Origin of the sequence: Luteimonas yanweni (genome assembly GCF_039548475.1) — a bacterium.
In the GTDB taxonomy this organism is placed as follows: Bacteria; Pseudomonadota; Gammaproteobacteria; order Xanthomonadales; family Xanthomonadaceae; genus Luteimonas.
This window is the reverse complement of record NZ_JBCLVC010000017.1, coordinates 56,766-104,938: the sequence shown is the minus strand read 5'-3', so window position 1 is coordinate 104,938 and position 48,173 is coordinate 56,766. Positions and strand designations below refer to the sequence as shown.

Sequence of the window (48,173 nt, the reverse complement as noted above, 5' to 3'; positions counted from 1 at the left end):
TCGACCCCTCCACGGCTAATGGCTAGTGTGGCCTAACATTGCGTTCAAGCCGAAATTGCATCGCTACGCCAGCCACATGGCAGAAAGAGCTTGCCATGTGTCCGGCTTCGCGCTGCAATTCGGCTTAACTTAGGTGTTAGGCCGCAATGCCACTATTCACTTACATCGTCACGTACAAAGGTGCCACCCATGTGGCACAGGGCAGCCATAGCAACTTCACTGGCTTCGTTTCCACGTGGGCATCGAATATTCCGCAAGGCGCTCTTCCTGGCCTCACCCCACCTCTCTACAAGCAACTGGCGGCAAGAGCATACGAAGGTACGTTTGTTCCTGTTTCAAGCGCCAAGCATGTCTGGCGTAAGTCCATTGACCTCGGAGGGGCTGCACTAACCGTTGTCGCCGTACAAACTCAGCAATAGCTACTCTTGGCAGGGGCGTGCAGTGGCCTGTTGCGCCCTAACAATTCATTCAAGCCGACGCCGCTTCGCGGCGCGGCTTAATTCAGGCGTTAGGCCGCAAAGGACAGGTCACCCACACATGAAGATTGGAATACAGACTTGGGGCAGCCATGGCGACATCCGTCCATTCGTAGCCCTCGCCGACGGTCTACAGGCCGCAGGTCACGACGTAACGCTGGTTATAACCTGCGTAGATAGCGAAAGCTATAACGCGCTTAGCACCAGAACGGGCTTCAAGCTTCAGGCGGTTGCAACGCCCGTGATATCGGACAAGCTGTTGCTTGAGAAGATTGGAGGTACGCTCATTCATGAGCGCAACGCAATCAAGCAAACGCAGATAGCTATTGAGCAGTTGCTGTTGCCAGCAGAGACCGAAATATTCCAAGCGTCAGATCGGCTCTGTGCTGACAACGAATTAGTGATCGGGCACTACTTTCTTTACACGCTGGGCGCTGCAGCTGAGCGACACGGCCGTCCCTACGTGAGTGTTGCACTTGCTCACGGGGCAGTGCCGTCTTCCTTTAAGTCGCCTTCGGGCGTTCCTAACTTTGGCGCGCTCAGCAATCGCCTAGCTTGGCGCGTCGCAAGATTCGTCTTGAACAAGAGCCTCAAGAAGTATCCCGATAAATTGCGAGTAAAAAATGGAATCAAGCCCGCACGCGACCTGATCGACAACGTTTGGGCATCAGAGTATCTAACATTGCTCGCCATTAGCCCGACCATATGCGATGAAAAATCGGACTGGCCAAGCCACTACCAAGTTTGCGGAGCCCTAGACACACAAGAATCGGTGGCGGAAGGCGGCATCCCGGAGCAGCTCCAGTCGTTCCTAGCTAGTGGCTCCCAGCCCGTATATATGACCTTCGGGAGCATGATCTCAAGCAGTGACGAGAGGCAGACAATCGAGCTGTTGACTAGTACGGCAAGGGCAGCATCGGTGCGTGCGATCATACAGGCCCCGCACTGGAGCGAGCTCGGATTCGAGTCAAGCAGCCAGATCCATTATGTAAGCTCTGCCCCACACTCGGCAGTTTTTCCTGGGTGCAAGTTAGTCGTCCATCACGGCGGAGCAGGAACATCGCAAGCTGCGCTACGCGCAGGGATACCTTCAGTCGTCGTCGCTTATACGGCAGAGCAGGAGCTCTGGGGAAAGGAGCTTGAGAGAATAGGCGTCGCATGGAAGCCGATCCTTCGCAGGAAATCGACACCTGACCGAATCGCGGCGGCTATTAATCTTGCGGAGCAGTCTGAATATATAGTTGGGAGCGCAAAGAAGCTGGGGGCTTGCGTCTCGAAAGAGGATGGCGTTGCAACCGCTGTAAGATTGATTGGTGATAGGTTTGCGGCCTAATAATTCATTCAAGCCGACGCCGCTTCGCGGCTCGGCTTAATTCTGGTGTTAGGCAGCATCCACCGTTGGCAAGGGACTGACAGGTTTTCCATGAGACGTTTCTTAAGATACCTGCTTGGGATGGTCGCGGGTCTAGTAGCGATTTTTGCTCTGGGCGTTCTTTGGCCATCGGCAACGGCCCCACTGCCCGACGCCGCCGATAGCCGGTTGATCCGCAATGCCCGCATCATCGATGTGGAGCGGGCCATCGCCGGCGAGCCGACCGACGTTTTGATCGAAGGCGGCACCATCAGTCGCATCGGCTACGGCTTGCGCGCAGCACCGGACTTGCCGGTGCTAGAGGCAGACGGCCGCTACCTGCTTCCTGGTTTCTGGGACATGCATACGCATGCGTTCAAGTTATCACCGCAATTGCACCTGCCCCTGGCCGTCGCGAACGGCATCACCGGCACCCGCGACCTGATGGATTGCCCCGGCAGCGACGACACCTTGATTGCCTGCGTTGCCGACAAGCGCCACTGGACCCGCGCCGCTATCGAGGGCCGTATGGTCAGTCCGCGCTTTGTCGAGGTGGCCAGCTTCTACTTCGAACGGGCCGACATGACGCCCGATCAGGCCGCCAGGCTCGCCGCGGACTATCGCGCGCGCGGGCTGGATGCGCTGAAAGTGTACAACCGCCTGTCGCCGGCCACCTACAAGCGCCTGACCGACGAAGCGCGGCTGTGGGGTATGCCCGTGGTCGGCCACCTGCCCAAGGCTGTGAGCCTGGACAACGCCGTCGCAGCTGGGCAGCGTAGTTTTGAGCATGGCCATGTCTTCGCGCGCCATTGCTTCCGTGATGCAGCAGCATGGCGCAGTGGTGCTTTGGACGCGGAAGTGCCCACCGCACTGGTCGAACGTATGGTCACCCATTACGACGCAGCAGCCTGTGCGCGTGCATTCGCGCAGATGCGTGAGGCGGGTACATCGTTCGTGCCCACACACGTGACACGCGAGGAGGATGCGCGCGCGCGCGATCCCGCCTTCACCGGAGATCCGCGCCTGGCATTCCTAGACCCTCTTTCGCGTTGGGCGTACCGCGACGATCTGAAGTCCACCGTGGTGCGCTATCCCGCCGCGCGCGGCGAGGCCGCCCTGCGGGGCTACTTCGAGCACGGCCTAGCGTTGACGCACGCGGCGTACCGGGCAGGCGTGCCGGTGCTGGTGGGCACGGACACCGCGATCGGCGGTTTTCGCTACCACGACGAAATGGCCCTTCTGGTACGCGCCGGCCTGTCGCCGGCCGAGGTGCTGCGTGCGGCCACACTGGACGCTGCGCGCTATGCCGGGCAGACGCACCGGCACGGCCGCGTGGCCGTCGGCAATGCTGCGGATCTGGTGCTGCTGGAGGCGAATCCGCTGGACGACATCGCCCACACACGTGGCCTCTATGCCGTGCTGCTGGCCGGGCGGCTGTACGATCGCCCGCGCCTCGACGCGCTGCTTGATTTCACCCGTGCCCAGGCTCGCTCACCGGTCAACGCAACCAAGCTGGTTTGGGGGTTCTCGGCCAGTTCTGTCAACGGCGAGCTTTGACTCGGGGCAAAAGATTGGGCAGGTTCGTGAACCCGCGACCGACATGACGTTTCGGGCTCACGACACCGTGGCTCTGGCTCTTTCTCGCCGTGGCGGCAACAGTGGCTGGCGGCAGAACTCCTAGTCACTGCTGCCCAACAGTTCATTCAAAGCCGACACCGCTTCGCGGCGCGGCTTAATTCAGGCGTTAGGCCGCTGGGGAGCTACATGGCCAGTTCAAGCAACAAGCTTCTGGCAGTGGGCGCCGCCCTTAGCGGACTCGCCGCGCTGATGCATCTGGCGTGTCTGGTAGTAGGCGCACCGCTCTTTCGGCTCTTGGGCGCCGGAGAGCAGATGGCGCAGCTGCATTTGGCCGGCCACTGGTATCCCACCGTCGTTACCCTGGTCATTGCCGGCGTTCTTGCTGTGTGGAGTGCTTACGCCCTGTCCGGAGCCGGCGTGATTCGCAAGCTACCGTTGCGCCGTACCGCCCTCTGCGCAATCACCGCCATCTACATTGGCCGGGGCGTCGCGTTCGCGCCGGTCATGGCGTACTTCCCGGGAAACAGCATGACGTTCTGGGTCGTAAGCTCTTCAATCTGCCTGCTGATCGGCATCGTCCACCTTGTGGGCCTTCGGCAGTCTTGGGGCAGGCTGTCGGGCGGCGCGGCCTAACAATGCGTTCAAGCCGAAGCCGCTTCGTTCCGCAAAGCACATGGCAGGTACAGCTTGCCATGTGCTTTGCTCCACTACGCGTCTCGGCTTAACTTAGGCGTTAGGCGGCATGACGGACTTACTACGAGTTGATGACTTCAGATGCCACGACCAGCATTTGGTTCATGTGCTGCCGGGGCGTGAGCGCGAAGCCACCTGCTTTGCACGCCAACTCCTAAATCAAGGGGTGCCTGCGGGGCTCTTCATTCGAGGAGAGGATGTTACGGACTGGGGGTTTCTTGAAGATGCGACCGGAGTTGAGCATTTCGAGTTCGTAGACTTCTCGAAAACTCTCTCTTGCACAAAGCTATTGCCAATCAGCCACGCTAAGTATCTCCGCATAGTCGGCCGGAAGCTCTCTATAGATTTCACGATCTTCACATCGTTACAGACGATTTGCTATCAATGGCACCCCGAATCTTCAGGACTCGAGTCCTTGGATGCGCTGAAAAGTGCGTACCTTTATGAAATTGGCAGCGCCAAGAACGCTAGCCCATTCCCATTGCCGCCAAGCGTTGAGACGCTGCAGTTAGTGAGGTATTTCGCCGAGTCTATTGACTTTATTCACGATATGAATCACTTGGTTGACCTGGAAATAATATACGCGCGAAACCTGCGGGCGTTACCCCCACTGCGGTCCCTTAAACAGTTAGAGCTCAAGAACGTCGGTAGGGACAAGTTCGCATACGACTCAATTCCGGAAAGCGTGGAAGCAATTATCATTGAGGCGTGCGCCCCAGTTCATGACTGGGATTTTGTTCGGAAAATTAGCGGTCTAAAGCGATTGGTCGTTTTCAAGACAAAGTGTGCTGCACCATCTTCCGCTGCCAAGAGTGCATTGAGCCTTGTGCCCGTCCGCGACTTGCCACGTGGAGTAACCTGATGCCGGTGCCGCCTAACAATGCGTTCAAGCCGAAGCCGCTTCGTTCCGCAAAGCACATGGCAGGTAAAGCTTGCCATGTGCTTCGCTCCACTGCGCGTCTCGGCTTAACTTAGGTGTTAGGCAACAGGGGAGAGATCTATGAGACTTGCAGCAGCGATTCTGGCATCGGCCCTCCTTCTGGTCGGATGCAACAATGGTGCCCCGTCATTTGTTCCTGCGCCGGCGCCGGAGTTTGATCTCCGAGATTTCGTGGTCGCCGAAGAACGCACTGATGCCACTGAGTATTCGAAAGCATGGAACACCTTCAAGGGCACCGGCACGCTTGTAGCCCGCAATGTTGCTCCGGAGCGCGACCTCTTCGTTCTGCTCGAGGCGAGAGACCAAACGGCTGGCGCTGACGCAGAGCCCGCACTTGTCCCCGTTATGTTCCGTGGCGGCGTTGGGAAGGTTGAGGTATCAAAGAGCAAGTACGGGGGAGATGAGTGCACGCCCGAGCTACGACTGGCGTATTCGTGGCTGGGTAGAGCTCAATAAGGCAAAGATCAGCGTCGCGGGCGGGCCAGCAAAGTGACACAGGGCCTGTTGCCTAACAATTCATTCAAGCCGACGCCGCTTCGCGGCGCGGCTTAATTCCGGTGTTAGGCCGCTAATGAAAGTTCTCGTCTTCGGCAACTCAGGTTCTGGCAAGAGCACCTTGGCCAAGCGGCTTGCCGAGGAGCATGGGCTCGCGCACCTCGATCTGGACTTGATCGTCTGGGAGCCTGGCAAGGTTGCTGTCCAGCGCACAGATGACGCGGTCGCTGCATCCCTGGCCGCGTTCTTGGCTGCGCACAGTCGCTGGGTCATTGAGGGCTGCTATGGCGAGCTCGTACAAGCTGCGTCTCGCCATTGCAGCGAGCTGGTGTTCCTGAACCCCGGGCTCGAGACGTGCCTGGCGCACAACCTCAGCCGTCCTTGGGAGCCTCACAAGTACGTCTCGAAAGCAGCCCAAGACGAGATGCTGGATAACCTGCAATCTTGGGTGGCTGGCTACTATGATCGCCAAGATCAATGGTCGTACCATGCCCACCGTCAGATTTTTGATTCTTTCGGGGGGCGCAAAAGCGAGCGCCTGAGTGCGAGCGCGGCCTAACAATGCGTTCAAGCCGACACCGCTTCGTTACGCCAACCCATAAAACCCATAAGTAGAACTTTCTGGCATGTTCCCCCAGCCAGGAGGCTCCATGAAGAAGTCCCGTTTCACCGGGACCCGGATCGTCTCGATGATCAAGCAGGCGTACGCCGGCGTGCCCGTCAAGGACATCTGCCGACAGGCGGGCACTGCGCGCCGCGCTTCCTGGCCGGCAGCCGGTTGCAATCGCTTGTCAGGTTTCCCCCGGTCCACTCGTCTGTAGTCAGTAACTTGGGCTGGGACGGGAATGGGGATGCAAATGGATCTGGGAATGACAGGCAGGCAAGGTGAGATGTCCGGTTCCGGACAGGAGGGGTTGCGGTGGACGCGGGTTGGCGCATGGTGTGCGCAGGCCTGGCGGATCTATCGTGTGGCGCCGTTGCGGATTCTGCTGCTGGCGCTGGCGCCGGTGGTGTTTGAAGGGCTTGTCCAGTTGACGCCATCGGCGGGCATTGTGCTGTCGAAGCTGTTGACGCCGGCCGTGTCGGCATGGGTGTTGGTCATGCTTGACTGCAAGCTGCGCCGCCACGGGTTCTCGCCCGGGGCGAGCGGCTGGCAGACCGCATCGCGCTGGCGCCAGGTTGCGGGCTTGACCCTGGTGGGCCTGCTGGTGTTCTCCGTCCAGATGGCGATGGCGGCACTCATCGGGAGCCCGGCACAGGCGATGGCCCTGGCTGTGGGAGACATCGCCGGCATCGGGTTCTCGCGGATGGAAATGGCCGGCGTGCTGGCGTCGGGGGCGGCTCCCATGCTGCTCCTGTTCTTTGTCGGGCCCCGGATGATGCTCGACGGCTTGCGGCTCTGGCCTGCCGTGCTGGAGAACGCCCGGCTGCTGCAGCGGTGTTGGCAGCCGATGGTGTTCTACTCGCTGGTGATGGCGCTGATGCTTGCCGGGCTGACCTGGATGCCCTTGCTGCTGCTGGTTTTCCTGCCTGCGGGCCTGTGCATCGGGTATGCAGCGTACCGGGACGTTTTCGACCCCCTGCCGGAAGCCTGAGCGTTGAAGTCACTGCCTGATATCGATGCCGCCCTGCGCGACCACGGAGCGATGCTGTTCCGCATCGCGTCCGGATACACGCGCACGGGCGCCGCGCGCGACGACCTGGTGCAGGACATGTCGGTTGCGCTGTGGAAGGCGCTGCCGGCATACCGCGGCGATGGGCCTTTGAAGGCCTTTGTCGCCCGCATCGCGCAGTTCACGGCGCTCGATCACGTGAAGCGCCGGGTCAATCGCGTGGATACCGCCAGCCTGGACGAGCATCTGGAATCGAACGCCATGCGCCCCGACCAGTACGCGCGCGGCGTGCAGGATCGCAACCGCCTGCTGGATGCGGTGCGCGGCTTGCCGGGCGGTCAGCGGGAGTGCGTGCTGCTTGTGCTGGAGGGATTCGGCAACCGCGAGATCGCCGGGATCCTGGGCGTGACCGACAACACCGTGGACCAGCGGCTGAGCCGCGCGCGGCAGCAATTGCGACGCATCCTTGGAGCCGACAATGAACAATGACGACTGGGTTGATCTTGCCGCTGAGTGGAATGCGGCTGACGCACCCGATCCCGCCGTGTTGCAGTCGCGCATGCGGCGGTACCGGTGGCGCAATCGGCTTGGCCTGGTCGGCGAGTTCCTGGGTGCGCTGGTGGCGCTGGTGCTGTCGGCATGGGCGTGGACACGCGAGCCCGACTTGCGGCCCTGGCTGCTCGTTGCCGGCACGGTAGTCGTGGCGTGGCAGGTGGGTTACCTGCTGATCCGCCAGCGCTATCGCCTGTTCGGGCTCCCCGCTGGCGGGCTGGTGGGAATGATCGACGCGGAGGTCCGCCGTGCGAAGTTCGTGATCGCCACGCTCTGGCTCGGTCTTGCTGGCGGTCTGCTGTTGATCCCGCTGGCGCTTCTGACGCTGCCCGCCATCCACCATCCTCGCCTGCTCACCGGGCTCCTGATTGCGGCCGCGGCCTACGTTCCCTACGTGGTGTTGCGGACCTTTCAGCTGGCCCGCAGGGTGGAAAGCCTGCGGGTGGAGCGCCACCGGCTTGAAGGATGAAGTGCAGCAGCGGTAGCGCCGTGGCCTGACTCGAATGCCAGGCCAATGAACCGGGGTGTGGCAGGGGACTTGAGGGCGGCGGCGCCGAAGCGCCGGCCGAAGAAGTCGCCCTCGTTCCACGACGGTCGTGAGTCGTCGCTGGCCACCAGCCACGCGAGGCGCGCGGACAGGCGGGCGAGGCGCGCGGCGTCGTCGTAATGGATCGGCAGGTCGGCCTGGTCGCAGGGGCGGTGGTAGCAGTTGCGCATGAACCAGGTGGCGGAGACCTTGGGGTTGCGCTCGGGGTCCGCGGCTTCGATGCCGCCGTCGAGGTAGACGGCGGGAATGCCTTCGCGGACGAAGGAGAACTGGTCGCTGCGCACGAACACGGCTTCTTCGGGAAAGGGGTCGGGCGAGACCTTGACGCCGATTTCGCGGGCGGCGGCCTCGACGCTGGCCTTGAGCGAGGAGTGTTCGACGCCGATCGGCACCACGTCGCGGCTGGGCGCAGTGAGCACGGGCATGTCGATGTTGATGTTGGCGACCAGGCTGCCGCGGGGGATGCTCGGGTGGCGGGCGAACCACTGCGAGCCGAGCAGGCCCTGTTCTTCCGCGGTGACGGCGACGAACAGCTGCGGGCGGCGCGGCGGGGCATCGCCACCCGCGAGTTCGCGCGCGGCCTCGGTCATGATCGCGACGCCCAGGGCGTTGTCGATGGCGCCGTTGTGGATGGCGTCGCCCTCGACTTCGGCGCCGATGCCGACGTGGTCGAGGTGGGCGGTGTGCACGATGTATTCGTCGCCGAGCGCGGGGTCGCTGCCGGGGAGCAGGCCCACCACGTTGCGCGAGTCCAGCAGTTCGACCCGGGTCTGCACGGCCAGGGAGAGGCGCACGGGCAGGTCGAAGCCGCCCGGCGTGCCGGTGCGAGCCGCGTTGGCGAGCTGGGCTGCGCTGCGCTCGCCGCCGGCGAACAGGGCGTCGGCGGCGGCAGCGCTGACGCGCGCGACCACCTGGAGGCCGGGCCAGGTGTCGATGGCGTGGCCGTCGGCGTCACGCAGGCGCATTGAAGGACGCTCCCAGCCGGCGGCGCCGCGCGACCAGGGTGCGCGCACTTCATCGCCGGCGGTGCCGGCCAGGACCACGCCCACGGCGCCGCGTTCGGCCACGCTGCGCAGCTTTTCGTGCAGGGAACCGTGGAAGGCGCGGCGGGTGTTGTCGAAGCCGTCGGGTGCGCCGCCGAACACCACCGCCACCTTGCCGCGCAGGTCGAGTCCGGCGAAGTCGTCGTGGCCCAGGCCGGGTGCGTGGATCGCCTGGCCGACGAACACCGCCGGGGCCTCGACCGCGGCCTCGGGCAGGTTGAAGTTCGCCATCGGCAGGAACTCGTCCTGGAAGGCCAGTGAGCGCGACCGGCCATCAAGCTGGATCTCCAGCCGTGCGCCCTGGGGGGCGATGGTGGCGCGCAGCAGCGGCACGCGCTGGAACCAGCCGCCGTCCTCGCCGCCGGGGACAAGGCCCGCGTCGGCGAAGCGGCCGGCCACGTAATCGGCGGCAAGATCATGGCCGGGAGTGCCGGTCTCGCGCCCTTGCATGCGGTCGTCGGCCAGGGCGCGGACGTCGGCCTCGATGCGGTTGGCGGCGGGATCCTGCGAGCGCTGGGCGGATGCGGCGGGCGGCGCGGCCGCTTCAGGGCCCGGTTCGCGGTTGCAGGCCGGGAGCGCCAGCAGCAGGGTGAGCGCGAGGGCGGCCGGCGTCATGCGGCGGGCGTCGAAGGGCATGGCGTGGCCTGTGGTTGGCGGGGGCGCAAGCCTAGCGCGTGGCGGCGGACTCGCGCAGCCAGGCATCGCCGATCGCGCGGGCGGCGGCGTAGGGTTCGGGGCCGTTGCGGTTGGTCAGCATGAGCACGGTCAGGCGCTGGGCCGGCCAGCGCAGGATGACGTTGCGGAAGCCCATGGTCTCGCCGGAATGCCACATCAGGTCGCCGTCGAGGCGCCAGCCGTAGCCGTAGGCGGCGACGTCGTCTTCGCCGGTGGACGTGCGGGTCTGCGCCGAGAACGCCAGCGCGCGCGAGGCGTCGGACAGCAGGCGGTCGTCGTAGAGGGCGGCGTCCCATTTGGCCAGGTCGTCAATGGAGGAGTAGATGCCGCCGTCGCCGAGCACGGCGCTGGTGGTGGACTGGTCGCTGCGCTGCCAGCCGTCGCCGCCTTCGCTGTGCCCGAAGGCGCGGGTGTCGACGCGGTTGGCGCCATCGACGAAGGCCACGGTGTGGTTCATGTCCAGCGGCTGGAAGATGCGCGTGCGCAGGAATTCGGGGTAGCGCATGCCCGAGGCCCGTTCGACGACGAGCGAGAGCAGGGCGTAGGCGGAGTTGCTGTAGCGGTAGGCGCTGCCGGGAGCGAAGTAAGGCTCCCCCGCAGCGGTGGCCGAAGCGGATGCGGAGACACCGGAGACCTGTGGCTTGGCCGCGGCATCGGCGACATGGCTGGCCGCTTCGCCGGTCGCGTCGCCCGGAGTCGCACCCGCACCCGGTGCGTGACAGGCCGAACCCGTCGCCAGCAGGCACAGCACGTCCGCATCACGCACTTGGCCGCTGAAGTCGGCCGGCATCAAATCCTCGTAGTCGTACAGGCCCGAGGTGTGGCTGAGCAGGTGGTGCAGGGTCACGCCGTCGGCGCTGGCGGGAAGCTCCGGCAGCCAGCGGCGCACGGGGTCGTCCAGGCGCAGGCGGCCGTCTTCGGCCAGCAGCAGCACTGCGGCGGCGGTGAACTGCTTGCTCACCGAGGCCAGGCGGAAGTTCGTTGCCGGTGTGACCGGCGTGCCGGTGGCGACATCGGCCAGGCCGACGCCGCGGCGCACCACCGGCTTGCCATCGCGCAGCACCAGCAGGGCGGCGCCGGGGACATCGCCGGTGTAGGGCAGCAGCCGGGCGTCGACTTCGGCCATGGCCGTGTTCTCCGTGGCTTCGTTCGCGGCGGTGGTGGCGGCAGTGGAGGCGAAGGGCAGGATCGCCAGCAGGAAAAGGGTCGCGGGGCGGATGTCCATGCCCCGAGTCTATCGCCGATCGCGCGGCGGGAACTGCAGGATGGTGCCCTGCTCTTCCTCCGACGGATCGGGACGATTCCACAGGACGGGCACGTCTTCGGGGGCGGCGGGTTCGAACTGTCCGCGCTCGGCGGCGACGCGTGCGGCATCGGCGGCGGCCTGTTCTTCCTCGAGCTCCCAGCTGTAGCGTTTTCGCGGCGCCGCGGGATCGAGGCGACGAAACAGCCAGGCCGCGACGATGCCGCCGATGGCGCCGCCCAGGTGCGACTGCCAGGACACGCCGGGTTCGCGTGGAAGCACGGTCAGCAACATGCCGCCGTAGAACATGAAGCCGATCATGGTGGCGGCGATGGCGGCCCGGTCGCGCCGCAGCACGGCCAGCGTCATCACCAGGAACATCAGGCCGTGGGTCACGCCGCTGGCGCCCAGGTGGTACGAGCCCGGTGCGCCCAGCAGCCACGCGCCCAGGCCGGAGCCCAGCCACATCAGCGGCAGGCCGCGCAGGGAGGCGCGCGGGTAGACCCAGCCGGCCAGCGTGCCGAGGAACAGCACCGCGACGCCGTTGGCGACCAGGTGTTCCAGCGAGCCGTGAAGCAGCGGGGCGGTCAGCAGCCCGAACAGCCCGGCCGCGCTGCCGGGCGCGACGGCGAACGCGCGCGCGCTGAAACCGGCCTGGGCGGCGTAGACGATGGCCAGCACGGCCACGAAGAATGCCGATGCACCGGCGGCGCGACGGAAGCGGCGCCAGTCGGCGGCGCGCTGGGCGGCGGAGTCCGGTGGGTGGTCGTGGTGGGGCAGGTGCATGAACCGAAGCATGGCGGCGGATGGCGGCAACGCAAGGCCCGTGGGCCGGACGCGCGGCCGGCGATGGGGGCGACCCGGTAGAATCGCGGCATGAACGAAGCCCTTCCCGTCGTCCGCCTGCGCAACGCCTGGCGCTCCAGCCATCCGTGGATTTTCCAGAAACTGGTGGAGAAGCCGACCCCGCGGCCCAAGCCCGGGACCATCGTCGACGTGGTCGGCATCGACGGCGAGTGGATCGGCCGCGGCTTCTACAACGGCCATTCGCGGATCGCGGTGCGGATCCTGGAGACGAATCCGGACGTGCCGGTTGATGCCGGCTGGTTCTCGCGCAGGATCGCCGATGCGGTGGCGTTGCGCCGCGAAGTGCTGCGCCTGGACGAGGCAAGCGACGCCTGGCGCGTGGTGCACAGCGAGGGCGACGGGCTCAGCGGGCTGGTGGTCGATCGCTATGCGGACCTGCTGGTGCTGGAGTACTTCAGCGCCGGCATGTTCCGCCACCGCGAGTGGATCATGGAGGCGCTGCGCGAGCAGTTCCCCGGTTGCCGCTTCCATGCATTCGCCGACGAGCACGTGCAAAAGCAGGAGAGCTTCGACTTCCACGGCACGCCAGGCACCGAGCCGGCGGTCATCACCGAGCACGGTATCCGCTTCCGCGCCGATCCCGCAGGCGCGCACAAGACCGGTTTCTTCGCCGACCAGCGCGACAACCGCGAGTGGCTGAGCCGCCAGGTCGCGGGCAAGCGCGTGCTGGACCTGTGCTGCAACACCGGTGGGTTTGCGGTGTATTCGGCGGTGCGTGGGGCGAGTGAGGTGACCGGCGTGGACATCGACGCCGACGTGATCGAGCTGGCCAAGGCCAACGCGAAGTTGAACGGCGTGCGGCCGCGCTTCGTGCAGGCCGACATCTTCCCCTGGCTGCGCGACGCGTCCAACGCGGGCGAGCAATACGACGTGGTGATCCTGGACCCGGCCAAGATGACCCGCGACCGCGAGCAGGTGATCCCGGCGCTGAAGAAGTACCTGGACATGAACAAGCTGGCGCTGTCGGTGGTGAAACCGGGCGGCCTGTTGGCGACGTTCTCGTGCACGGGCCTGGTGGCCGAGGACCAGTTCCTGGACATGCTGCGGCGGGCGGCGTTCTTCTCCAATCGCACGGTACAGGTGCTGAAGGTGGCGGGTGCCGGGCCGGACCATCCGTTCATGGCGAACGCGCAGGAGTCGCGGTACCTGAAGGCGGTGTTCTGCCGGGTGCTGGGCTGACGGCGGTTGTTCCCCGATAGCCGCTCCCACAAAAGCCGGCTCCCGCTCTAGCGGTGCTTCCGGAGGTATTCGGCGAGGGCGACGGCGTTGTTGTGGTCTTTGTCGTGGGCGGCATACAACAGGGTGGCGCGGGCGCCGCGGCCCAGGGCCTTGCGCAGCTCGGCCAGGCCGTCGGGGTTGGCGTCGAGTTCGGCGAAGTAGCGGTGCTTGAACCCGGGCCATTTCGCGGCCTCGTGGTCGAACCAGTGGCGGAGTTCGTCGCTGGGAGCCACCGACTTCACCCAGGGCACGCCTTCCAGGTCGGCCTTTGACTTGCCGCGTGGCCACAGGCGATCGACGAGGACGCGGTGGCCTTCGCCGGGGGATGGATCGTCGTAGATGCGGCGGACGTGGAGTTCCATGGCGGGGCTGTTGGTGGGGCAGATGGCCTTGGGGGCAGTCGCCGCTGTAGCTGCTCCCACAATGGACTCGCGGGGGTCGAAGCCTTGTTGAGAAGGGGCAGGCTGGCTGTGGCCGGCGCACAACGCACTCTGCACAGGTTTTGTACAAGCCCAAAGTTGATCGGTGGCTAACCGCGGCGTGCCTAACGTTGCCGGGCCGCCTGGTGCATGGCTGTCCCGCACCGGCGCGGACCCGACTCCCAGTCACCGCCCCCCGGAGAAACCCTCATGCGACCCTGGCTGATCCTTCCCTTCACCGCACTGATCGCAACTTCCGCGCACGCTGCGGGCCCTCAAGCCGGCCGCTGGTCGATGTCGCTGATCGGCGGCGTGGACGTGCCCGTCAACGGCGATGTCCACGATGGCGCCACCGCGATCGTGCCCGATCTCGGCCCGCTCAATCCCGCCCTCGCCGGCGTCGATGCCGAGCTGCGCATCGGCGCGCGCAGCCACGACCGCATCTATGACCAGGCCGGCACCGTCGGTCTCGAGTTCGCTTACGCTCCCAGCGATCGCACCGAGTTCTTCGGACAGGTTCGGCGTACCGAGGCCGACGACGGCATGGTGCAGGTGGGCGGCGCCTACGTGCCTGCCCTCGACACCGAGCTGCCGGTCTACGGCACGTTCGAGGACTATTCCGCGCTGTCGGCGGAGATCGGCTACCGCATGTACTTCGGCACCGTCGGCACCGCGCGTCCTTTCGTCGGCGCGCGCGTCGGCGCGACCCGCGTCGACGAGATCCGGGCCACCTTCGAGATCCCCGACGCCGGCATCACCATCGCCGATGCGCCGTTCTACGACTCGGGCTGGCTGGCCAGCGGCGGCCTGGACGTGGGCGTGATCGTCCCCTTTGGCGAGACCTTCAGCATGACCCTGGCCAGCGGCGTTCGTTACACCGCTGACCTGAAGGACGATGACAGCGCGATCGGTGGCCTGGGCCTGGCCACGATCAACGACACCGGCAGCCGCTTCTCGGTGCCGGTGACGCTTTCGGCACGCTGGGACTTCTGAGCGTGCCGGCGTGCCCGCCGGCCGGGTGACTGTCGGCGGGTACGCACTCTCAACGCGGCAGATGTTGCGAATGCAGCAGTGCGATCGCGCCGATGAGGTCGCAGGGCATGCGACCGCGTTGGCTACACTGGGCGGATGGAAATCCAGACCTTGTTGATCCTCGTGCTGGCGGCGGTGGCGCTGGCCATCGTGTTGCTTGTGGTCCTGCTGCTGCGGCGGCCGGAGGCGGGGCTGGTGGCGCTGCGCCAGGAGCTGGAAGAAGCGCTGCGCTCGGAGCAGCGTGACGGCCGTGGGGAACTGAGGCTGCAGCTCGACAGCCTGGGCATGGCGCAGGGCCAGCGCATCGATGGCTTCGGCGCGAGATTGACCGAATTCAGCGCGCGCACCGACCAGCGCCTTGACGTGCTGCGCGAGGCGCTGGGCGAGGACGCGCGCAAGGCGCGCAGCGAGGGCGCGGAGGCGCAGCAGCGCTTCGCCGACCAGCTGGGCCAGCGCCTGGGCGAGCTCACCCAGCGCAACGAGCAGCGCATCGGCGAGATGCGTGCGACCCTGGAGTCGCAGCTGAAGTCGCTGCAGGCCGACAACGCGCAGAAGCTGGAGCAGATGCGCGAGACCGTGGACGAAAAGCTGCAGACCACGCTGGAGGCGCGCCTGGGCGCGTCGTTCAAGCTGGTGTCCGAGCGCCTGGAGCAGGTGCAGCGCGGCCTGGGCGAGATGCAGGAGCTGGCCACCGGCGTCGGCGACCTCAAGCGCGTGCTGGGCAACGTCAAGACGCGCGGCATCTTTGGCGAGGTGCAGCTGGCCGGCCTGCTGGAGCAGGTGCTGACCATCGGCCAGTACGAGACCAACTGTGCCACCGTGCCCGGAAGCGGCGACCGGGTGGAGTTCGCGATCCGCCTGCCCGGCACGCAGCCGGGGCAGCCGATCCTGCTGCCGATCGACGCCAAGTTCCCGCGCGAGGACTACGAGCGCCTGCTCGATGCCCAGGACCGCGCCGATCCCGAGGCCGCAGTGCAGGCGGCGACCGCGCTTGAACGCCAGGTACGGACGGAAGCCAAGCGCATCCGCGACAAGTACCTGGCGCCGCCGCACACCACCGACTTCGCCCTGCTGTTCCTGCCCACCGAAGGCCTGTACGCCGAAGTGCTGCGCCGGCCGGGGCTGTTCGAGGCGCTGCAGCGCGATTTCCGCGTGACCCTCGTCGGGCCGACCACGCTGCTGGCCCTGCTCAACAGCCTGCAGATGGGCTTCCGCACGCTGGCGATCGAGCAGCGCTCAAGCGAGGTCTGGCAGCTGCTGGGCGCGGTGAAAAGCGAGTTCGGCAAGTTCGCCACGGTGCTGGAGCGGGCGCACGGCCAGCTGGACACGGTGCAGAACAGCATCAAGCAGGCGGGCGTGCGCACGCGGGCGATCGAGCGACAGCTGAAGGGCGTGGAGTCGCTGCCGGGGGAAGAGGCGCGGGAGTTGTTGGGGGATGCGGGTAGCGCTGGAGACGACGCGGCGGTGTGAATCGCCGCTATAGCGGCTCCCACAGGGGCGAATCGCCGCTGTAGAGATTCCCACAGGGGCGAATCGCCGCTGTAGGGATTCCCACCGTGCTGGAATCGCCGCTGTAGCGGCTCCCCCAGGTGCGGGTCAGTTGGGGGAGGAGCCGGGGATGATCGGCATCACGTCCACGGGCACGGTGGGGTTGGCTTCGTCGTCGAGCAGATAGTCGGGAAGGCCGTCCTGGTCCTGGCGGATGCGGTCGCCGTGGATCTGGTAGTTGCGGCGCTGCATCCAGGCGTCGCGCACCAGGGCGTACTCGTCTTCCGCGCCCTCGCGCAGGCGGTCGACGGCGAACAGCTGGGTGCGCAGGTCGACCAGCTGAAGGCCCTGCAGGCCGATGCGCACGGTGTCGTCGTCGACCTGGCGCAGCGGCGAGACCTGGCCGTCGCCAACCAGGCCGAACACGTCGCGCACGGTGCGCGGGCCGAACAGCGGCAGCTCGACGAAGCGCGACTTTTCCCAGCCCCAGACGCCCAGGGTCTGGCCGAAATCCTCGCTGCGGTTGGGGATGTTCATGCGCGAGGCCGGGTCGAACAGGCCGGCGACGCCCAGGGTGGCATTGACCAGAAAGCGGCCCAGCGACTGCCCGGCCTGCTTCGGCTTGCCCTGCAGCAGGGCGTTGAGGGCGCTGACCGGCTGGCCGAGGTTGTTGAAGAAGTTGCCTACGCCCAGCCGCACCGGGCGCGGCGCCACCTTCATGTAGGCGCGCGCCAGCGGCTCGGCGACGGTCCGGTCGATGGCCATGTTGAAAGCGTGCACGCGGCGGTTCCAGCCTTCCCACGGGTCGGCGCTCGCGCCTGGAAGCTGTGCGGGCGCGGGGAGGGTCGGGTCGGCGATCGGATCGTAGACCCGGGTGCCGTACAGGGCGGCGTAGTCGAGCTCGGCCTGGGTGGGTGCGTCAGCAGTGGGGCCGTCGGTTTCGAAGCCGTCACGGGATGCGTTGGGCGCGCCGGAATCGACATCGGAACTCGTATCGGAACTGGCATGCGGCGATGTGGTGGCGTCGATGCTCGCGGCACCGTGGACGGACGGCAGCCTGTTGCCCGAGGCCGGATCGGGCGCGGTTGCGTACTCCAGGGGCGCAGCCGATTCGACACCCGTTGCCGGGGAATCAACGGTTCCGGCAGACCCGATGGGCGCGTCGGCGCGCGACGCCGTACCGGCACACGCCGTCAGCAAAGAGAACGCGAGTGCCAGCGCGATGGCGCGCAGTCGGTTGTTGGATCGGCTGTCCGTGCGCATGGGTGCTTGTCCCTTGTTCAGGAGGCGAAGCCGAGCGACGCGTCCAGCCGATAAGCTGCGCGCAGGTCGGCCAGGCCGGGTGGCGTGCCGGTCACGTCGATGGCGCCGCCGTGCCCGCTGGCCCGGGCCAGTGCGGACAACAGGGCCAGGCCGGCGCTGTCGAGCCGGGTCACCGCGCTGATGTCCAGGCGGCGCGCGCCCGCCGCCTGTGCGGCCGCGGCGCGCCACAGCGCGGGCACGGCTTCGCGCACGACGGCGCCGCTGACGCGCAGGCCGTCACCATCGCGCCGCACGCAGGACTCAGTTGGTGCCGGCATCGGCCTGCACCCGGCCGGCGCTCAGGTCGGCCGCGACCGCGCGGATCGACTTGCGCGACAGCGGCGTGTCGAACTGCTGGCGGAAGGTCTGCACGAAGGACACGCCCTCGACCATGACGTCGAACACGCGCCAGCCGTTGGCGGTCCGCCGCATCAGGTAGTCGACCGGAATCGGCTCGCCGCCCTGGCGCAGCATCTCGCTCGACACCTTCACGCCCAGGCCCCGCGGCAACGGGGTTTCCGACTTCACGCGTACGCGCAGCTGGGTGTTGAAATCGAGCAGCGAGCTGCCGTAGCGGCGCATCAGGCTTTCGGCCAGCGCATCGGCGAACACCTTCACGTCGGCATCGGCGGCGCCGCGGCCGTGGCGGCCCAGCACCTGGCGCGCGGAGTAGTCGCGATCGAACATCTGGTCGAATTCGCTGGTGATGAAGGCCTGCAGCTTGCCGCGGTCGGCGGTGAATTCGGCGCGGCGCGACTCCAGCGTGGAGAGCACGCGCTGGCTGTTCTCGAGCACCAGCTTGCTGGGCGATTCGCCCTGGGTGGTGGCGGCTGCGGGCTTCGCGGCCGGCGCCTGGGCCACGGCGGAAAACGGCGCCGCGGCAAGGATGGCCGAGGCCAGCACAAGGGGAAGCAGGGGACGGACGGTCATGGGGTGGTCTCCGTGGGGGACGGGGTGTCGTCGGCGGCAGGCGCCGCGCCGGTGTCGCCACCGGCAGCGCCATCATTGCCACCGCCGCTGAACATGTACTTGCCGACCATCTGCATCAGGTCGACGGCGGGCTGGGTGTACACAAGTTCCTCGCCGGGCGCGAATACTTCCATGTCGCCGCCGGGCTGCAGGCCAACGTAGCTTTCGCCAAGCAGGCCGCCCGTGAGGATCTGCGCCGAGGTGTCGATCGGGATCTCGTTGAAGCGGTTGTCGATCGCCAGGGTCACGATGGTGTCGAACTTCACCGGATCAAGGTCGATCGCTGAAACGCTGCCGATCGTCACCCCGCCGACCTTGACCGGCGCGTTGGGGCGCAGCTGGCCGAGGTTGGTGAAGCGCGCGGTCAGCTCGTAGCTGTCGCGCGCGAAGCCGAACTTGCCGTTGGTCGATGCGACTGCCAGCACCAGCACGGAAGCCAGCGCCAGCAGCAGGAAGGCGCCGACGGCGAATTCGAGTCTTGGGCCACGGGATGTATTCATTGGATACCTCGGAAAACAGCTTTGCCACGGATTTACGCGGATGAATTCGGATTTACACGGATCAAGCTTTTCAATGGATATGCGCTTTTGCTCTATCCGCGTAAATCCGTGCGGATCCGCGCAAATCCGTGGCAAAAAAGCTCTTCAAGCTCTTCACTGGAACAGCAACGCGGACAGGACGAAGTTGAACATCAGGACCAGCAATGAGGCGTTGACGACAGCGCGGGTGGTGGCGACCGAGGTGCCTTCGATGGTCGGTTCGGCGTGGAAGCCGACGTAGGCCGCGACCAGGGCCGCGGTGCCGCCGAAGACGGCCGATTTGATGAACGCGACCAGGAAATCGTCGCGGAAATCGACCACGTCGCGCATGGTCTGCCAGAAGGTGCCGTTGTCGACGCCGAGGATCTGCACGGCCTCGAACCAGCTCGCGGTCAGGGCCAGGCTGACGAAGAACGCGGTGAGCAGCGGCACGCACAGCACCGCTGCCCAGAAGCGCGGGGCCACGGCCTTGGCGATGGGGTCGATGGCCATCAGGCCCAGGGCCTGGATCTGGTCGGTGGCGCGCATCAGGGCGAGTTCGGCGGCGATCGACGAGCCCGCGCGGCCGATGAACAGCAGCGCGGTCAGCACCGGTGCGAGTTCGCGGTAAAGGCCCAGGCCGATCAGCACGCTGACCTGGTTGGAGGCGCCGTAGGTTTCCAGCGCGCGGTAGCCGAGCAGGGTGAGCGACAGGCCGACGAAGGCGCCGCCCACGGCGATGATCGGCAGCGAGCGCGCGCCGATCTTGTAGATCTCGCGCACGAGCTCGGTGAAGAAGTCGCGCGTGGGCTTCGAAGCGGCGAAGACCGACAGCGAGAACAGGCCGGCGCGGCCGAGCGAGCGGATGCTGGAGGTGAAGGGCATCAACGGGCCTCCGTATCGGGGCGTGGCGCGACGGACGCCGCCGATGCCGGATCGAACGCGATCGGGCCGTCGGGCTCGCCGCGCAGGAACTGGCGCAGCAGCGGATCCTCGCTGGCCTCGAGCTCGGCCGGCGTGCCGGCGAAGACGATGCCGCGGTTGGCGGTCACCAGCACCTGGTCGGCGATCGGCAGCGTCTCGCGCACGTGGTGGCTGACGATGATGCTGGTCAGGCCCAGGGTGGCGTTGAGGCGCGCGATCAAGGACATGATCACGCCCGAGGCGATCGGGTCGAGGCCGGTGAGCGGCTCGTCATAGAGCATCAGCGGCGGGTCGAGCGCGATGGCGCGCGCCAGCGCGACGCGGCGCGCCATGCCGCCGGAGAGCTCGCGCGGATAGAGGTCGGCGGCGGTGCGCAAGCCGACGGCGTGCAGCTTCATCAGCACCAGCTGTTCGATCACGGGCGGCGGCAGCTTCGTGTGCGCGCGCAGCGGCAGCGCGACGTTTTCGCCGGCGGTGAGGTCGGTCAGCAGGCCGTTGCCCTGGAGCAGCACGCCGATGCCCTTGCGCAGTTCGAGCAGCTCGCGGTGGCGGCGCGGGACGGGCTGGCCGAAGACTTCCACCGTGCCCGCGGCGGGCGGAAGTTCGCCGGTCAGCGCTGCGAGCAGGGTCGACTTGCCGCTGCCCGAGGGGCCGAGGATCGCGGTGATGCTGCCGCGCGGAACCACCAGGTCGATGCCCGACAAAATCGTGCGCGCACTGCGATCCAGGCGCACGCCGGAAAGGCGGACGGCGGGGGCGGTCGTGTCGGGCGCTGCGTGGGGCATCGGGGGCTGCCGGAGTTGCGGGCGGGCAAACGCGAGAGCTTGGCCGGAAGCGGCTGAATGGCGGCGAAGCGGTGCGGGTCGGGGATTATCGCCGATCGGGATCAGCGATGCCGGGACTGCTGCTCTTGTGGGAGCGGCTACAGCCGCGATGGCGCGCGATCGCGGCTGTAGCCGCTCCCACAGGGGTCCTTTCGCTCGGTATCACTGCCTGCGACCGGCCTGCGGCATCATGGCCGCTGGTACAGGGGGGCAGGAATGGGCGGGCTGGGACTGGTGGCGCATCTGCGGAAGGAGTTCCGCCTCGACTGGCATGGCATCCACGGTGCGGCGCACTGGGCGCGCGTGCGCTTCCATGGTGTCTCGCTGGCCCGCGGACTCGGCCTGGACGAGCGCGTGCCGGCGCTGTTCGGCCTGGTGCACGACTCGCAGAGACGCAATGACGATCACGACCCCGAACATGGACCACGCGCGGCGGAGTACGCCGACTGGCTGTGGCGCAAGGGCGTGATCGACCTGGAGGCCGACGCACTGCAACTGCTCAAGCAGGCCTGCCGAGGCCACAGCGATGGCCACGTCGATGCGCATCCCGTGGTGCAGGCGTGCTGGGACGCCGACCGGCTCGATCTCGGGCGCGTGGGCATCCGTCCGGATCCGCGCCGCCTGTGCACGCCGCTGGCCAGGGATGCGGAGCGGATCGAGCGCGCGTGGCGGTGGTCGCTGCGATGAGTGGACGGTCCGATTTCCGCCTGTACCACTCGAACGCGCTGGATGTGCTGGCGGGACTGCTGTCGGCCGAGCTGCGCGTGCCGGCGCCGGGACAGGGCCTGCTCGAACCCGACGTCGTCCTGATTCCCCAGCCCGCCATGCGCCGCTGGCTGCAGGCCACGCTGGCCGAAGCGCACGGCGTAGCCGCCAACCTCGAGTTCCTGACCCCGGGTGAATTCGTGCAGCGCGCGCTGGATGCCAACGTGCCGGCGCGCGGCGAAGACCTGGACGCGGCCGAGCTGCGCTGGCGCATCCACGCGGCGCTGTCGGACCCGGCGGTGCTGCGCGATCGCGCGCTGCAGCCCATGCGTGCCTACCTGGAATCGGCGCCGGACCCGCTGAAGGCCTGGTCGCTGGCCGGCGAGCTGGCGCAGGCCTTCGAGAAGTACAAGGCCTGGCGCCGCGAGTGGCTGCTGGCCTGGGAGGCCGGCGAGGCGCCAGGCGATCCGCAGGCGGCGCTGTGGCGGCGCGTGGCCGGCGGCACGGACCACCGCGCGCGGCGCATCGATGCGTATCTGCGCGGCTTCGCGGCACCCGGCGCGCCGCTGCCCGCCGGCCTGCCGAAGCGGCTGTTCGCCTTCGCCATCCTCAACGTGTCGCCGGACGTGCTGCGCGTGATCGCGACCGTCGCGCGCGTCGGCACGCTGCATCTCTACGTGCCCTCGCCCAGCCGCGACTACTGGGGCGACCTGCAGCGCGTGCGCGGCGGTGATCCCGACGCGGCCGCCGGCGAGAACCCGCTGCTGCGCGCCTGGGGAGCGGCCGGGCGCGACTTCATGGCGGTGCTGGGCACTTACGAAGTGGTGCACCCGGACGTCGAGTTCCGCGGCGATGCCGATCCGGGCGAGGGCGGCGGCGCGCTGAAGGGCAGTCTGCTGCGGCGGCTGCAGTCGGACCTGTTCCATCGCCGGCCGTCGCCACCGCTGGCGCCAACCGCCGAGGACGCCCGTGTCCGGCTGTCGGCGCTGCGCCGCGACGACCCCAGCCTGCAGGTGCACGCCTGCCACACCCGCCTGCGCGAGCTGCAGGTGCTGCACGACCAGCTGCGCGCGCTGTTCGAAGACCCGCGCTTCGATCCGCCGCTGCAGCCGCGCGACGTGGCGGTGCTGGCGCCGGACATCGATCCCTACCTGCCCTACCTTGACGCCGTCTTCGGCGGCCGCGGCCGCGGCCGCAACGAGGCCGGCTTCAACCAGGCGATTCCCTATGCCGTCGCCGACGCCAGCCCGCTGGCCGGCGAGCCTCTGGCCGACGTGTTCCTGCGCCTGCTGGCCTTGCCCGTGGCGCGCTTCGGCCTGGTGGAAACGCTGGACCTGCTGGCCAGCCCGCCGCTGGCCGAGGCCGCGCAGCTCGACGCCGCCGCCTTCGACCGCCTGCACGCCTGGCTGCACGCCGCCGGCGCGCGCTGGGGCCTGGACGCCGCGCACCGCGCGCGCCTGGATGCACCCGCCGACGACGCCTACACCTGGGCCTTCGCGCTCGACCGCCTGCTGCTCGGCCATGCCACCGGCAGCGATGCGCCCATCACCACCGCCAGCGGCCAGGTCGTCGCACCGATGCCGGAGCTGGAAGGCAGCGCGCTCGACGCCCTCGACACCCTGGTGCGGCTGCTGCGCGTGCTCGCGCGCCACGCCCGCGTGCTCGATGAAGCGCTGACGCCCGACGGCTGGCGCGAGCGCCTGCTCGGCCTGCTCGATGCGCTGCTGCCGCAGCCGCCGTCGTCACCGGCTACGCGCCGCGCGCTCGACCGATTGCGCACGCTGATCGACGATTTCGCCGCCGATGCGCGCCGCGCCGGCGTGGAGCTGCCGGTGCCGGCCGGAATCGTGCGCGCGCACTTCACCGCCGCGCTGTCGGAGGCCGACACCCGCGCGCCGCTGCTCACCGGCGGCGTCAGCATCGCGCGCATGGTGCCGATGCGCCTGCTGCCGTTCCGCGCGATCTGCCTCTTGGGCATGGACGACGGCGAGTTCCCGCGCCGCGATCCCGCCGGTGGCCTGGACCGCCTCACCGCGGATCTCGCCGGCGGCCGACGCCTGCCCGGCGACCGCTCCACGCGCGACGACGACCGCTTCCTGTTCCTGCAGCTGTTCGCCGCCGCCCAGGACGTGTTCTACGTCAGCTACCAGGGCGCCGACCCGCGCGACGGCAGCGTGCGCGAGCCGTCGGTGCTGGTGGCGGACCTGCTGGCGGCGGTTGATGCGCAGCACGTGCCGGAGGCGAAGGCCGGGGACGCGTTGGTGGTGAGGCATCCGCTGCAGCCGTTCGCACCAGCGGCGTTTGGTGGCGAGGGCGAGCCGCGGCGGTTCTCGTACAGCGCGCAGTGGTGGCCGGCGGCGGCGCAGCCGTTCGCGCGGCGGCAGGCGCTGCCGGCGTGGTTCGTTGGCGAGGCGTTGCCGCTGCTGGAGGAGGGCGACGGTGGTGGCGCACATCAAGAACCCGCCACGCTGTCCCTCGACGCCTTGCGCCGCTTCCTGCAGGCACCGGCCGATGTCTTCCTGCGTGAGCGGCTCGGGCTGCGCCTGGCCGAGGTCGAGGAGATCGACGAAGACGTGGAGCCGCTGCTCGCGCCCAGCCGCGGCCTGGAGCGCGTGGCGCTGCAGAAGGCGGTGTTCGAAGCCGTGCTGCGCGGTGGCGAGGATGCGGCCACGCACGCGCTGCTGCGCGCCCGCGGCCTGCTGCCGTCGGGCCCGCTGGGGCGCCGCGCGCTGGAGCAGGTGCGCGCCCAGCTCGACCCCTACGCGCAGGCCTTCGCTGCCTGGCGCGGCGATGCCGAGGCCGAAGCGCCGCGCCTCGAAGTGTCGCTGAGCGACGTCACGCTGCAGGGTCGGTTGGCCGATGCCTATGCGCACGGCTTGGCGCGCGTGCGCTTCGATCCGCCCACCGGCCAGTCGGCGATCCGCAACGGCCTGGACTGGCTGCTGGCGAGCGCTGCCGGCCTCGACACGCCGCTGGTCGAATTCCATGACGACAAGGATCGCGGCGTCGGCCCGCACCTGCGCGAGGCGCTCGATCCCGCGCAGGCGCGCAAGCTGCTGCGCATGCTCATCGCCCTGCGCGATACCGGCCTGCGCCAGCCGCTGCCGTTCGCGCCCTACAGCGGCTGGGAGCTGTTCAAGGCCGGCGACATGCGCAAGGGCCTCGAGGCTGCGGCCAAGAAATGGCACGGCAGTGATTTCAGCTGGGCGGAAAGCAGTGGTGAAGCGCTGCGGCTCGCCTTGCGCGGGCGCGACCCCTTCAGCGACGACGCGACCCAGGTGGCCTTTATCGATCTGGCGATGGGCATCTATCTCGCGGTGGTGCGCGGTGAGCTGTACGCGGGCACCGACCCGGCGGCGCTGCGTGCGATCGCGGATGCGCTGGACCTGGAGGAGGCGGAATGAGCGCGGAAACCGACCCCTACCTCGACCTCGCGCTCGACGGCGTCCATGCCATCGAAGCCTCGGCGGGTACCGGCAAGACTTTCACCCTCGCCACGCTCGTGGTGCGCTTGGTGGTCGAAGGCGGCCTGCGCGTGGGCCAGGTGCTGGCCGTGACCTTCACCGAAGCCGCCACCCAGGAGCTGCGCAGCCGCATCCGTGCGCGCTTGCTGCTGGCGGGCGAGCTGGTCGGCACGCCGCCCGCGACTGACGCCGCGCCCGAAGCCGCGCTCACCCGCGCCGTGCTCGATGCGCATCTCGCCCGCGGCACCGAAACGGCCGACGCCCTGCGTCGCCGCCTGCTCGCCGCGGCCAACGACATCGACCTCGCCGCGATCTTCACCATCCACGGCTTCTGCGCCCGCGTGCTGCGCGAGCACGCGCTGGAGGCCGGGCAGGCCTTCGATGCGCCCGAGCTGCTGACCAGCGACGCGCCGCTGTACGAGGCCATCGCCGCCGACCTGTGGCGCACGCATGGCAGCGACGGCGAGGCGGCCGATGACCTGCTGGCACTGTGGCCGCAGGGTCCGGCGGCGCTGGCCGGCGACCTGCCCGACCTGGTGCGCGAGCGCACGCTGCGCCCGATGCTGTCCGAACTCCCGGCCGATCCCGCGCCGCGCCTGCACGCCACCGGCGAGGCGCTGGCCGAGGCCTTCCGCGCGCATGGCGATGACTTCCGCGCATCGCTGGTGTCCGCGGTGGAAAAGAAGATCCTCAACGGCAACAGCTACAAACCCGCCTGGATCGCCGAACTCTTCGATGCCCTGCACCAGTGGTGCCATGCCGGTGCGCGCGGCGCGCCGTTCCAGCACGCCAAGCTGCCGCAGCTCACGCGCGAGACCCTTCAGCTGCGCACGGGCGTGAAGCACACCGGCAAGACGCCGGATTCGCCGCTCTGCGACACCGTTCCCCCCTATCTCGACGCCCTCGCCGCCATGGCCGAGTGGCAGGACGCCCGCCGCGTCGAGCTGCTGCACCGCCTGCGCGATGACGCCCGCCAGCGCGTGGCCCGCGCCAAGCGCCAGCAGCGCGTGCAGACCTACGACGACCTGATCGACCGCGTCGCCGATGCCATCGATGGCCCGCAGGCCGCGGACCTGGTCGAGCGTCTGCGCGCCCAGTACGCCGTCGCCCTGGTCGACGAGTTCCAGGACACCGATGCCCGCCAGTGGCGAATTTTTGACCATGTATTCGGCGCCGCCAGTGCCACGCTGCACGGCCAGCCGCCGGCGCTGTTCGTGATCGGCGATCCCAAGCAGGCGATCTACGGCTTCCGCGGCGGCGACGTCGAGACCTACCTCGCCGCGCGCGACACCGCCGACGAGGCGCCGCCGCTGTCGAGCAACTTCCGCTCGCGGCCCTCCGTGCTGCGCGCGGTGTCGGCGCTGTATGCGCAGGCGCAGGCGGCGGCGGACGAGGATGCCGCGGCGGATCCCGCGAAGAAGATCCCGCCCCCCTTCATCGACCCGCGCATCGGCTTTCGCGAGGTGCTGCCCGGCGGCGTGCGCCGCGACGACGATTTCCTGCGTCACGGCGCGCCCGCACCGGCACTCACCGTCTGGCGCGCACCACTGCCGGACGAGGTCGACAGCAAGGGCAAGCTGAAGCCGTACAAGGCCGGCCGCTCGCGCGAACTCGCCACCGCCGCCTGCGTCGCCGCGATCCATCGCGTGCTCTGCGATGTGCGCGCGGGCCAGGCCAGCATCGAAGGCCGCCCCGTGCAGCCCGGCGACATCGCCGTGCTGGTGCGCAGCCACAACGAGGCCACGCGCATCCGCCACGCCCTGGCGATGGCCGGCATCCCCGCGGTGGCCGCCGGCAAGCAGAGCCTGTTCGCCACGCACGAGGCGCGCGACCTGCACGCGCTGCTGCTCGCCCTGCTGCATGGCGCCGACGACGGCCGCCTGCGCATGGCGCTGTCGACCGTGCTGGTGGGCCTGGACGCCGCCGCGATTGCCACGATGGACGACGACGGCGAAGCCCTGCGCCACTGGCAGTTCGAAGCCCTGGCCTGGCGCGAGCGCCTGCAGCGCGGCGGCCCGCTGGCCCTGGTCAACGCCCTGTGTGCCGAACACGCCGGCCGCCTGCTCGGCCTGCTCGACGGCGAGCGCCGCCTGACCAACTACCTGCAGCTGGCCGAACTGCTGCAGGACGCGCAGTCGCGCGCGCTGGGCCTGCATGGCCTGGTCGACTGGCTGGCCAATGCCATCGCCGATGCCAATGCCAACGACGAGAGCCAGCTGCTGCGCCTGGAGTCCGACGCCCGCCGCGTGCAGGTGGTGACCCTGCACAAGAGCAAGGGCCTGGAATACCCGCTGGTGTTCCTGCCCTTCGCCGCGATCGGCGCGCATGCGCGCAATCCCGGCCAGCGTGCCGTGGTCAACACCGACGAGGGCCGCGTGCTGCACTGGAAGCTGCTGGCCTCGCTGTCCGGCTGGGAGGCGGCCAAGGAGGCCTGGTGCCTGGCGCAGCGCGCCGAGGATGCGCGCCTGCTCTACGTCGGCCTGACCCGCGCGCGCCATGCGCTGTGGCTGGCGAGCGGGATGCTCTGCAATTACGACAAGTCGCCGCTGCGGCACATGGTGGCGAAGCCGGAGGCGCTGGTGGCTGCGTTGGGTGCGGAGGTCGTTGCGGTCGATAGCGACGAGCCGCCGGCTTCGCTGCCGTGGTTGCCGCCGGCCTCGACGGAAGCCGTGCCGCCGGCGCGCATCGCCGCGCGTTCGCTGGCCAGCGACTGGTGGGTCTACAGCTTCACCCAGCTCGCGAATGCCGAAGGGCAGGAGGACACCGCGGCCAGCGCGACGCAGCCGGCTGCCGGTGGGCAGGACGAGCCTGCGGGCGAGGTCGATGCCGGCATGGATGTGGCCATGTCGGCGGGCGCGAGCGTTGACGCGGGTGAGGGCAGGCGCGACGTCGCCGCCGCGGGCGAGGGCGCGCATGACGACGTCGCCGTCGCGGGCGAAGGCGCGGATGACCACGTCGCCGAGGGCGCTGGCATCAGCCCGCCCGACGCGCTGCATCCGGCGAGTGCCGGCGCAGCAGCCGATGGCTTCGACCCGCGCTTCGCCGGCACCCGCTTCGGCGTGGTGCTGCACGACGTGCTTGAGAACACCGACTTCGCGCGCTGGGCCGCTTGGACGCCCGGCGCGCCGGCACCCGATGCCGACGCGGTCGACCTGATTGCCAAGCGGCTGCGCGCCGGCGGCTATCCGGCCGAAGACATCGACGATGGCATCCGCGTGCTCACCCCGCTCATCGGCCACACGCTGACCGTGGCCCTGCCCGAAAGCGTGCGCCTGGCCGACGTGCCCGCGGACGCCCGCCGCCCGGAGATCGAATTCCAGTTCGCGCTCGCGCCCACCCGCGTCGACGCGCTGCTCGCGCTGCTGCACCGCCACGGCCTGCTCACCGCGCGCCAGGGCTTCGGCGCGCGACGCCGGCTGGAAGGCCTGATGACCGGCCTGATCGACCTCACCTATGTGCACGACGGCCGCTGGTACGTGCTCGACTACAAGTCCAACCGCCTGCCCGGTTACGGCCCCGCGCAGCTGGAGGCCGCGATGGCGCACAGCGAGTACGACCTGCAGGCGTTGATCTACACGCTGGCGCTGCATCGCTGGCTGCGTTTCCGCCTGGGCGATGCCGCTACCGGCGGCGCTTACGACTACGACCGCGACTTCGGCGGCGTGCGCTACGCGTTTTGCCGCGGGCTGGATGCCGCACGCACCGACGCGCAGGGTTTGCAGGCGTGGCGCTTCGATCCGGAACTGGTCGATGAACTCGACACGCTGTTTGCTGGCAAGGACGTGGAGGTGGAGGCATGACCACGTTGCCGCAGGAGCAAGGCGCACGCCGCATCGGCCTGCTGCAGGACCTCGTCAGGGCCGGCGCGCTGCGCACGCTCGACTACGCATTGGCGCAGAGCCTGCGCCGGCTGGATCCCGACACGCCGGACAGCGTGTTGGCCGCGGCTACGCTGGCCTCGCTCGCGGTTGCATCCGGCCACGCGGGCTTCGATCCCGCCGAGCCACGGCGCCTGGTGGATGCCGCGATCGACTGGCCCACGCCTGATGTTTGGCGCGAAGCGCTCGAAGCCTCGCGCTGGGTCGCCCGCCCGGACAGCGGCGATGCCGAATCCGCCGCCGACGCCCCGCTCGTGTACGAACACGGCCTCCTCTACCTGCGCCGCTACCGCGAATACGAGCGCCGCCTGGCCGACGGCCTGCGCCGCATCGGCCGCGCCGTGCCGCACACAGGGGCGGCCGCAAGCGATGGCGACGACGCGCACGTCCCCGCACACATCGCGCCCCTCTTCGCCCAGCTGTTCCCCGAAGCCGCCACCACCGACGACCCCCAGTCCCGCGCCGCGGCCGCCGCGCTCCATCACCGCCTGCTGCTGGTCACCGGCGGCCCCGGCACCGGCAAGACCACCACCATCACCCGCATGCTGGTGCTGCTGGCCGCGCAGGCGCTCGAAGCCGGCGCGGCGCCCCCGCGCATCGCCCTGGCCGCGCCCACCGGCCGCGCCGCCGAACGGATGGCCGAGAGCGTGCGCAACGCCGTGCAGGCGCTGCCCGCGCTGGGCGTCGACGCGGCGCTGTGCGCGCAGCTGCCCACCACCGGCACCACCCTGCACCGCCTGCTCGGCACCATCCCGGACTCGCCGCGTTTCCGGCACCACGCCGACAACCCGCTGCCCTTCGACGTGGTGGTGGTGGACGAAGCCTCGATGATCGACCTGCCGCTGATGGCCAAGCTGGTCGAAGCCGTGCCCGACGGCGCGCGCCTGGTCCTGCTCGGCGATCCTGACCAGTTGCCCTCGGTGGAAGCGGGCGACGTGCTGGCCGGGATCCTGCGCGCCGCGGAAACCAGGGCCACCGGCACGAGCTTCCCGGCCCGCCACGTCCACCTCACCCTCGGCTACCGCCAGAGCGCCGCGCTCGACCTCGCGCCGCTGGCCGCCGCCGTGCGCGAAGGCGACAGCGAAACCGCGCTGTCCCTGCTGCGCGGCGGCCGGCTTTCCGGCGTGCATTTCCACGAAGGCGACGCCGACCCGCTGCAGTCCCACCGCGACCAGCTGCTTGCCCACTGGACCGCGCTCGCCGACACCCGCGATCCCGCCGAGGCCCTCGCCAGCGCCGCCCGCCTGCGCATCCTCACCGCCGTGCGCGAAGGTCCACAGGGCGCGCGCGGCCTCAACGCCCGCATCGAGGACCTGCTGGCCGGCACCCGCCGCGGCGCCGGCCCCGCGACCACTGCCAACCGCTACTTCCACGGCCGCCTGCTGCTGGTCACCGAGAACAGCTACCGCCACCGCCTGTTCAACGGCGACATCGGCATCTGCCTGCGCGACGACGGCGGCACGCTGATGGCGTGGTTCCCCGGCGACGACGCGCGCACGCCGCGGCCGTTTCATCCCGCCTCGTTGCCCGCGCACGACAGCGCGTTCGCGATGACGGTGCACAAGGCGCAGGGCAGCGAGTTCGACGAGGTGTGGTTGGTCCTGCCGCAGCGCGACAATCGTGTGCTGTCGCGGGAGCTGGTGTACACGGGGATGACGCGGGCGCGGCGCGTGTTGCATGTGGCCGGGAGTGCGGGCGTCATCGCGGAGGCGCTGGCGCGGCATGCGGGGCGGTGGTCGGGGTTGGGGTTGCGGCTGAACGAGCCGCACGGAATCTCGGGATAGTTCAGATCGATACCGCAATTTAGACATATACGTCAAAGAACTGGACGTCGGCGAACATTTTGATCCATACATCAAATGCAGACAGTCCTCGAACTCGGTGAGGCCGAAGCAGCACGGCGACGCGCCCTCGGTCTGAAGCAGGGCGATGTCGCGGCTCGCGCCGGTATTTCCCAGGAATCCCTATCCCGCTTCGAACGCGGGAGGCTGGCCGAGTTCGGTTCGCGCAAGCTCCTTGCCGTGCTCGCCGCGCAGCGCATGGAACTGGAGTTCGCTGAAGTGGGTGCGTCCGGGTCGCTGGACGAGCTTCGCCGGGAGCGCGGGGCCTCGCATGAGCATGTCCGTCTATGTGATCGGCCGCGAAGTCGCCACCCTGGAAGCGCAAGGCGACTTGAAGAGTTTAATGACGTATCAGGAAGGCGTGGCCGGGGGTCGATTTCGCCTCCCTGCCATGCATGTGCGGAGGCAGCCATACATCTGGGATGACGTCCTGCATCCGTCTTCAAGATGAGCCTGCCCGAGGGCTACATGCTGCAGGTGCTGCAGGAATAGTTCGGCCCCCGTCGTTGGCGCCAGTCCGATGGGGCTCCTGTCGGTCACTGGTCGCAACATGATCGGCCGCGTCCAGGTGGCTCCGCCGGGGGCGAACCTGGAGGAGCCGGCCCAGCCCGTGGATGTCGCTGGCCTGTTGCAGGGCAACAAACTCCGAAGAAGCCTTCGCCGAACCGACGTCCCCCCGGTTTTGAATAGCGCCGCGACTTGGAGTCAAATTCACCAAAGCGACGAGATTGGACAAGAAGAAGCGCTTTTCCGAAGAGCAGATCATTGGCTTCCTGCCGGGTTGCCGGTCAAGGAGGTGTGCCGCCGGCACGGCTTCTGCGAGACGTCGTACTAACTGTGGCGGAGCAAATTCAGCGGAATGAGCGCTAGACGCCAAGCGCCCAGCAGGAGCTCGAGACCTAGGCGCCGGCTGAGGAAGCTGCTGGCAGAATCGATGATCGAGAACGAGGTGACCCGCGAGGTGCTGCGAAGAAAGTGCTCCTTGCTTCTTCCATAGCGAGTCCGGAAATAGCCGGGAGGTCCATGCGCGACCTGCGATCCGTGTGGTGTAGGACTCCAATGTTGGGCGTTGGGAACTGAGCCTTTTCGTCGCGCGGCCCTTTGCCACTGGACGTTGCATTACCATCGGGGCTGACAAGTGGAGTATGCCGTGGCCGACCCTATTCAACGTCTCCAGGACGCGCAGCGCCAGTTCGCCGCCGACCGCGATTGGGAGCAGTTCCACTCGCCGAAGAACCTCGCGGCTGCCCTTTCGGTAGAGGCCGCGGAACTGCTGGAAATCTTCCAATGGCTTTCCGAGGCTCAGAGCGCGGCGCTCACGCCGAAGCAGCTGGGTTCGGTTCGCGAGGAAATAGCGGACGTTTTCCTGTACCTGCTCCGCATCAGCGACAGGCTAGACATCGATCTTGTCGCCGCTGCCGACCAGAAGCTGGCACTCAATGCCGAGAAGTACCCGGTGGACCGCGCGCGCGGCAGCATCGCCAAGTACACCGAGCTGTAGGCGGAGCGCGCACGTGATCGTGTATCAGGCAAGCAAGAGCGAATTCGTCCAGGACACGGATGATCTCGGCATCGAGTACCGCATCGCCCAAGCCTACCTGCAACGCAGCGGGCGGTACGCGCCCGATGCGGAGATGCGCGCGTGGCGCCATTCGCTGCGCCATATGGCCGACGTGCTCCGCGACGAAGGGATCCCGGTGGACGCCGGAGTGGCGGTCGAGTTCGGCATTCCCCAGACCTCCAAGCGGATCGATTTCCTCTTGTCCGGGCGTGACGCCGACGACAGTCCCCGGGTGGTGATCATCGAACTGAAACAATGGTCAAAATCCAGGCTCAGTGACAAGGACGGGATCGTCGTCGCAAACCGCGGGGGCGGCTCAGAGCGCGAAGGTACGCACCCCAGTTATCAGGCCTGGTCCTACGCAGCACTGCTGGAGGGCTTCAACGAAGCGGTTTACCAGGACGATGTCCAGCTCAGCCCATGTGCCTACCTGCATAACCATGGGCCCGGCGGTGCCGTCGACGATGAGCGATACGCGCCCTATACGCTCAAGGCGCCACTGTTCCTGAAGGGCCGCTCTGAGCTGGAGCGGCTTCAGGCCTTCATTCGGCAGCACATCTTCAAGGGCGACATCGACCTGCTGTACCGCATCGAGAACGGACGCATCCGGCCCTCCAAGATGCTGGCCGACAGCCTCTCGAGCATGCTCAAGGGCAACCGGGAGTTTGTGCTGATCGATGACCAGAAGCTTGTGTACGAGACCGCGTTGGTGAAGGCGCGGAAGGCATCGCCCGAGGCCAAGCAAGTTGTCATCGTGGAAGGCGGCCCAGGTACCGGCAAGTCGGTCGTCGCCATCAACCTGCTTGTGGCGCTCACGGGCGACGGCCTGCTTGGCAAGTACGTGTCGAAGAACGCCGCGCCACGCACCGTCTACCAGCAGCGCCTGAAGGGGGGATTCCGCCGGTCCGTGATCGACAACCTGTTCGCGGGTTCAGGCGGCTTCATCGACACGCCCCCCGATACCTACGACGTGCTGATCGTGGACGAAGCGCATCGCCTCAACGAGAAATCGGGCCTGTATGGAAATCTGGGCGAGAACCAGGTCAAGGAGCTGATCAATGCGGCGAAGTGCGCGGTGCTGTTCGTGGACGACGATCAGACCGTGACGTTGAGCGACATCGGGGAGACCGCCGAGCTGGAAAGGTGGGCAACCACGATGGGCGCTGAAGTCACCCGCATGCAGCTCGCCTCGCAGTTCCGTTGCAATGGCTCCGATGGATATCTGACGTGGCTCGACGACGTTCTCGGCATACGCTCGACGGCCGCGATGCCTCCTCGCCAGGAAGACTTCGACTTCCGTGTCTTCGATTCCCCCACGGCGATGCACGCAGCTGTTGAGGAGCTCAACAGGAAGAACAACAAGTCGCGCGTCGTTGCCGGCTATTGCTGGGACTGGGTCAGCAAGCGCAACCCGGACGCCTACGACATCGTCATCCCTGAGTACGGCTATGCCAAGCAATGGAACCTTGGCAGCGATGGAAGTCTGTGGATCGTCGCGCCTGACTCCATCGAACAGGTCGGCTGCATCCATACCTGCCAAGGCCTGGAGCTGGAGTACGTCGGGGTGATCATTGGCGCCGACCTCGTCGCGGGCGAGGGCGGCCCTGTGCCTGATGCCACTCAGCGTTCCAAGATGGATCGCTCGATCCGGGGATGGAAGAAGCTGATGAAACAGGACCCGGTGGTCACTGGGGAACGTGTGAATCGCGTCATTCGCAACACCTACAGGACTTTGATGAGCCGCGGGATGAAGGGTTGCTTCGTCTACTGCGTCGATTCGGCGATGGCGGATTACCTGCGTAGGCGGCTGGTGCAGCCTGGCGAGCAATCGGGATCCGCACCTACGGCTGGGGATCCCTAAGCCGCGTGACAAGCGATGTCAGCAAGACCCGCCCCATGAGTCAGCATGGCGATCCACCCGAGACGCGAGCCTCCCCCAATGACCTGATCGGCGTGCTCAGCGGCGTCGACACCCGGCTGCCGCTCGGGCTTACGCTGGGCCGCCAGCTGCGGCTCCAGGCCTGGTCGTCGGCAGCCGCCGCCAGCAGCAGGACATGATCCCGGCGCTGGAGGCCAGCGAGCTGCGTCCGGTGATCGATCGGCACTACCCGCTCGAGGAACTGGTGGCGGCGTTCCAGCACCAGGCGAGCGGTCGGCACTTCGGCAAGATCGCGCTGGATCTCTGAGTTCCGGGAGCGAAGCCCGCGGTGGTGAACCTTCGTCGTCTGCACGTCCGGCGCCAGGCGCGCGCGTCGCGTATGTCAGTGAAGACGTCGCATCGCCGCCCGCCGCCTACGCTCGGCCACCCCGACCCAGAACACGTACCCATGCATCGAAGCAGCGCTCAACGCCAGCAGCGTGAACGCGAGATCCAGCGTGACGTAGACATTCGTGGCCCGGTCCAGCGGCACCCAGCCGGAACGCTGGAACCAGAGCGACCCGGTGCCGAAAAGCCGATTCATCGCCTGGTCCATCGACAGCGCCTGCCAGTCGCCAATCCGGAGCACGCCCACGAACCCCCAGGCCACGCAGGCCGCGACGCCCACCGCCAGTGCGCCGCCCAACCACAGCGGCAGCTCTCGGACCCGGCGCATCGGCGGCCACAGCTGCAGGGCGCCCAGGCTCCAGGTGAGTGCGACCACGAGCAGGATGAAGAGCAGGGCCATGTGTCGTCCCGTCGGTAGGCAGGCCGACATGGTGGCGCACGTGGACACATCCCTGCAGCAGCGCGTTGATCCGGTCGTCCTGGGTGGACACCGCCACCGGCTGTCCGCGCTGGGCCGGGCCTGCTTCATGGTGCGGGCGACCACCGCCCAATGGCGAATGGCGCGCCAGGTCCCGGCTCTTATGATGGTCCACTTCCCCACCATGGATTACGGCCTCGATGGCCTTCGACGCCTTCGCCCTGATGCTCGCCATGCTGGCGCTGGGCATGCTGTTCGCGCGCCTGCGGGTGTTTCCCGAGGGCGCCGCCGACACACTCAACCTGGTGGTGCTGTACGTCTGCCTGCCGGCGGCGATCCTGGTGTACGTGCCGCGGCTGCGCTTCGAGCCGGACCTGCTCGGCCTGGTGGCGGTGCCTTGGCTGCTTGCGGCGGCCAGCTGGGCGTTGCTGCGCCTGCTGGCACCGCGCCTGCGGCTGCGCCGCGACGAACTCGGGGTGCTGCTGCTGTGCACGATGCTGGGCAACACCAGCTACATCGGCTATCCGATGGTCGAGGCGCTGCTCGGCGCGCAGGCGCTGCCCTATGCGGTGGTCTACGACCAGTTCGGCACCTTCGTGATGCTGTCCACGCTCGGGCTGGTGGTGCTGGCGCGCTACGGCGGTGACGATCCGCCCACGGCGCGCATGATCGCGCTGCGCATCGTGCGCTTTCCGCCGGCCTGGGCGCTGGTGTTCGGCCTGACCCTGATGCCGGAACACCCGCCGGCGTGGATCGCGGCCGCGCTCGGCCAGCTGGCCGGGGTGATGCTGATGCTGGTGATGCTGGCGGTGGGCCTGACGGTGCAGCTGCGGCTGCCGCGCGACGAAGTGCGGCCGCTGGCGCTTGGGCTGGTGCTGAAGCTGGCGGTGCTGCCGGCGCTGGCATTGGTGCTCGCGCTGGGGTTCGGCCTGGAGGGCGAGATGCGCCAGGTGGCGGTGCTGGAATCGGCGATGCCGACCATGGTCACCGCCGCGGCGCTGGCGATCTCGCACCGCATGGCGCCGCGGCTGGCGGCCGCGCTGGTCGGATACGGCATCGTGCTGTCGCTGGCGACGCTGCCGGCGTGGCACTTCGTGCTGCAGCGGCTGCAGGGCTGAACGCCACGGGCCTCGCGCGAGAGCCGCATGTCGCACAATGCACGCCCCCCTCGCACCTGTCAGGACCTGCCATGGACGCTGAAGACCTCCTCCGCGCCGCCCTCCGCGAAGCTGGCTACGGCCCCGATGCCATCGGTTCGGCCATGCCGCAGATCATCCGCATCCTGCAGGCGGAAGACGTGCGCGTCGAAGCCGGCCGCACGCTCTCGCGCAAGGAGCGCGAGTACGTGCGCGTGCAGCTGGAGCTGGGCCTCGACGTGTCGGAGATCGTGGCCGGCCTCAAGCGCTGACGTCGCCGAGCACGGCAACCAGCAACAGCACGTATGCAGCCACCGCGGCGACCGCATGGCCGATCACCAGGCTGGCGGGCAGCAGCCGCTGCTTCCACTTGTAGGCCAGGCTCAGCACCGCGCCGCCGGCGGCCGCCAGCAGGAACAGCAGCAGTGCCAGCAGGGCCAGTGCCGGGATGTCGCCCGCATACCAGGCATAGGCCAGCAGGGTCACGCCGGCGCCCGCCAGCAGTCCGTGCAGCATGGCCAGCCAGGCGGGGGGATTGCGGCGGCCGCTGAAACGGATGCCTGCCATCACCAGGCCACCGAGGGCGGCGAGGGTGAACAGCACGGCGGCGGCTTGCAGCAGGCGCATGATCTCGTCCGGATTCATTGCTGGCTCCTTTCGTGGTGGCGGATGCGGGTTTCGCGGCAGTCTTGTGCCGGGCGCCATTCGGCCTTGTGAAAGTCCGGTCGCAGGCGCATCTGGTGCGAAGGCTCCCACTACGGACCAACGCGCGATCCCGTCGTAACCTGCCCACACCATGTCCAGACCTTGCCCCTGCAATCCCTCGGCGACCTACGCGAACTGCTGCCAGGCGTTGCACGAGGGCACGCCCGCGGCCACCGCCGAGGAACTCATGCGCTCCCGCTACAGCGCGTATGTGCTCGGCCTGCGCGATTACCTCGCGGCCACCTGGCATCCATCCACGCGCCCGGATCCGTTCGAGCTGGACGACACGCCGGGCCTGCGCTGGCTTGGGCTCGAGATCAGGCGCCATGCCGGGATCGGCGACGACACCGCGGTGGTCGAGTTCGTCGCCCGCTACAAGCCCGGTGGCGCGCCCGCGGTGCGGCTGCACGAGATCAGCCGGTTCGAGCGCGTGGACGGGCGCTGGCTGTACGTTGACGGGGAGTTTCCGCGGTAGGAGCTGCGTGCCGGCATACGGCCACGCACGATTCATCGCCAATCGGAAACCATACGCAGCATGGACAACTCGAACTACGAATGGCTTCACGGCCACGGCGAGAAGCCCATCAAGGGCTGGGTCCGCGGCGTGCCGCTGGAAGACCAGGCGCGCGCGCAGCTGCGCAATATCGCGAGCCTGCCCTTCGTCGGGCCCTGGGTGGCGGTGATGCCGGACGTGCACCTGGGCATCGGCGCCACGGTGGGCTCGGTGGTGCCGACGCAGGGCGCGATCATCCCGGCCGCGGTGGGCGTGGACATCGGCTGCGGCATGGCGGCGGTGCGCACCACGCTCAACGCGCGCGACCTGCCCGATTCGCTGGGCCCGCTGCGCTCGGCGATCGAGCGTGCGATCCCGGTCGGCAACGGTCCGCATGGCGAGCACCGCAAGACGCCCGACAGCGTCGAGACCGCGCTTGCCGGCTCGGGCCTGTGGCAGCGCCTGCAGCGCATCAAGGCCAAACACCCCAAGATCCGCCTCGACAAGGTCGAGAAGCAACTCGGCACGCTCGGCGGCGGCAACCATTTCATCGAGGTCTGCCTGGACGAGGGCGAGGCGGTGTGGGTGATGTTGCACTCGGGCTCGCGCGGCACCGGCAACCTGATCGGCAGCTACTTCATCCAGCGCGCGCGCGAGGAACTGGGCAAGCGCGTGCTCGGCTACCACGTGCCCGACAAGGACCTCGCCTTCTTCATGGAGGGCGAGCCACTGTTCGACGATTACGTTGAGGCCGTGGGCTGGGCGCAGGACTACGCGCGCGTCAACCGCGAGGCGATGATGCAGCGCGTGCTGCACGCGATGCGCGCGGAGTTGCCCAAGTTCAAGCTGCAGGCGATGGCGGTCAACTGCCACCACAACTACGTGCAGAAGGAAACGCACGGCGGGCAGGAGATGTTCGTAACCCGCAAGGGCGCGGTGCGCGCCGGCAAGGACGAGCTCGGCATCATCCCCGGCAGCATGGGCGCGAAGAGTTTCATCGTGCGCGGGCTGGGCAATGGCGACAGCTTCGAGAGCTGCAGCCACGGCGCCGGGCGGGTGATGAGCCGCACCGCGGCGCGCAACAGCATCACGCTCAAGCAGCACCGCGAGGCCACGGCGCACGTGGAGTGCCGCAAGGACCAGGCGGTGATCGACGAGTCGCCGGCCGCCTACAAGGACATCGACGCGGTGATGGCGGCGCAGGCGGACCTGGTGGAGGTGGTGCACACGCTGCGGCAGGTGGTGTGCGTCAAGGGCTGAGTGCGTGCGTGGGGCCTCAGGCCTTGGCAATGGTGTGCGACGTGACTCCGGCCGCCGCAAACGTGCGCGCATACCGCGCCACGAGTTCCTGGTTGCGACGTGCCACCTGCCGCAGCTCAGCGGAGCGGATCCGCTCCGACCCGGCCACCTGGTCCCAGAAACGGATCGCCGCTTCCGCCGCGCGGGCGATGTGGGCGGTGTGTCCGGTCCGTTCCGGAGGCGCGAGGGCCAGCGGCACGGCGGGACGCGCGGCGCCCGTGCGTGATGGCGCCAGGTACATCGGCAGCATGTCGTAAGCGGGTGCGAGTGTCAGCGGGCCTGCGTCAGCGAGATGGAAGCCGAGGTTGCCGGCGTGCATGTCGCTATTGCCGATGAAGCGGCCGAACCAGTGCAGCACGGCCATCTGGCCGGCCGTTTGCCCGTCGATCAGGCCTTCTGCGGCGAGCTGCTCGCCTGCCCGCGACCAGTCGTGACCTCCGGCGCCGACGAAGGCGGCATCCAGGGCCAGCAACGAGACGAAACCCTGCCTGCCGATGCGGTCCTGGCTGCGGTCGAACCGGCGCACTTCCAGGCACAGGTGCCGGTCGGCATCGACCAGTTCCGCCTCGGCGGCGGGGAGACCGGCATCGCGCAGGCAGGCAAGTGCAATCTGTTCGCAGGCCAACAGCTCGGCCCAGCGGGCCGCCGCCTGCCCGGTGTCGTGGACGGCGAACTTCACCAGGGCGGCGTAGCGGCCATCCGGCGTGAGCACGGTGCTGGTGAATTTGGGCTGCTCGCCGCCGGGTGATGAGCCGATCTCTTCGCCTGCAAGGGCGGCTTCGGCCCAGTCGGAGTACCGCGTGCGCCGCCCCGCCGCTGCCACGGCGTCGGGCGGCGCGTCGAGTTCGGCCAATGCCAGCTCGACGGCGTGGCTGCCCAGCAGCAGGTCACCGATCGCGGTGCCGCCGGTGCGGGTGATGGCGAGCAGGCTGTCACGCAGCTGCCAGCGCTTGAGGTCCGTGGGAACGCCGAGCCCGGCGCCGCGGCGATGGGCAAGGCTGCGGCCAAGGAAGCCCTGCGGGCGCAGGTCATCCAGGAACCACGGCAAACCGGGAAAGTGGCCGGGCACGTCATCCACCGGCCGGTTGAGGTTGGGTCGCTCGCCCGCCGGTTCGAACTGGAACCGTTCTCCCCTCAGCAGATACAGCATGCCCAGCTCCTCCAGCGTGGCATCGGGCCGCATCCGCCACAGCGGCCAGGCACTGCCGGCGTCGCTGCTGGCGCGGGCCACATAGGCCGTGGCCCGCGCCCGGCCCACGCGCAGGACCTGGTCTCCGGCCTCGCGCACCAGCCGTCTCAGCACCGGCCGGCTGATGCCGAGTTCACGAAGGATGCGGGAGGCGCGCACGGCCTGGCCGCTGGCCAGAAGGGCCAGCAGGTCGGCAAGCGTGGCGGAGGGAGGGCGGGCCATGTGGAGCCGTTGTTTATTTACGGTTTGAGATACGATATCAGTCGCATGTTCACGCGTCGAACCGCGCGCCAGCGAGGCCGTGCGGGCCAAAGCAAACCGGTTTCTTTACGATTCGATTCTCCGGGCCGCTGCTGGGGACCGGCCAGGCGGCCGGGAATTTTACGGGCGCACAGGCATGCTGGCCGCAGACCCATCGCCGCGCCGCAGTCCGCGGGCGCGGCCCGGAAGGAGTTTCCCCATGAGCATCAAGACCATCCACATCCCCGCCGGCGGCGGTTTCGACCACGTCACGGTCGGCAGCACGCAGCCGGTCGAGCCCGGAGCGGGCGAGATCACCGTGCGCGTGCGCGCCAGTTCCCTGAACTTCCATGACTACATGGTGGTGAAGGGCATCACGGGGCCGAGCGAACGGCGCATTCCCATGGCCGACGGCGCCGGCGAGGTGACCGCGGTGGGCGAAGGCGTCACCGAGTTCGCCGTGGGCGACCACGTGGTCAGTACCTTCTTTCCCGAGTGGCTCGACGGCGAGGCACCGGAGGGCGGCTTCAGCCGGGTGCCGGGCGACGGGGTCGACGGTTTCGCGCGCGAGCAGGTCACCGCGCCCGTGACTGCGTTCACGCATGCGCCGCGCGGCTGGAGCCATGCCGAAGCGGCCACGCTCACCACCGCCGGCCTGACCGCGTGGCGGGCGCTGATGGAAGACGGCGCACTGCAGCCGGGCCAGGTGGTGCTGGTGCAGGGCACGGGCGGGGTGTCGGTGTTCGCGCTGCAGCTGGCGAAGCTGGCGGGCGCGCGGGTGATCGCGACTTCGTCGAGTGACGCCAAGCTCGAGCGCCTGCGCGAACTGGGCGCGGACGAGGTGATCAACTACCGCCAGGACCCGAAGTGGGGCGAGACCGCGCACCGGCTGGCCGGCGGCCGCGGCGTCGACCACGTGCTGGACGTGGCGGGGTCGGACACGCTGGAGCAGTCGATGCTCGCCTGCCGCGCCGGCGGCCATGTCTCGCTGATCGGCGTGCTGACGGGTGTCGACGTGCGCTTCCCGCTGGGACTGGCACTTGGGCGCCAGCTGCGCCTGCAGGGCCTGGTGGTCGGCAGCCGCCGCCAGCAGCAGGACCTGGTGCGCGCGATGGAGGCCTGCACGCTGCGTCCCGTCATTGACCGCCACTTCGCGCTCGATGATCTGGTTGCGGCGTTCCGTCACCAGGAAAGCGGGGCGCACTTCGGCAAGATCGTGCTCGATATCTGAAAGCTACAGTCGGCGCGGAAGGATACGTCAGCCGACTAGAATCCCGGCTGCGTCCGCGGCCCAGGGCCGTGGCACCGACTCCACGGAAAAGGATGTCCATGCTCCGCACGCTCGCACCGCTGTCGCTCTGCCTGTCATCGCTGCTGGTCGCCGGCATCGCGGCCTGCGCCAAGGACGAAGGCGCCATCGCCGCACCCGTGCCAGCCGATGCCGGCAACGAGTCCGGGACGGTTGCGGCGGCCACCCCGTCGAAGCCGGCCGGGGTGTTGCCATCCGGCACCCAGCGTGGCGAGGCCTGCCCTACGAGATCGCCGGCACCGAAGTCTGGACCGTGCCCGATCCGGTCTCCGGCCGGGACTACCAGGTCTTCGTCTCGCTGCCCGCCAGCTACGCGGAGCGGCCCGACCATCGCTACCCCGTGCTCTACGTCACCGACGCGGACTACGCCTTCCCGGTGGTCCGCAACATTGCCCGGCGCTTGAACGGAGACGGGCCCGCGATCGAGGACTTCATCCTCATCGGCCTGTCCTATGCGCTCGGCGACGGAGCCATGACCAGTCGCCGCCGTGACTACACGCCGACCCCCGGGCGCCATGGCCCGGCCGCCGCCGTCGATCCGCACGGCGAGGGCGCCGCCTATGCCGCCTACCTGCGCGACCAGGTGCTTCCCTTCGTCGCGTCCCGCTTCCGCAGTGACGAGGCCCGGCAACTGCTGCTAGGGCACTCCTATGGCGGACTGCTGGGCGCGCAGATCCTGTTCTCCGAGCCGGCGCTGTTCTCGGGCTACGTGCTGGGAAGTCCGTCGTTCTGGTACGACGGCAACGCCATCGACGACTTCGAACGCCGCTATGCCGCCGTCCACGCCGACCTGCCCGCCTCGGTCTACATGTACATCGGCGAGTACGAATCCCCCGCCTCCGGAAAGCGCTACGACATGGTGGGCGATGCGCGCAGGATGGAAGCGACCTTGGCGGCGCGGGGTTATCCCTCGCTGCGATTGCGGCTCGACGTCCTGGAGGACGAAGACCACCTGACCGTCGCGCCGCGTGGCTTCATCCGCGGGCTGAGGTTCCTGCTGGGCACCGGACAGGACCGCGGCTGATGCGCGTCGCTGGAGCTGCTGTCCGGCGACAGAATCGCCACGATCGATGAGGACGGCACGCGGGCAGGCGTCGGCTTCGAGCATGCGCAACCGCGCGACTTCGACCTCCTCGTCGCCTCGTTCGCCGCCGATGCCTATCCGCACCGCAACGGCAACCACCACGTGGCGCACCCGCGCCTGGCCGGTTGATGGGCCGCTACTTCCGCGATGGGGGCCTGCCGGACTATGGAATCCGAGCCGGCTGGACGGTGGGGACGTCGGGCACCGCCTGCGGCCGCCCCTCCGGATCAAGCGCGATCATCACGAAGCGCCCCCGCGTGCAGGTCTGCCGCTCGCCGCTCAGCAGGTCCTCGCTCACCAGTTCCACTTCGACCTGCATGGACGTCCGGCCGACGCCCACCACGCGCGCGATGGTCTCCACCAGCTGGCCCTGGCGGATGGGCCGGCTGAAATCAACCTGCTCGGAGCGCGCGGTGACCACGGTGCTGCGGGCGTAGCGCGAGGCGGCGATGAAGGCCGCCTTGTCCATCCACGCCAGCGCCTGGCCGCCAAACAGGGTGCCGAGGTGGTTGGTGTGGTCCGGAAAGACGATGTCCAGCATCCGCGCTTCGGTCGGTGCGGCTGTCATGCGCTGGTGCCGGCAAGATGCGTTTCGACCATCCTGGCGATTTGCGCCGGCGTCTGGTAGCCGGGCAGGCGCGCGGCTTCGGCGCCGTCGACATGCAGCGCCAGCGTCGGCGTCTGTCGCAGGCCGAGGCCTCGGAAGCAAGCTTCGCCGACGGTTTCCAGCTTCACCTTCAGCAGCACCAGATCGCCGGCGACGGGGGCGGCGGCGAACTTCTGCAGCGACATGTCCAGCATGCGGCAGGCCGGGCAGTCGTCCTTGTAATAGTCGACCAGCAGGCGCGGATGGGCGGCGATGGCGGCGTCGATGCCTCCAGGCGACGAGGCGTCGATGATCAGCATGGAACATGTCCTTGGCGTCGGGTGTGGGGGAAGCCGGCGCCGGTGGTGGCGCCTGCGGTTGCCGGCACACGCGCGCCCGCGACGGCCGCGAGGATCCGGTCGGTCCAGCGCTGGACATCCAGCACGTCACGCGCGCCATGCGGCATCTGCTCGATCTCCAGCGGCGGATGGCGGCTGTCGAAGAAGCGGGCCATGCGCCGCAGCGCGCCGCAGTAGTACTCCGCGCCCCACTGGGTTTCGCCGGTCCCGAAGACGGCGAGCTGCTCCGGCCTGCCGACGGCTTCGACAAGCTCGGCGATGAAGCGCTTCATCGCCGCAGGCGTTCGTCCGGCGTTGTCGGTCCAGGTGCCCAGCAGGTAGAGGTCGTGCCGCGGGTCGGGACCAGCATCGACCATGGCCTGGATGCCTGTCTCGATCCAGGTCACGGCGTGGCCGCGCGCCTCGCAGCGCGCGCGCACCATGCGCGCGAGATCGCGGGTATTGCCGCTCAGCGAGTCGTAGGCGATCAATATGCGCATGGAGCAGCTCCAACAAGGCGAATCAGAGGTCGTCGAAACCGTTGTCGAGATTGGTCTTCTTGTATGACGCGTTGCGCATCTCGAAGAAGTCGGTCTTGGTCTCGGTGAAGTTGTCGGCGTAGGCGCGGATCCAGGGCATGACGTTGCCGGTGGATTCCGGATAGAGGCTTTCGATCCCCAGCATCCCGGCCATCTTGTTGGCGCGGTACTTCACGTACTGGATCATTTCGTCGACGTTGATGCCGTCGATGCCGTCCAGCACTTCGCCGGTCCATTGAACCTCCAGCTCCACGGCGTGCTCGAAGGCCCGGTGCACGTATGCGGTCAGTTCGTCCGTACGCAGCTCCGGGTTCTCGCCGACGATGGCGCGGATCACCTCGCTGATGAACTTGGTGTGGGCCAGCTCGTCGCGGTTGATGAAGCTGATGATCTTGCCGGTGCCGGCCATGCGGTTCTGGCGCACCAGGTTGTAGAAATAGGCGAAGCCGGAATAAAAATTGATGCCTTCAAGGATCGAGGACTGGATCAGCGAACGCAGCAGGGTCTCGGCGGTCTTGTCGCGCATGAAGTCGTCGTAGGACGCCATGATCGGCGCATTGCGCGCGATGATCGTCGGGTGCGTGCGCGCGATCTCGAAGATCCGGTTCTGGTTGGCCAGGTCGGTGATCGAGGCCAGCACGTAGCTGTAGCTCTCGTTGTGGATCACTTCCTGCTGGCCGATGATCGCGGCGTTGGCGTGCGCGGCCGGGTCGGTGATGTATTCGGCCACGTTGTAGATGAAGCGCGTCTGTGGCGAGTCCAGCGTGGCCAGCAGGCCGATAATCGAGTCGTACGCGTTCTTCTCGCGTGCCGAGAGGTCGCCGTACTGGCGGGCATCGGCCTTCATGTCGACCTCGTCCGGGATCCAGAAGTTGGTCGAAAGCTCCTTGTACGCGCGATAGAACGACGGATATGGAATGTCGTTCCAGTTCAGTATCCCGGACGTGCGCCCGTTGATGATCCCGGTCGACCGGTTCGGATGCCGCGGCTCGAGGATCCGGATGCGCTCGAGCGGCGTGGCGGTACGCGGTGCGGCAACAGCATTCATGGTGTTTCCTTGTCTGGTCGCAGGCAAGTGCAGGGCCCACGGTTCGCCCCGCGAACCGTGCAAGCTGAAAGCGCGAATGCGCGATCAGCTACTGCACCACTCGCATTCGGTGATGTCGATGTCGTTCGAGCGGACGTAATACGTGGTCTTCAGGCCTTCCCGCCACGCCGTCATGTGCAGTTCCAGCAATGTGCCGGCGCGGATGGTGCTCGGCACATAGAAGTTGAAGCTGATCGACTGGTCCAAGTGGCGCTGGCGGCGCGCGTTCTGGCGCACGCTGGCGAACTGGTCGACCCTGTACGCGCCCTTTTCGTAATAGGGCCAGGTGTCCAGCGACAGGCCTGGTGCGGCCACCGGGCGGCGGTAGTCCTTCTTCTCCTCGTAGTAGAACGCGGAGTAGACCGGGTCGATCGAAGCCGTGCTGCCGGCGATCTGCGCGGTCGACATGTTGGGTGCCACCGCCAGCAGCCAGCCGTTGCGGAGTCCGTGCACCGACACCTGCGCCGCCAGCTCAAGCCACTGCGGGCTGTCGTAGCCGCGGTCGCGGAAGTAGGCGCCGGTGTGCCAGTCGCTACCGGCGAACATCGGATAGCTGCCCTTTTCTTTCGCCAGCGCCATGCTCGCCTGCACGGTGAGCCGGTTGATGCGCTCGTAGAGGACGTCGCTGTAGTCCTCGGCTTCCGGCGAGTCCCACTGGATGCCCTTTTGCGCCAGCAGGTGGTGCCAGCCGAAGGTGCCGAGGCCGATCGCGCGGTACTTCCGGTTGGTGATCGTGGCCTGCGGCACGGGCAGCTGGTTGAGGTCGATGACGTTGTCGAGCATGCGCACCTGGATCGGCACCAGGCGCTCCAGCACGTCGGTGATCAGGTCGCCCTGGCCGTCCTGCGGCAGGATCGCGCGGCCGAGGTTGATCGAGGACAGGTTGCAGACCACGAAGTCGCCGGCCTGCTTGGTGGTCACGACCTGGTTGCCGCTGATGATCTCCTGCATGAGCGTCGTCGGGCTCATGTTCTGCAGGATCTCGGTGCACAGGTTCGACGAGTACACCATGCCGGCGTGCTTGTTCGGGTTCCTGCGGTTGACCTCGTCGCGGTAGAACATGAAGGGGTTGCCGGTCTCAAGCTGGCTCAGCATCAGGCGCTTGAAGATGTCGATGGCCTTGACCGTGCGGCGGCTGACGCGTTCGTCGGCCACCACCTCGTCGTACCTGCGGCGGAACGAGCCCTCGCCACGGGTCTCGTCGAAGAAGTCCTGCAGATACCAGCCCTTGATCCGGTGCACCTCGTGCGGATCGAACAGGTACCAGTCGCCGCGGCGCTCCACGGCCTCCATGAAGATGTCGGGGATGCAGACGGACGTGAACACGTCGTGCGCACGCAGGCGCTGGTCGCCGTTGTTGAGGCGCAGGTCGAGGAAGGCCTCGATATCGCGGTGCCAGACATCCAGGTACACCGCCACCGCGCCCTTGCGCTGGCCGAGCTGGTCGACCGAGACCGCGGTGTTGTTGAGCTGCTTGATCCACGGCACCACGCCGCCGGACGAGTTGGGCACGCCGCGGATCGCCGAGCCCGAGGCGCGGATGTAGCCCATGTAGGCGCCCACGCCGCCGCCGCCCTTGGACACGCGGGCGATGTCCGTATTGGAGTCGTAGATGCCCTGCAACGAGTCGCCGACGGTGTCGATGAAGCACGACGACAGCTGCCCGCCGACCTTGCCCGCGTTCTGCAGGGTCGGCGTGGCCACGGTCATGTACAGGTTCGACAGCGCCCAGTAGGCCTCGCCGACCAGGCGCATGCGCCGTTCGCGGTCGCCGGGTCCGCTGCCGCCCTCGCCCTGCATCAGGTACAGCGCGATGGTGAGCCAGCGCTCCTGCGGCAGTTCGTACACCGCGCGCGAGGCGTCGGTGGCAAGGTAGCGCGTGGCCAGCAGGTACAGGCCGTTGTAGGTGAACAACAGGTCGCGCGCCGGCTCGATCATCCTGCCCGCCTCCTGCAGCTCCTCGCGCGAGTAGGCGCGCAGGATGTCGTTGGAATAGACGTTGCGGTCGGCGAGGCTTTCCTGCAGCCCGAGGTAGGGGCCATACGCCTGCGCCACGTCGTAGAAACGGTTGCGGCTGGCGCGCTTGTACAGGCGGTGCAGGTAGAGGCGCGCGGCGAACAGTTCCCACTCCGGCGCGGCCACGTCCACGCGCGCTTCGGCCTCGCGGATCAGATGGTCGACCAGGTCGTCGGCGTTGACCGCGTCCTTGCGCTCGACGAAGTCGAAGACGCCGCGCTTGTAGTCGTCGATGCCGAGCCCGGGGAACTCGCCGTGGATGCGGTCGATGGCGCGCTCCAGGCGCTCGCGCCGGTAGGGGAGGCGGCGGTTGCCGGCGTCCTTGGTGATCCAGGTGGCGACGGCGGTCGCGGTGCTGGCGTCGGTGTCGCTCATGGTTGTGCTCCCGGTGCATGCGCACGGCCGCTGTCCCTCGACAGTCGGCGGGCCTGGGAGCCACAGGGTGGGAACGCGGCGTCGCAGCGCCCGCGACGCGCTCCGCTTGGACGGATCGCGATCGCATGCGTGCTTCACCAGCCATCTCCCCCCGGAGATTCCGCAGCCGGCACCGCGCGATGTGCTTTGCGCGCGGCTGTCGGCAGGTCTTCGGGCTCGTGGATCCGGGAGTCTTCGGCGTCATGCCGTGGACTCCTCGCCTTGGTCGCCGCTTCCCGGGACCACCGTCCCAGTGCGTGTGCAACCTCGTTTCCACCTACCGCTGCGGGGCAGCGCCGGGATGGGCGGTGGCCGGATGACCCGACCACGCCGCACCGGCTTCCCTTTTCATCCCGAGCCCTGTGGCGCGGGAACCGACGGGGCACAACATATCGGGGTCTGCGCCCGGCGTCAACGCAATATGTTGGGCAAGTCGAAAGTCCTACTTCAGCCCGCGATGCTCCAGCAGCGGCTCCACGCTCGGCTCCTTGCCGCGGAATTCGCGGTAGGCCTCGGCCAGATCCCGCGAATGTCCGATCGACAGGATCTTCTCGCGGAACACCTGTCCGTTCTCGCGCGTCAGCCCGCCGTTCTCCCGGAACCACTGGAAGGCGTCGTGGTCCAGCACCTCGGCGCCAAAGTAGGCGTAGTAGCCGGCCGCATACCCGCCGCCCCAGATGTGGCTGAAGTAGTTGCTGCGGTAGCGCGGCGGCACCGCGGCCATGTCCACCTTGTACTTCGCCAGCGCCTCGCGCTCGAACGCGTCCACGTCCTTCTTCGCGTCACCGGCCGGCAGCGTGTGCCAGGCCATGTCGAGCAGCGCGGCCGCCAGGTATTC

At 68.1% G+C, this 48,173-nt stretch carries 46 protein-coding genes and 1 riboswitch (1 of these 47 only partly in view); of the genes, 27 read left to right on the top strand and 19 right to left on the bottom strand.

Going from position 1 to position 48,173, the window contains the following annotated elements:
* Positions 1-537: 537 nt before the first annotated feature.
* The 9 genes from WCE39_RS13510 to WCE39_RS13470 all read left to right on the top strand — a co-directional run bounded on the left by WCE39_RS13510 (position 538) and on the right by WCE39_RS13470 (position 8,167).
* Positions 538-1,809: a glycosyltransferase gene (locus WCE39_RS13510; RefSeq protein ID WP_343277200.1), complete on the top strand. Its 1,272-nt coding sequence runs from the start codon at positions 538-540 to the stop codon at positions 1,807-1,809.
* Between the two features lie 207 nt (positions 1,810-2,016).
* Positions 2,017-3,384 (top strand): amidohydrolase family protein, encoded by a 1,368-nt coding sequence (locus WCE39_RS13505; RefSeq protein ID WP_343277199.1) that lies wholly within the window; start codon positions 2,017-2,019, stop codon positions 3,382-3,384.
* 207 nt (positions 3,385-3,591) lie between these two features.
* Positions 3,592-4,038 carry a hypothetical protein gene (locus WCE39_RS13500; RefSeq protein WP_343277198.1) on the top strand — a complete coding sequence of 149 codons (447 nt, stop codon included), beginning with the start codon at positions 3,592-3,594 and terminating at the stop codon, positions 4,036-4,038.
* Between the two features lie 109 nt (positions 4,039-4,147).
* Positions 4,148-4,960: a hypothetical protein gene (locus tag WCE39_RS13495; protein WP_343277197.1), complete on the top strand. Its 813-nt coding sequence runs from the start codon at positions 4,148-4,150 to the stop codon at positions 4,958-4,960.
* A 649-nt stretch (positions 4,961-5,609) separates the two neighbouring features.
* Positions 5,610-6,092: an AAA family ATPase gene (locus WCE39_RS13490; protein WP_343277196.1), complete on the top strand. Its 483-nt coding sequence runs from the start codon at positions 5,610-5,612 to the stop codon at positions 6,090-6,092.
* Positions 6,093-6,183: 91 nt separating this feature from the next.
* On the top strand, positions 6,184-6,354 hold the full coding sequence (locus WCE39_RS13485) for a hypothetical protein (RefSeq protein WP_343277206.1): 171 nt from the start codon (positions 6,184-6,186) through the stop codon (positions 6,352-6,354).
* Between the two features lie 30 nt (positions 6,355-6,384).
* Complete coding sequence (locus WCE39_RS13480; RefSeq protein WP_343277195.1) at positions 6,385-7,128, top strand: hypothetical protein; 744 nt, start codon at positions 6,385-6,387, stop codon at positions 7,126-7,128.
* A gap of 3 nt (positions 7,129-7,131) precedes the next feature.
* The gene (locus WCE39_RS13475; protein ID WP_343277194.1) at positions 7,132-7,635 is read left to right on the top strand and encodes an RNA polymerase sigma factor; all 504 of its coding nucleotides are present in this window, start codon (positions 7,132-7,134) and stop codon (positions 7,633-7,635) included.
* On the top strand, positions 7,625-8,167 hold the full coding sequence (locus WCE39_RS13470; protein WP_343277193.1) for a hypothetical protein: 543 nt from the start codon (positions 7,625-7,627) through the stop codon (positions 8,165-8,167). Before WCE39_RS13475 ends, WCE39_RS13470 begins: the two co-directional genes overlap by 11 nt.
* On the opposite strand, the gene WCE39_RS13465 is transcribed toward WCE39_RS13470, so the two are convergent.
* From WCE39_RS13465 to WCE39_RS13455, 3 genes are read right to left on the bottom strand one after another with little or no spacing between them, the layout of a single operon-like run.
* Positions 8,110-9,924 (bottom strand): M28 family metallopeptidase, encoded by a 1,815-nt coding sequence (locus tag WCE39_RS13465; protein WP_343277192.1) that lies wholly within the window; start codon positions 9,922-9,924, stop codon positions 8,110-8,112. The two genes, WCE39_RS13470 and WCE39_RS13465, sit on opposite strands and share 58 nt — an antisense overlap.
* 31 nt (positions 9,925-9,955) lie before the next feature.
* A complete protein-coding gene (locus WCE39_RS13460; RefSeq protein WP_343277205.1) occupies positions 9,956-11,182 on the bottom strand; it encodes a serine hydrolase domain-containing protein in 1,227 nt (408 codons plus the stop codon).
* A 15-nt stretch (positions 11,183-11,197) separates the two neighbouring features.
* Positions 11,198-11,992, bottom strand: coding sequence for a rhomboid family intramembrane serine protease (locus WCE39_RS13455; protein WP_343277191.1), 795 nt, complete (start codon positions 11,990-11,992; stop codon positions 11,198-11,200).
* 90 nt (positions 11,993-12,082) lie between these two features.
* On the opposite strand from WCE39_RS13455, the gene WCE39_RS13450 reads away from it, so the two are divergent.
* On the top strand, positions 12,083-13,252 hold the full coding sequence (locus tag WCE39_RS13450; RefSeq protein ID WP_343277190.1) for a class I SAM-dependent rRNA methyltransferase: 1,170 nt from the start codon (positions 12,083-12,085) through the stop codon (positions 13,250-13,252).
* Between the two features lie 47 nt (positions 13,253-13,299).
* Here WCE39_RS13450 and WCE39_RS13445 read toward each other — a convergent pair whose 3' ends face one another.
* A complete protein-coding gene (locus WCE39_RS13445; RefSeq protein ID WP_343277189.1) occupies positions 13,300-13,653 on the bottom strand; it encodes a DUF488 domain-containing protein in 354 nt (117 codons plus the stop codon).
* A 267-nt stretch (positions 13,654-13,920) separates the two neighbouring features.
* Here WCE39_RS13445 and WCE39_RS13440 point away from each other — a divergent pair, with 267 nt between their 5' ends.
* Positions 13,921-14,703 carry a hypothetical protein gene (locus WCE39_RS13440; protein WP_343277188.1) on the top strand — a complete coding sequence of 261 codons (783 nt, stop codon included), beginning with the start codon at positions 13,921-13,923 and terminating at the stop codon, positions 14,701-14,703.
* Between the two features lie 135 nt (positions 14,704-14,838).
* On the top strand, positions 14,839-16,212 hold the full coding sequence (gene rmuC, locus WCE39_RS13435) for a DNA recombination protein RmuC (protein ID WP_343277187.1): 1,374 nt from the start codon (positions 14,839-14,841) through the stop codon (positions 16,210-16,212).
* A 126-nt stretch (positions 16,213-16,338) separates the two neighbouring features.
* On the opposite strand, the gene WCE39_RS13430 is transcribed toward rmuC, so the two are convergent.
* The 6 genes from WCE39_RS13430 to WCE39_RS13405 form a co-directional block, all read right to left on the bottom strand.
* The gene (locus WCE39_RS13430; RefSeq protein ID WP_343277186.1) at positions 16,339-17,493 is read right to left on the bottom strand and encodes an MlaA family lipoprotein; all 1,155 of its coding nucleotides are present in this window, start codon (positions 17,491-17,493) and stop codon (positions 16,339-16,341) included.
* Between the two features lie 17 nt (positions 17,494-17,510).
* A complete protein-coding gene (locus tag WCE39_RS13425) occupies positions 17,511-17,810 on the bottom strand; it encodes an STAS domain-containing protein (protein ID WP_343277185.1) in 300 nt (99 codons plus the stop codon).
* Positions 17,794-18,462 (bottom strand): MlaC/ttg2D family ABC transporter substrate-binding protein, encoded by a 669-nt coding sequence (locus WCE39_RS13420; protein WP_343277184.1) that lies wholly within the window; start codon positions 18,460-18,462, stop codon positions 17,794-17,796. Before WCE39_RS13420 ends, WCE39_RS13425 begins: the two co-directional genes overlap by 17 nt.
* On the bottom strand, positions 18,459-19,001 hold the full coding sequence (gene mlaD, locus WCE39_RS13415) for an outer membrane lipid asymmetry maintenance protein MlaD (protein WP_343277183.1): 543 nt from the start codon (positions 18,999-19,001) through the stop codon (positions 18,459-18,461). The genes WCE39_RS13420 and mlaD overlap by 4 nt, the downstream gene beginning before the upstream one ends.
* Positions 19,002-19,154: 153 nt before the next feature.
* A complete protein-coding gene (locus WCE39_RS13410; protein ID WP_343277182.1) occupies positions 19,155-19,904 on the bottom strand; it encodes an MlaE family lipid ABC transporter permease subunit in 750 nt (249 codons plus the stop codon).
* The gene (locus tag WCE39_RS13405; RefSeq protein WP_343277181.1) at positions 19,904-20,728 is read right to left on the bottom strand and encodes an ABC transporter ATP-binding protein; all 825 of its coding nucleotides are present in this window, start codon (positions 20,726-20,728) and stop codon (positions 19,904-19,906) included. The genes WCE39_RS13410 and WCE39_RS13405 overlap by 1 nt, the downstream gene beginning before the upstream one ends.
* Positions 20,729-21,001: 273 nt before the next feature.
* Between WCE39_RS13405 and WCE39_RS13400 the strand changes: the two genes are divergently transcribed.
* From WCE39_RS13400 to WCE39_RS13355, 9 genes are all read left to right on the top strand, one after another.
* Positions 21,002-21,454, top strand: coding sequence for an HD domain-containing protein (locus WCE39_RS13400; protein WP_343277180.1), 453 nt, complete (start codon positions 21,002-21,004; stop codon positions 21,452-21,454).
* The gene (gene recC, locus WCE39_RS13395; RefSeq protein ID WP_343277179.1) at positions 21,451-24,876 is read left to right on the top strand and encodes an exodeoxyribonuclease V subunit gamma; all 3,426 of its coding nucleotides are present in this window, start codon (positions 21,451-21,453) and stop codon (positions 24,874-24,876) included. The genes WCE39_RS13400 and recC overlap by 4 nt, the downstream gene beginning before the upstream one ends.
* Positions 24,873-28,736, top strand: coding sequence for an exodeoxyribonuclease V subunit beta (locus WCE39_RS13390; protein WP_343277178.1), 3,864 nt, complete (start codon positions 24,873-24,875; stop codon positions 28,734-28,736). The genes recC and WCE39_RS13390 overlap by 4 nt, the downstream gene beginning before the upstream one ends.
* A 32-nt stretch (positions 28,737-28,768) precedes the next feature.
* The gene (gene recD / locus WCE39_RS13385) at positions 28,769-30,598 is read left to right on the top strand and encodes an exodeoxyribonuclease V subunit alpha (RefSeq protein WP_343277204.1); all 1,830 of its coding nucleotides are present in this window, start codon (positions 28,769-28,771) and stop codon (positions 30,596-30,598) included.
* A 75-nt stretch (positions 30,599-30,673) separates the two neighbouring features.
* Complete coding sequence (locus WCE39_RS14330; RefSeq protein ID WP_452299598.1) at positions 30,674-31,081, top strand: helix-turn-helix domain-containing protein; 408 nt, start codon at positions 30,674-30,676, stop codon at positions 31,079-31,081.
* Between the two features lie 724 nt (positions 31,082-31,805).
* Positions 31,806-32,156: a nucleotide pyrophosphohydrolase gene (locus WCE39_RS13370; protein ID WP_343277176.1), complete on the top strand. Its 351-nt coding sequence runs from the start codon at positions 31,806-31,808 to the stop codon at positions 32,154-32,156.
* Positions 32,157-32,169: 13 nt separating this feature from the next.
* Positions 32,170-34,077 (top strand): DUF2075 domain-containing protein, encoded by a 1,908-nt coding sequence (locus WCE39_RS13365; RefSeq protein ID WP_343277175.1) that lies wholly within the window; start codon positions 32,170-32,172, stop codon positions 34,075-34,077.
* A 35-nt stretch (positions 34,078-34,112) separates the two neighbouring features.
* Entirely contained in the window at positions 34,113-34,274 is a 162-nt protein-coding gene (locus WCE39_RS13360) for a hypothetical protein (RefSeq protein WP_343277174.1), read from the top strand.
* Entirely contained in the window at positions 34,238-34,402 is a 165-nt protein-coding gene (locus WCE39_RS13355; protein ID WP_343277203.1) for a zinc-binding dehydrogenase, read from the top strand. The genes WCE39_RS13360 and WCE39_RS13355 overlap by 37 nt, the downstream gene beginning before the upstream one ends.
* 75 nt (positions 34,403-34,477) lie before the next feature.
* On the opposite strand, the gene WCE39_RS13350 is transcribed toward WCE39_RS13355, so the two are convergent.
* Positions 34,478-34,882 carry a hypothetical protein gene (locus WCE39_RS13350; RefSeq protein WP_343277173.1) on the bottom strand — a complete coding sequence of 135 codons (405 nt, stop codon included), beginning with the start codon at positions 34,880-34,882 and terminating at the stop codon, positions 34,478-34,480.
* A 218-nt stretch (positions 34,883-35,100) separates the two neighbouring features.
* Between WCE39_RS13350 and WCE39_RS13345 the strand changes: the two genes are divergently transcribed.
* Both WCE39_RS13345 and WCE39_RS13340 read left to right on the top strand, forming a co-directional pair.
* Positions 35,101-36,018 carry an AEC family transporter gene (locus WCE39_RS13345; RefSeq protein WP_343277172.1) on the top strand — a complete coding sequence of 306 codons (918 nt, stop codon included), beginning with the start codon at positions 35,101-35,103 and terminating at the stop codon, positions 36,016-36,018.
* A 71-nt stretch (positions 36,019-36,089) separates the two neighbouring features.
* Positions 36,090-36,308 carry a polyprenyl synthetase gene (locus tag WCE39_RS13340; RefSeq protein WP_343277171.1) on the top strand — a complete coding sequence of 73 codons (219 nt, stop codon included), beginning with the start codon at positions 36,090-36,092 and terminating at the stop codon, positions 36,306-36,308.
* Here WCE39_RS13340 and WCE39_RS13335 read toward each other — a convergent pair.
* Positions 36,298-36,681 (bottom strand): hypothetical protein, encoded by a 384-nt coding sequence (locus tag WCE39_RS13335; RefSeq protein ID WP_343277170.1) that lies wholly within the window; start codon positions 36,679-36,681, stop codon positions 36,298-36,300. The two genes, WCE39_RS13340 and WCE39_RS13335, sit on opposite strands and share 11 nt — an antisense overlap.
* Before the next feature lie 151 nt (positions 36,682-36,832).
* Here WCE39_RS13335 and WCE39_RS13330 point away from each other — a divergent pair, with 151 nt between their 5' ends.
* Together WCE39_RS13330 and WCE39_RS13325 are read left to right on the top strand one after the other, a co-directional pair.
* Positions 36,833-37,216 carry a YchJ family protein gene (locus WCE39_RS13330; RefSeq protein WP_343277169.1) on the top strand — a complete coding sequence of 128 codons (384 nt, stop codon included), beginning with the start codon at positions 36,833-36,835 and terminating at the stop codon, positions 37,214-37,216.
* Positions 37,217-37,276: 60 nt separating this feature from the next.
* Positions 37,277-38,494: an RtcB family protein gene (locus WCE39_RS13325; protein ID WP_343277168.1), complete on the top strand. Its 1,218-nt coding sequence runs from the start codon at positions 37,277-37,279 to the stop codon at positions 38,492-38,494.
* 16 nt (positions 38,495-38,510) lie between these two features.
* Here WCE39_RS13325 and yjjJ read toward each other — a convergent pair whose 3' ends face one another.
* Positions 38,511-40,034 carry a type II toxin-antitoxin system HipA family toxin YjjJ gene (gene yjjJ, locus WCE39_RS13320; protein WP_343277167.1) on the bottom strand — a complete coding sequence of 508 codons (1,524 nt, stop codon included), beginning with the start codon at positions 40,032-40,034 and terminating at the stop codon, positions 38,511-38,513.
* 148 nt (positions 40,035-40,182) lie between these two features.
* Between yjjJ and WCE39_RS13315 the strand changes: the two genes are divergently transcribed.
* Both WCE39_RS13315 and WCE39_RS13310 read left to right on the top strand, forming a co-directional pair.
* On the top strand, positions 40,183-41,193 hold the full coding sequence (locus WCE39_RS13315; RefSeq protein ID WP_343277166.1) for a zinc-dependent alcohol dehydrogenase family protein: 1,011 nt from the start codon (positions 40,183-40,185) through the stop codon (positions 41,191-41,193).
* Positions 41,194-41,524: 331 nt separating this feature from the next.
* Positions 41,525-42,295 carry an alpha/beta hydrolase gene (locus tag WCE39_RS13310; RefSeq protein WP_452299597.1) on the top strand — a complete coding sequence of 257 codons (771 nt, stop codon included), beginning with the start codon at positions 41,525-41,527 and terminating at the stop codon, positions 42,293-42,295.
* 223 nt (positions 42,296-42,518) lie between these two features.
* On the opposite strand, the gene WCE39_RS13305 is transcribed toward WCE39_RS13310, so the two are convergent.
* The 6 genes from WCE39_RS13305 to dcp all read right to left on the bottom strand — a co-directional run.
* Positions 42,519-42,923 (bottom strand): acyl-CoA thioesterase, encoded by a 405-nt coding sequence (locus WCE39_RS13305; protein ID WP_343277165.1) that lies wholly within the window; start codon positions 42,921-42,923, stop codon positions 42,519-42,521.
* Positions 42,920-43,261, bottom strand: coding sequence for a thioredoxin family protein (locus WCE39_RS13300; RefSeq protein WP_343277164.1), 342 nt, complete (start codon positions 43,259-43,261; stop codon positions 42,920-42,922). Before WCE39_RS13300 ends, WCE39_RS13305 begins: the two co-directional genes overlap by 4 nt.
* The gene (locus WCE39_RS13295) at positions 43,255-43,779 is read right to left on the bottom strand and encodes a flavodoxin (protein WP_343277163.1); all 525 of its coding nucleotides are present in this window, start codon (positions 43,777-43,779) and stop codon (positions 43,255-43,257) included. Before WCE39_RS13295 ends, WCE39_RS13300 begins: the two co-directional genes overlap by 7 nt.
* Positions 43,780-43,801: 22 nt before the next feature.
* The gene (locus WCE39_RS13290) at positions 43,802-44,866 is read right to left on the bottom strand and encodes a ribonucleotide-diphosphate reductase subunit beta (RefSeq protein ID WP_343277162.1); all 1,065 of its coding nucleotides are present in this window, start codon (positions 44,864-44,866) and stop codon (positions 43,802-43,804) included.
* 84 nt (positions 44,867-44,950) lie between these two features.
* A complete protein-coding gene (locus tag WCE39_RS13285; protein WP_449284050.1) occupies positions 44,951-47,296 on the bottom strand; it encodes a ribonucleoside-diphosphate reductase subunit alpha in 2,346 nt (781 codons plus the stop codon).
* A gap of 184 nt (positions 47,297-47,480) precedes the next feature.
* Positions 47,481-47,728, bottom strand: a riboswitch (cobalamin riboswitch).
* Positions 47,729-47,777: 49 nt separating this feature from the next.
* Positions 47,778-48,173: the end of a peptidyl-dipeptidase Dcp gene (gene dcp, locus WCE39_RS13280; RefSeq protein WP_343277161.1), read on the bottom strand. The gene runs 1,758 nt beyond the window's last position; only the last 396 of its 2,154 coding nucleotides appear in the window; its start codon lies beyond the right edge, outside the window; its stop codon occupies positions 47,778-47,780.

Excerpts from the sequence above, each read along its gene's own strand:
- WCE39_RS14330 (WP_452299598.1), top strand. The coding sequence starts at position 30,674 with ATGCAGACAGTCCTCGAACTCGGTGAGGCCGAAGCAGCACGGCGACGC.
- WCE39_RS13350 (WP_343277173.1), bottom strand. The coding sequence starts at position 34,882 with ATGGCCCTGCTCTTCATCCTGCTCGTGGTCGCACTCACCTGGAGCCTG.
- WCE39_RS13485 (WP_343277206.1), top strand. The coding sequence starts at position 6,184 with ATGAAGAAGTCCCGTTTCACCGGGACCCGGATCGTCTCGATGATCAAG.
- WCE39_RS13500 (WP_343277198.1), top strand. The coding sequence starts at position 3,592 with ATGGCCAGTTCAAGCAACAAGCTTCTGGCAGTGGGCGCCGCCCTTAGC.
- WCE39_RS13410 (WP_343277182.1), bottom strand. The coding sequence starts at position 19,904 with ATGCCCTTCACCTCCAGCATCCGCTCGCTCGGCCGCGCCGGCCTGTTC.
- WCE39_RS13325 (WP_343277168.1), top strand. The coding sequence starts at position 37,277 with ATGGACAACTCGAACTACGAATGGCTTCACGGCCACGGCGAGAAGCCC.
- WCE39_RS13405 (WP_343277181.1), bottom strand. The coding sequence starts at position 20,728 with ATGCCCCACGCAGCGCCCGACACGACCGCCCCCGCCGTCCGCCTTTCC.
- WCE39_RS13480 (WP_343277195.1), top strand. The coding sequence starts at position 6,385 with ATGCAAATGGATCTGGGAATGACAGGCAGGCAAGGTGAGATGTCCGGT.
- WCE39_RS13495 (WP_343277197.1), top strand. The coding sequence starts at position 4,148 with ATGACGGACTTACTACGAGTTGATGACTTCAGATGCCACGACCAGCAT.
- WCE39_RS13305 (WP_343277165.1), bottom strand. The coding sequence starts at position 42,923 with ATGACAGCCGCACCGACCGAAGCGCGGATGCTGGACATCGTCTTTCCG.
- WCE39_RS13360 (WP_343277174.1), top strand. The coding sequence starts at position 34,113 with ATGAGTCAGCATGGCGATCCACCCGAGACGCGAGCCTCCCCCAATGAC.
- WCE39_RS13425 (WP_343277185.1), bottom strand. The coding sequence starts at position 17,810 with ATGCCGGCACCAACTGAGTCCTGCGTGCGGCGCGATGGTGACGGCCTG.
- WCE39_RS13465 (WP_343277192.1), bottom strand. The coding sequence starts at position 9,924 with ATGCCCTTCGACGCCCGCCGCATGACGCCGGCCGCCCTCGCGCTCACC.
- WCE39_RS13445 (WP_343277189.1), bottom strand. The coding sequence starts at position 13,653 with ATGGAACTCCACGTCCGCCGCATCTACGACGATCCATCCCCCGGCGAA.
- WCE39_RS13490 (WP_343277196.1), top strand. The coding sequence starts at position 5,610 with ATGAAAGTTCTCGTCTTCGGCAACTCAGGTTCTGGCAAGAGCACCTTG.
- WCE39_RS13450 (WP_343277190.1), top strand. The coding sequence starts at position 12,083 with ATGAACGAAGCCCTTCCCGTCGTCCGCCTGCGCAACGCCTGGCGCTCC.
- WCE39_RS13285 (WP_449284050.1), bottom strand. The coding sequence starts at position 47,296 with ATGAGCGACACCGACGCCAGCACCGCGACCGCCGTCGCCACCTGGATC.
- WCE39_RS13315 (WP_343277166.1), top strand. The coding sequence starts at position 40,183 with ATGAGCATCAAGACCATCCACATCCCCGCCGGCGGCGGTTTCGACCAC.
- WCE39_RS13330 (WP_343277169.1), top strand. The coding sequence starts at position 36,833 with ATGTCCAGACCTTGCCCCTGCAATCCCTCGGCGACCTACGCGAACTGC.
- WCE39_RS13290 (WP_343277162.1), bottom strand. The coding sequence starts at position 44,866 with ATGAATGCTGTTGCCGCACCGCGTACCGCCACGCCGCTCGAGCGCATC.
- WCE39_RS13510 (WP_343277200.1), top strand. The coding sequence starts at position 538 with ATGAAGATTGGAATACAGACTTGGGGCAGCCATGGCGACATCCGTCCA.
- WCE39_RS13420 (WP_343277184.1), bottom strand. The coding sequence starts at position 18,462 with ATGACCGTCCGTCCCCTGCTTCCCCTTGTGCTGGCCTCGGCCATCCTT.
- WCE39_RS13300 (WP_343277164.1), bottom strand. The coding sequence starts at position 43,261 with ATGCTGATCATCGACGCCTCGTCGCCTGGAGGCATCGACGCCGCCATC.
- WCE39_RS13345 (WP_343277172.1), top strand. The coding sequence starts at position 35,101 with ATGGCCTTCGACGCCTTCGCCCTGATGCTCGCCATGCTGGCGCTGGGC.
- WCE39_RS13340 (WP_343277171.1), top strand. The coding sequence starts at position 36,090 with ATGGACGCTGAAGACCTCCTCCGCGCCGCCCTCCGCGAAGCTGGCTAC.
- WCE39_RS13335 (WP_343277170.1), bottom strand. The coding sequence starts at position 36,681 with ATGAATCCGGACGAGATCATGCGCCTGCTGCAAGCCGCCGCCGTGCTG.
- WCE39_RS13470 (WP_343277193.1), top strand. The coding sequence starts at position 7,625 with ATGAACAATGACGACTGGGTTGATCTTGCCGCTGAGTGGAATGCGGCT.
- WCE39_RS13295 (WP_343277163.1), bottom strand. The coding sequence starts at position 43,779 with ATGCGCATATTGATCGCCTACGACTCGCTGAGCGGCAATACCCGCGAT.
- WCE39_RS13430 (WP_343277186.1), bottom strand. The coding sequence starts at position 17,493 with ATGCGCACGGACAGCCGATCCAACAACCGACTGCGCGCCATCGCGCTG.
- rmuC (WP_343277187.1), top strand. The coding sequence starts at position 14,839 with ATGGAAATCCAGACCTTGTTGATCCTCGTGCTGGCGGCGGTGGCGCTG.
- WCE39_RS13440 (WP_343277188.1), top strand. The coding sequence starts at position 13,921 with ATGCGACCCTGGCTGATCCTTCCCTTCACCGCACTGATCGCAACTTCC.
- mlaD (WP_343277183.1), bottom strand. The coding sequence starts at position 19,001 with ATGAATACATCCCGTGGCCCAAGACTCGAATTCGCCGTCGGCGCCTTC.
- recC (WP_343277179.1), top strand. The coding sequence starts at position 21,451 with ATGAGTGGACGGTCCGATTTCCGCCTGTACCACTCGAACGCGCTGGAT.
- WCE39_RS13390 (WP_343277178.1), top strand. The coding sequence starts at position 24,873 with ATGAGCGCGGAAACCGACCCCTACCTCGACCTCGCGCTCGACGGCGTC.
- WCE39_RS13455 (WP_343277191.1), bottom strand. The coding sequence starts at position 11,992 with ATGCACCTGCCCCACCACGACCACCCACCGGACTCCGCCGCCCAGCGC.